The following is a 57,671-nucleotide window of genomic DNA, read 5'->3' on the forward strand; positions in this document are numbered from 1 at the left end:
GTTGGTATCCTCGACGTAAACCTTGTCGCGAACGATGCCTTCGACCGCGGCATGGAAGCCGCTTGGCTTGTGCTTCCAGGCGATTTCGCCGAACAGGTTGTGGGCGGCGACACCGGGCAAGCGGCTGCCGGCCGAAACGGTTTTGGTCGCCGGATTTGGGGGAGCGCTCGTAAATCGGAAGCTCTCGTCGTAATAGGCATTCAGGTAGGTGTAGGCCAATCGGCTGCTCAGCCCCTCGCTCCAACGGCTGTCGAGCGCCAGCTCCACGCCCTGTCGCTCGGTCTTGCCGGCATTCTGATAGGCCGTCCGACCGCCGCTGCTGGACAGCACGACCAGTTCATCCTGCGTCTTGACCTCGAACAAGGCGATGTCGAGGCGGCTGTTGCCGAGCATGGCCTTGGCGCCGATTTCGTAATGCGTACTGGTCGCCGGCTTGAGCGAGAAGTTGAAGGAGCCGCCGCCGCTCGAATAGAACATTTCGTTGAAAGTCGGCGCCTCGAAGCCACGTGCCACGCTGGCATAGACGTTGAGTGCATCGGTCACACGAAACATGGCGGCAACGGTCGGCGTGGTCTTTTCGTAAGTCACGCTACCGCTATCATCACCATTTGCTCCATCGAAATAGCGATCATCGACCTTGAAGGCGACGCGACTGTGGCGCAGGCCGCCACTGAAGGTCCACCGTTCGCCCTGCCATTCGGCCTGAGCATATTGATCGAAGCTGCTGACGCGGTCTTGCTCATTGCGGCGCAACTTCCCCATGAGGCCACAGAGGTTGGCGGTGCAGTTGGCCGGCGAGCCGCTCCCGACAAAGTTTTCGTAGCCTTGACGATCATCGGTGGCCTGTTCGTAATCGAAACCGACCGTGGTAGTCAGGCGGCCGCCGGCCAGACCGAAACGCCCCGTCCACCGGCCGGCAAGACCGGCAAAGTCGCGGTCGAAATCAACAACACCTCCCGACTGCTTTACTGAAAACTTTTGTGTGCTGATCGGAATGGACTGATATTGCGTCGTTGTGCGCTGTCCGGCATAGGCCGAGACCAGCACAGAGTGATCGCCGAAACGGTGTTCATAACTAATGCCGCCCTGCGTATGGTCGATGCTCTTGCGCGTATTGTAGGTTAGCGCCGGATAGATATTCGTCGGGCCAATTGCTGGATTCGACTCGAATCCGACACCACGCGGATTGCCCTTGAATTCGTCCCATGCCAGCCCTTGTGGGTCCTGCGCATCCTGCCGGAAGGTGTTGGCAATCAGGGTCAGCTTGCCATCCTGGCTTGGCCGGAAGGTCAGCTTGGCCATGGTCTGGTCTCGCTCGGCGGCGCTGTGCTCGCGGTAGCCGTCGGTGGCGAAGCGCGAAGCATCGATGACGTAACCTACACCGCCGACCTCGCCCTGGGCGCTGATATCACTTTTCCAGGTGCCGTAGCTGCCGGCTGAAAAGCTGCCCTCGACGCTCGGCGCGCCCTTGCCATCCGGCGTGAACATCTGGATCACGCCGCCGGCATGGTTGCCGTAGATCGCCGACATCGGCCCGCGCATGACTTCGATGCGCTCGGCGCGGTCGAGATTGAAGGTGGCGGCCTGCCCCTGCCCGTCCGGCATGGAGGCTGGAATGCCGTCGCTGACCAGCCGGATGCCGCGCACGCCAAAGGCCGAGCGGGCGCCGAAGCCACGTGAGGAAATCTGCAGATCCTGCGCGTAGTTCTGGCGATTCTGCACCGTGATGCCGGGCACCGAGGCGAGTGCCTCGGAAACATTGACCCGCGCCTGATCGGCGCCGATTCTGGCGGCATCGACGACATCGACTGCCGCGGGCAGATCGAAGCTGTTATGTTCGATGCGGCTGCCGGTAACGACCACCGAATCCAGCGTCAGCGCAGCATCGGCCATGGCAAGGCAAGGAAAAACTGCGGCCAGCAGGCTGACAAGATGGCAAGGCCGGGCAAGTCGGGAAGGAAGGTGGTTTGTCATTTTGTCTCCTGGATAAACGAGGCAACCCCTCAGCTGCCCTGGAGACCATTATTCAAAAACGCCGAGCCCGACACATCACGACAATCGCCCGAGTTGCCTACAGAAAATCATGAGAAGAGAACCGGCCAGCGGCGAGCCGAAAAAGCAAAAAGCCCACTCCGAAGAATGGGCCTTTTGGCAGCATCGACGACGATTAAGAATCGTCGCCAACGCGATGTCTGGAGCGGCAGAAGAGTCTCGAACTCTCGACCTCAACCTTGGCAAGGTTGCGCTCTACCAACTGAGCTACTGCCGCTTTTTGGCTCCCCGACCTGGGCTCGAACCAGGGACCTACGGATTAACAGTCCGGCGCTCTACCGACTGAGCTATCGAGGAAAAGGCGCGCATTATAAATCGCTCTCGCAGCTTTGCAAGCCCCTTGGGCAAGCAAATTCAATCCAATTTGACCTGAGCCGGATCAGCCCCGTCAATTGCCGACTAAGCCAGCTGGTGCGCTCTCAGCTTCGGCACGCTTGGAATGCAAATGCGCTTTCCATCGACGACGATCAGACCAAGGGCACTCAGGTCGTGCAGGATGCGCGAGAAATGCTCCTGGGTAAGATTGAGACGTGAGGCAATCACCCCTTTATTGGCTGACAGCTCAAGCACCACGTTGTCATCTTTTTGCTGTGGCTCGACCAGTTCGTGCATCAGGTAGCCAATGACCCGCTGCGTGCCGGAATGCAATGAATAGGCTTCGACATCGATCATCAGCTGGTGCAGGCGCATGGCCATGCCGGCCAGCATTTTTCTGACAAAGGCGTGGTCGTTTTCCAGCTCTTCGTAGATGGCTGTCTTTGAAATATGCAGGACCAGCGAATCACTCAGTGCCTGGGCGAAGACGAAATAAGGCTTCTCCATGAACATGATGGCCTCACCGAAACTCTGCCCCGGCTGAATGATCTCAACCACCTTCTCGGTTCCCTGGACGGACGAGAGCGCCAGCTTCATCTGCCCATAAACCAGCACATGAAATCCGGTCGATGGATCGCCCCGGCGGAACAGGGTCTCGCCCTTGCTGACGCGCATTTCACGGGTGCTTTTTGCCAATCTGGCAAGCTCATCCGCGGAAAGACCTTCGAACAGGGGAATACGACTTAAAAGACTGACAATTTGCACCGGCTGATAATCCCGCACGCTCTCTCCTTTCAAGGAACTCTGGTTATCGACATCCATCAGGCATGACTCCGAAAACATTGTGTATTTTGACATGAATCAAATCAAGCCGCTGCGGAGAAGATGCTTCAGACGTTCACTTGCGAGGAGAGTCGAGCCGTTCAGCCTTTGGCGATTTTCCAGCCGGGATGCTGGAAGTACTTTCCATACGATTTCAGGGCTTCAAGCACCCGCACGGCGCCATCATGGCGCGCCTGTGCCGACTTGCCTTCCATGATCTCGGCCCCGGCCATCAGGTCGGCGATGATCAGGTGCAGCATGGCGTCGGCTTCCGGCGCCAGCTTGCACTGCTCTATCGCCGAACCCACCTTGGCGCTGACCGTTGCCGCCAGGGCCTGATAGTCGCCGTTACTGAACTGATCCTTGTGGATCGCCGGCAAGGCCTTGGCCATGGCTTGATTGATCTCGTTCATGCTCTGCCGCAAAGGCGCGTCGGTCGCCCATTTCTTCCCGGCATTGAGCTGAAGTTTTGTCGGCTCGGCAGCGCCATGGTGGTGATGGTGCGCGTCAGCAGCCCGAACGTTCGAAGAAGCGGCCAAAACGAGGGCGACGAGAAGAACAGAAAGTCTGGTTTTCATTGCGTTTCCTTGAGTGCGTTGGAGAATACCCGAGCAGTTTAGTCGGCTAATCTTAACGAATGCTTAATGGACAGCATGCCGCCCGGCGAGCGCTCACCGGGATGTTCCTCCGGCCGTCGCCGTGCTCGCCGTCAGGCCGGCGCTTAGCCGCGTTCGGCCAGCACCTGGCGGATTGCACCGGCCAGTATCGACGGATCTTCAGCCCCGACGACAACCATTTTCCGGTCGACAATGAAGGTTGGCACCATCGAAATGCCTGCTGCTCGCACTTCTGCCTCCATCGCCCGCACGGTATCGGCGTCTTCGTTTGAGGCCAGATAATCGGCGACCATTGCGGCCGGATAGCCGCATTCCTCGGCAAGGCTGACCAGGAGCGCAGTGTCACCGACCGCCTCACCGCGCTGGAATTGAGCAACGAACAGGCGCTCGACCAGCCGTTCGGCCTCGCCGCGCTGCTGCGCCCAGTGGATCAGGCGGTGCGCCTGCAGGGTGTTGGCGCGTCGCGTTATTTTTTCGAAGGCGTATTCCAGACCATAGGGCCGCCCGGCAGCCCTGACCCGCTCGAACAGCGCTTCGACCGGTGCCCGGCCGCCAAATTTCTTTTCCAGAAACGGCAGGTAGGGCTCCCCCTCGGGCGGCGTGTCCGGGTTGAGGAAAAACGGCCGCCAGCGCTTCTGGCAGGAAAAATCGGGGATTTCCTGGCGTACCTGGGCAATCGCCAGGTCCAGTCGGCGCAGGCCGATGAAGCACCAGGGACAAACGATGTCGGAAACGATCTCGATGGCAAGCATGCTGATTAGACTCCTTGTTTCAGTAGGCGGGATGGCACCAGGCGTCGAATCTGGCGGCCAACGACAGCACGGAATCCTGGGCTGTGCAGGCAAACGCCCCCGACCAGGCCGACCAGACAACCAAGCACCGTGTCGAAAAATCGGGCCTGAATCAGGGCGTTTGGCGAGGCATGACCGAGCGTGGTCGCTTCAACCAGCAGAATGGTCATCGGCGTTATGAAAATGGCGGCCAACGCGTAGTGACGGACGATCAGGACCTCGATCAGGAAGGCAAGCCCGATCATGACGAAAGAGATGCTCCATTTGTCGAGCGGCAGGCTCAACAAGGCCCATGACAGCAAAAGTCCGATACAGGTACCGATCACCCGCTGCAACTGCTTGTTCCAGACCGCGCGCAGGGACATCCCCTGAATCACGGCCAGACAGCTTACCGGCACCCAGTACGCCTGCTCCAATTGAAGCGCCTGGGCTAGCGCCAGGGAGATGCCGACGAAAGCACCGATAACGATCGAATCGAAGACGACATAATCAAAAGTCGGCGGCGGCAACGGCGTCACCGGTTTGGGCGGCACCCGGCGCAGCATGAAGACGCTGTAGAAAAACGCGATCAGGCAGGCTAGCAGGCTACCCATGGTCAGCAGCCCGACCTTGAGTGGAATCTGCATGACTTCGCCGGGCGAATTGGCACCGATAGACGCAGCCATGATGAAGAAAAGGCTCCCGGGCGGCCCCAGGTTGTAATACCGACAGACCATCGTGACCAGAATGGCGGTAAACGTCAGCACCAGCATCATCACTGGCGGAAAGAAGTGGCTCATTACCCCGAGGGCGTAGCTGGCGATCATGGCAAAGGCGCAGGCCATCAGCGACACCATGCGGTGATACATCGGGGTTTCGGGCAGGTAGAGAAAGACCAGCCCCCCCAGCGAAGAGATCAGGCCATAGTCCATATGGTCGAAATAGGCGCCGACCATCAGCGGCAACCCGGAGGCCAAGGCCGCCGCAAAGGGCATTTGCCAGCGCCGGTCACTGACGTTGATGGTGGTCAGATGCTGCAATTCGGCTTGCACCAGCAGCTTCAATCTTGCCCAATAGGATGAGCGCGTCATGGTCCTGCCTTTGAACGGTGGCGGTTGCTCGCGTCAAAGGCGAGAACGAATTGGCACCATTTTACTGTGAAGCAGCGGGTGGCTGTTTTGGCAAGGATTGACGGCAAATGCTTGGCGCCAGAAAGGGAATCCGCGCCCATGGTCAACAGGAAAACGCTCATCAAAGATTCAGTGAATATTCGAGGCACTCTGCTATCCAGGATAAGCAACAGGTACCCGAAGGTACCTGAATCTAGCGCTGCTTCGTTGGCCCTGCGACAGCTTTCTGAGCGGAGTTGCCATTCAGTCTAGAGGCTGGCCGCTAACTACTCAGCCACTCCGGCCGTTCGGATGGCTGGGCCTATCTGGCACAAATGCATCGACAACCCGCCGTTCAACTTTCATCCCAAGGCCAGCTTGATCAACTCGGCCAGCGGCGTGGTCGGACGGCCGATCAAGGCGCTCAATTGACGACTGTCATCGAACAAGCCGCCCTTTGATGCACCAACATCGGATTCGGCCAGCAGCGTCGCCAGGAAATCCGGCAAGCCGGCGTCGAGCAAGGCCGCCTTGAATTCGCTTTCCGGCAAATCCTGGTAAGCCACGGCTTTGCCTTATTCACGGGCAATATCTCAGCCCGCAGGCCAGCGGAAAAGATGACTGCCGCCAGGTAGTCGAGCATCAGGTCGCGTACTGGGCAACGCCATTACCGAATGACCAATTCTCTTTTTTGACCTCGACCAGATTGATGAAGACATCTTCCGGCCGAACACCTGCTTCCCGGTGGAGACCCTCAGCAATTGTCTTGTAGAGAAGCTTCTTCTGATCCGTCGAACGTCCCTCATTAAGCGTGATTTGGATAAACACCAGACCATCGCTCCGATTTATCCCGAGATACGCGGGGTCATAGACAAAGTGCTCGTCGTCATGCTCCGCCAGTACCTGAAAGTTGTCCTGGTCGGGGGCGTGAATTGCAGCCTTCATTGAGTCGTAGACCACCTTGCCCAGCTTTTTGGCGTAGGAAGGGTCAGGGTTTCTTTTGATGTCGATACGAACGAGGGGCATCTTTCTCTCCTTTGAATATGTGATCTGGTTGCGAACTTCACCGCATCTTGATGACGACTTTTCCCCTGGAATGTCCCAGGGAAAGGTGAGCAAGCGCTTCTTTTGCCTGCTCGAATGGAAACACCTTGTCGATCACTGGCCGGATGCGTTCCGTCTCGAGGAGTTTGCCGATTTCGCCGAGTTGGGCGCCATCGGGGCGGGCAAAGAGAAATGAGTAAGCGACATCCCGCTTTTTCGCCAGGCGCATGATCTTGCGGCTCATCAACCCGAAGACGAAGGTCAGGATGAAGTTGAGCCGTCGAACCCGAGCGAATGCGGCGTCCAGCGGACCGACCAGGGAAACGATCGTGCCCCCTGGCTTGAGGATGCCGAGTGATTTCTCGATCGCATCGCCCCTGACCGTGCCGAGCACCGCGTCGTAGTCGCGCAGCACTTTCTCGAATGCCTGTTTCTTGTAGTCGACCACCTCGTCAGCGCCGAGGCTAAACACCAGGTCGACGTTGGCCGTACTGGTGGTCGTTCCCACCCTGGCGCCCAGGTGCTTGGCCAGCTGGATCGCAAAGGTGCCAATGCCGCCGGAGCCCGCCGGGATGAATACCTTCTGGCCGGCCCGAAGATTCGCCCGCTCCTTCAGCGCTTGCCACGAGGTGAGCCCGACCATCGGGATCGATGCCGCCTGCACGAAATCCAGATTGGCCGGTTTCAACGCGGCAAGGCGCTCCGGCACCACCGCGAACTCGGCGATGGCGCCGGTACCCAGATCGAAGATGTTGGCAAAGATGGCATCGCCCGGCTTGAAACGGGTCACGCCACTGCCAACCTCGGTTACCACGCCGGCCAGATCGCTGCCCAGGGTGGCCGGAAGCTGGAAATGCAGGACCGGTTTGAACATTCCCGTCACGATCATGTTGTCGACCGGATTCACGCTCGCGGCGTGGACTTCTACGAGCATTTCGTCGGCCTTCAGCGTCGGGCGTGGCACGTCGGCGAAGCCGATATCGGGCGACTTGCCATAGCGTTTGAAGGTGAGTGCTTTCATGGTTTGAGCTTTCATCTTTGGTCTTTCGTTTTTATCTGGGCGACTCAGTCGGCAAGGAAGTCCAGCACCGCCGGCACGAAGGCCCGGTAATGCTGAAAGACGCCGCCGTGTCCGGAATCCGGATAGATCGTCAGCCGGGCATTCGGCAGGCGGCGCGCCATGTCGGCCGAAAGACTGCTGGCCACCATGAGGTCGCGGTCACCGTTGGCGACGAAAACGGGTTGCTTGATGACCGACAGGTCGTCGGGCGCGCTCAGCCCGGCCGTTTTGATGGCCTGCAATTGGGCACGTCGGGCTTGCAGGGAAATGGGCTTGTCACGCCCCTCGGTGCGCTCCTTCAGCCGGGCGAAGTAGTCTTTGGCGGCCCGCTTGCCCTCCGGGGTGCGGGGGAAGAACAGGAAATTCCTCGGGTCACTCCACGTGAGCGCGGCCTTGAGGTAAGCAAGGGCGGCGACTCTGTTGATCTCGTCGATCCCGCCGCCGCCCTTGGGCCCCGTTCCGGCGAGGATCATCCGACGCACGAGATCGGGGGCCTGCAAAGCCACCATTTGGGCGACGCCACCGCCCAATGAGAAGCCGAGCAGGTCGACCTGCTTGAATCCCAAGGCCCGAATGAAGGCGATGGCATCCCGCCCCATTGCCTCGATCGTGTCCGGCACCGATCCGCCCGAGGCACCGACCCCACGATTGTCGAAGGCGATCACCCGACGCTGGGCGGCGATACCATCGATAATCCGCGGGTCCCAGTCATCGAGCACGGCCATCAGGTGGTGCAGGAGGATCACCGGCACGCCGGAATCAGGGCCGAGTTCGCGATAGGCGAAAGCCACCCCGCCAACGTCAACCGTGCGGGTCGGTACATTTTTCCACGTCATATTGCGCATCAATCAAATCTCCGTGCGGGCTGGATTGCCTGTCGTCAAGGTGTTACTATCGAATTGAAACGAACAATACTATCAATTCGAAAGCAAGTCACTATCAAAACAGTATGGACGACAAAAATAGTTGTAATGAACCCTGCCCGATCGCGCGCAGCCTGGCTTTCGCCGGCGACGCGTGGAGCATATTGATCCTGCGGGATGCCCATGCCGGCCTGACGCGCTTCGACCAATTCCGGAAAAGTCTGGGCATTGCCCCGACGATCCTGACCCGCCGGCTGGCAACGCTGACCGAGGAGGGATTGCTGGAGAAACAGCGCTACTCGGAGCATCCGCCGCGCGAGGAATATCTGCTGACTGCAGCCGGTCGCGATTTCCTGCCGGTGCTTTTCATGATCGGCGCCTGGGGACGCCAATACCGGGGCGGCGGCCAGTTGGTGCGTTTTCTGGACGCTGAAACCGGAACCGAAATCAAGGCGGTGGCCGTGGATGAAGTCACCGGCGCGAAGATCGGGACTCGCCCCATGCGCATGGTCACGCCGGATGAAAGCTGACCAGTAATTTGACAGTCCGGATAGCTGCCGACGCTTTAGTCGATGGTGGACGCGGCTCTTGGCGCACCAAGCTGCGCCTCCGTCAGCAATCTTCTACTTTGCTGCCCCTGCTATCGAGACCTTCCAATGGCAGCCAAGGCCGGGTTACAGGAATTGACTGTCCGGCAGCCTCCAAAGCATGGCTGAACGGCCAGTGACTGCGCTCTCGGTGCATCGAATGGCGACCGCTGGCCGAAAGCAGAATAGGCAACCCTCCAAATTCTGCTGACCCAGCAGGAGGGAACCGTTGCAGCGGTCCTCCCCTGCCCTCCCTCAGCCGACCGTTTCAACACACGCCGCGACCCAGCCCAGGGCCTTGATACAGGCTCGGGCGATCTGCGGGGCCAGCACGTCATGGCCGGCGTTGGCGACGGGGAACCAGGTTGCTTCGGGCCAGGCGCGATGCAGTGCGCCGGCGGCGTGGGTTGGATAGAGCGGGTCGGCTACGCCTTGCACGATGGCGGCCGGCAAGTGGCGCAGATGTTCGACGCCGGCCAGCAATTGGCCGGGTGCGATGAAGCAGTCATGCTGCAGGTAGTGCAATTGCAGGCGCGCGGTGGCCAGCGCGATGTCGTGATCAGGCCAGACCAGTAATGGCGCCTTGTTGTGCAGGGCTCGCCCGTAGTTCAGCCAGGCGCGACTGGCGTTCTCCGCAGCCGCTGGGTTATCGCCGAGAATTCGTCGGGCGTAGGCGGCCAGCAGGTTTTCGTGCTCGCCAGCGGGGATGGCATCGGCGAATTGCTGCCACGCCGCCGCCTGGCCTGGCGGCGCTGCCTGAACCACCGCTTCGACCTCCTGGCGCGAACCGAGGAAGATGCCGCAAAGCACCAGCCCGAAGATGCGTTCGGTAAACAGTTGGGCATAGGCCAGGGCGAGCAGGCTGCCCCAGCCGCCGCCAAAAACGATCCAGTTCGAAATCCCCAGGGCATCGCGCACATGTTCGAGGTCGACCACCAGATCGGGGGTGGTATTGGCGCCCAGTTCGCCGCTCGGCAGGCTGCGGCCGGCACCGCGCTGGTCGATGCTGATCACACGAAAACGCTCGGGATCGAACAGGCGACGGTGATCAGGCTGGCAGCCATGACCCGGCCCGTCATGCAGGAACAGGACAGGCAAGCCATCAATGGGGCCGCACTCCTCGACATGCAGGATATGCCCGTCACCAACGGCCATTTGCCGGGCGCAGCGCGGCCGGCAGGCGGGAAACAAGGGATCACTGGCGGCGTGGTGCATGCTATGAGGTGCTCAATAAAACGGATGCATTTGTCCCTGTGGCAAGGCGAAAACCACAGCGATACCCAGTGGTATCACGAGGATTTGCAACGCCGCCACGGGGGCAAAGGCACAGTTTCATGTGCCGAATAGCGTGCATCACTCCACTTGACACTCAGGCCTCGAGCAGGCCGTTGCGGACCGCGACCAGCGTCAGCTCGGCGGCGTTCTGCGCATTGAGCTTCTGCTTGATGTGATAAAGGTGCGTCCCGACCGTGCTCGGGCTGAGGCAGAAATCCTCGGCCACTTCGTTGACGCTGCGGCCGCCGGCCAGTTTGAGAAACACTGCCAGCTCCTTCTCGGTCAGCGTTTCGACCGGATTGGCCGTGCCGGAAAGCTGGGAAAGCGCCACGGCCTGCGCCAGTTCGGGATCGATGTAACGCTGATCAGCCGCGACCTGGCCGACGGCGCGCAGGAATTCCTCCGGCGCCGCCCGTTTGCACAGATAGCCACGCGCCCCAAGACGCAGGGCGCGGACCGGCACGATATTGTCGTTGTGCGCCGAGAGCATCAGCACCCTCGCCTTGGCCTCCCACACCATCAGGCGTTCGAGCGCCGCCAGGCCGCCGATGCCGGGCATCGAAACGTCCATCACCACGACATCCGGATTGGTTTCAGCGTACAGGCGAACCGCGCTTTCGCCATTCTCGGCCTCGCCCACCACCGTTGCGCCGGCCCCTTCGAGCAGCAGGCGAAAACCGAGGCGAACCACCGCGTGGTCGTCAGCGAGCAGGATGCGCTTGCCTTGCAGAGACTTGTTCATGCGAATTCCTCCTGGAGGTGATGGAAGTGCACATCCGGCAAGCGGACGTCAATACAGAAACCCTGGCCGGCCCGACTGGAAAATTGGAGCTGGCCACCCAGTGCGGCGATGCGTTCGCCCATGCCGGTCAGCCCCAGACCACAGCCGGCCTGGGCCGAGGGCTTTTCTCCCCGGCCACGGCCGTTGTCGGCCAGCGACAGATGCAACCAACCGGCCGCGCGTTCAAGAGCAAACTCGACCCGGCTGGCCCCGGCATGGCGGAGGACATTGGTCAGCCCCTCCTGGACGCAGCGCAAAACGGCACAGGCCAGATCGTCGGCCACCGGCGCTTCGCCAATCGCCACCCGGCTGAGCAGTTCGATCTCGGGATGCTGCAGGCGCCAGTTGCCAAGGTGATGATCGAGCGCCACCACCAGCGAATCACCCACTGAGGGCCGCAGGCGATGCAGGATATTGCGCACGCCGTCCTGCATCTCGCCGGTCACCGCGACGATGCTCTGCGCCGGAATATGCAGCGATGGCTCATCCGGCGTGCGCTGGACAATCGCCCCGGCCAGCGCGCGAACAGCGGTGATGCCCTGGGCCAGTTCGTCGTGCAGCTCACGGGCGATCACCTGCCGCTCAGCCTGCAGACCAGCCTGCATCCGTTCGGCGACTTCGCGCTCGGTATCGAGCCTGACGTTTTCATCGACGGCCGCACGCAGGCGGTCGGCCATGCCATTGAAGGCATGGGAGATGCGGCCCAGTTCCGGCGTGGCAAATTGCGGCAGGCGCGTGTCGAAACGCCCGTGTCCCATGCGATCAAGCGCCTGCATGATCTGGTCAAGCGGGCGCAAGGCACGGGCCAGGGCGCCGCAGGCGGCGGCATACAGGGCAAGCAGCAAGAGCAGCGCCCAGCCGGCCAGCGCCAGCAATTCGTCCCAGGCATCAAGGACGGCGCGCGAGGCATCGGGGTGCAGGCTGAGCCGGAAATTGTCGATGCTGAAACTGCGGGTCGGCAGATCGGCCGCCAGCAGGCTGGCAAACCAGACCGGTGCCTGACGCCCGGCCTTGTAGGTCGGCGGTGGCGAGACATGGCGCAACTCGCCGGCGCCATCGTGGATCTGCAGCACGTTGGCGCGCACCCGGCCGATGGCCGTGGCCACGCCAAGCAGCCGCTCGCCTCGCTGGGCTGCCGGCAGGTTGTGCAGGTCGCCGATGACGACTTTCAGCCATTGCTCCGAAACCCGGGTGGCCGCCTCGACCTCTTCGTGGATCGCGTTGCGTGTGCCGTGCAGCCAAAGCGCCCCAAGCACCAGCAACAGGCTGGCGGCCAGCCCGGTCAGCACCAGGCCAACGCGGGTCCGTAGGTTGATTTTTTTAGCCCCTCCCCCTTCAAGGGGGAGGCTGGGAGGGGGATAGGTGTGGGAAACAAAGGCCTGCTGCGAGGATTTTGACCCATCCCCACCCCGGCCCTCCCCTTGACGGGGAGGGAGGCTCACCGCCGGGGCGACCGGAAGAAATGGCCAGGAAAGATGTTTCATTTGCCGCCAAACACGTAGCGCACGCCGAGCCAGGCCGCGCGCGGCGCGCCGGGAGCGACGAAGGTCTGGCGACGCCAGTCGTCCGGATCGGCCTGGAAGCTGCCGCCGACGAAGGGGCTTTCGGCCAGTGCAGCGGCCGTGGCGTACTTGCGGTCGAAGACGTTGTTGATCTTGGCGAAGACCTGCCAGCCGCCGCCCAGCTTGGCTTCGGCATTGAGGTTGAGGATGGCGTAGCCGCCGATCTTGCCCGGGCCGTCGAAGGTGCGCGTGTTGCCCAGCGCGTCGGTGGTGGTGCCGCTCTGGTGCTGGTTGTTCTCGTTGCCGCGAGCGTACTGGCTGGAGAAAGCCTGGACGTCGCCGCCGACACGCAGCCAGCCGGTGGCGCGCCAGGCCAGGCCGAGCTTGGCGCTGTGCTCGGGCAGGCCGGGCAGGCGGTTACCCTTTTTGACGAAAATCTCGTCGTCCTGGCCGCCGCCGGTGCATTCGGCCGCCGTGCCGCGCGTGCTGTTGTTTTCGGCCAGCAGGCAGGCATCGGAACGGAAGGTGGCGTGCAGCCAGTTGTAGCTGGCAAACCAGTCGATGCTGCTCAGCTTGCCGTTGAGGCCGAGTTCCAGGCCCTGGCGCTGCGTCTTGCCGAAGTTGGTGAAATAACCGGCGCTGGTCGAGGTGCCGACGAACAGGATGTCGTCGGTGTTCAAGGTGCGATAGACCCCGGCGTTCCACTGGGTATTGCCGGCCAGGGTGCCGCGCAGACCGGCCTCCAAGGTGCGCGATACCACCTGCTTCAGATAGGGGTCGGCAGCCATCGAGTTAGGCAGGGTGCACGGGTTGGCCGGGTCGGCGCAGCCGAGTTCGATCGGCGTCGGGATGCGGTTGCCCTGGCTGAAACCGGCGTAGGCGTTGAGCGCCGGCAGCACTTGCCAACTCAGGCCGAGGGCAGGATTCAGCTTGCGATAGCTGTGGTCGCCATCGAGGTTCGGCGCCGTCAGCGTCAATTCATCGTGCGTCGTCACCCGGCTCATGTTGTAGCGGGCCGAGGCGGTCAGGTGCAGGGCCGGGGTAATCGACCAGGTATCGGTGGCGAACAGGCTGGCCGTGCGTGTGGTGCCCCACAGGCGGTTTTCTTCTTCAAGATCGAGCAGGTTGTCGATGCTGCGCGAGTCGGTCAGCGAGCCGAGCTGCTGGGTCTGCACGAAGCGCATGCGGGCCTGGTCCCAGGAAGCGCCGACAGCGAGCTGGTGGGCCTGGGTGGTCAGGTTCCACTGCACGGCGGCGCCGGTGCCTAGCTGCCGGGTCTGCGTCCGGTTGTGGGCGCCGTTCGGGGTATTCGGATCGGTGGCCCAGTCGTCTTCGTAATCGTCGTTCATGTCGCCGTTCAGCGTGCGGGTGCGCGTCTTGCGGACATAGACGCTACCGCTCAGGCTTTGGCTGTCGCCCAGCCACAGCTTGCCGTTGAGGGCGAGCTGGGTCAGGTCGTTACGCGTTTCGTCGGGGCGGGTGAAGATCGCTTCGCGGCGCTCGCTGAACATCGATTGCGGCAGCAGCCCGTTGCCGATCAGTTTGGTGCGGGCCTGGGTCAGCGTCAGGTCGGCCTCGCCGGCGCTGTTGCGGAAGGACAGCTTGCCGAAGAACTGCTTGACGTCGGACGGCGAATAGTCGCGCCAGCCATCCTCGCGGAACCAGTCGCCGGCCACGTACCAGCCGAGCGTGCCGTTGTTGCCGCCGTATTCCAGCTCGGTGTTGCTGCGCCCGAAGCTGCCGCCGGACAGTTCGAGCTTGCCGCCCGGATGCGAAAAGCCGCTCTTGGTGCGGATGGCCAGTGCACCGCCCAGCGTATTGAGGCCGAAGGCCGGGTTGGAGCCGGGGATCAGGTCGATGCCGGCAATGGCCGAATGGGGGATCAGATCCCAATTCACCGTATCGCCGAAGGGCTCGTTCACCCGCACGCCATCGACGTAGATCGACAGGCCCTGCGCCGTGCCGAGCAGCGGCGAGGCGGTGAAGCCGCGGTAGTTGAGGTCGGCCTGGTACGGATTGCCCTGGGTTTCATTGACCGTGACGGCCGGCGCCTGGCGCAGCAACTGTTCGGCGATGTTCAGGCTCTCAATTTCTTCCAGGCGCTGGTCGTCGAGCGACACGACGTTGGCCGGCAGGTGCAGGCGCGGCACGCCAACGCCGGCCAGCGGCGTGGTGCCGACCACTTCGACGGTGGCGGTGGTGACGATGGGCTCGGCATGGGCCGGTGCGAAAGCAGCGGCGAGTGCGACGGCCAGCAGGGTGCGTTTGGGGCTTTGTCTCTTCATGTCGTTTTTCTGAGTTTGTAGTTGATGGGGACGATGACCTGGATTTCGCTGGCTTCCAGCGCCTCGGGCAGCGGCGGCAGGTCGCCGTGGCTGGCAAGCAGTGCCTGGGCGTGCTGGTCGAGCACGTCGAAGCCGCTGGAACGGTCGAGCGCGATGCCCAGCAGGTTGCCTTTCCGCGCCACTTTCAGACGCAGGCGGACTTCGCCCTCCCAGCCACGCAGGGCGGCGATGCGCGGGTATTCGTAGCCGCGGGCGAACAGTTCGGTCAGGTGCTGGCGATAGGCGGCGAGGACGTCACCCTGCGGCCGGACCGGGCGGTGGCCTTCTGCCGGCGCTGCGATAGACGCAGCCGGGGCGACCGAAGTAGCCGCATTCTCGACAAACGCCGGGGCGCTGGTTTGGGCCGGCACATTGGCCGGCCCGGCAGGCTGCGTAACGCGCGGGGCAGACCGTTGCTCCGCTGCGGCGACTTGCTGCCGGGCCTTCGGGGGAACCGCTGCGGCAGGCGCCGGGGCGCTGGCGGCAACGGGTCGTGGTTCGGGATTGGCTTCGCTCGGGGCGATCAGGCGGATGGTCGCCATCAGCGTCGGCAGCGGTGCCGGCAATGCCTTGCGCTGCCAGGCCATGCCGGCGAACAAGGCGCCGTGGAACAGGATGGACAAGCCGATCAGCGTCCAGAAACGGCGATCCACCGCCCGGGCCGGCAGGTAGTCGTGGAGCACGGCGGCGCTCATGGCTTGCCCTCCAGGGCGGCCTGCTCGGCCGCCGGAAAGAGGTGACCGACCGAGCGACGGTATTCGCTGGCGGCCACCGGCAGGTCGGCGAATTCCGGCGGCAGCGGACGGGCCAGCAGTTCGTTCATGTCCAGGCCGTCGCGGGCGGCGTCGCGCATCGTTTGCGTCAGCCAGTTCAGCCAGGCGCGGGTCTGGCGCAGCGGTGCGGCATCGCGGGTCACCGCGCCGTGGCCGGGGACCAGGGCGGTGAAGCCGCTGTCGCGGGTCAGCGCTTCGAGGCGATCAAGGGCGGCCAGCCAGTGCGCCACGTCGGCATGCGGCGTGGTCGGGGCGCGGCCGTTAAAGGCCAGGTCGCCAGCGAACAGCACGCCGCTGGCCACGTCGAGCACCACCAGGTCGGCACCGGTGTGGCCGTCGAGGGCGATCAGGCGCAGGCGGCGGCCGGCCACCTCAAGCTCGCCGGCCTGCAGGGTGCGCGTCGGGGCCTGCACCTCGGTGCCTTTCATCCAGTCGCCGCTCATCCGGAACAGGTTTTCGGCGAAGGCGTTGCCGTCGCTGGTAATGCCCTGGCGGGTATCGGCCAGCGCGCCGATGGGCACGTCGGCAAAGGCCTGGTTGCCGAGGAAGTGGTCGGGATGGTGATGGGTGTTGATGACCAGCACCACCGACTTGTCGCTGACCCTGGCGATGGCCTGGCGCATCTGCTGGCCGTAGCGCAGCGAGGGGCCGCTGTCGATGACGATGACGCCCTGCGGCGCGACGATGAAGGCGGTGTTGACGATGTTGCCGCCATTGACGGTATCGAAATCCTCGGTCTTGCCGATGAAGGTGTAGACGTCGCGGGCGACCGGGGTGGCGGTCAGGCGGTAGTCGAAATCGGCGGCGTGGGCGGCACTGAGAAGGCTGAAAAGCAAGACCAGCAGGCCACGCACCACGTCATTCCCGCGCAGGCGGGAATCCAGCGAAGTTGAGAACACCTGGATTCCCGCTAGCGCGCCCCGCAGGAAGTACCCTTGGGGTACGGGAATGACGGCGTTTGTCAGAATCCGCTTCACGGCGCAATCCTCGCCTTGAACAGGTTGCCGTTGTTATCCCGCCCACTGGCTTCCAGCGGGCCATCGACGGCGCCGCGATTGAGCGTGAACACCGGGTTCTCGCTGACCGGCTCGTAGGTCTGCACGCGCATCAGGCGCTGGCCGGCGGCGTCGGTGAAGTTGATTTCCTCGATGTGGAAGGCCGGGGTGCCGGCGATCAGGCCGGTATCCATCGGGTGCACGATGCGCAGGCGGACGCGGCCGGCGTTCGGGCCTTCCGACCACTGGCGGCCGGTGACTTCATTGAGGCGCTTCTGCCATTCCGGCGAGGCCGCAGCACCCGACGGCGCAGTACAGCCGCCACCGACGGTATTCACCCAGGTGCCGCCGACATGCCAGACGCCTTCAGCCGTTCGCACCGCGGCGCGCACCGGCGTCGATTGCTGCAGCTTGACGCGAAAGCCGAGATAGGCCGGCGCACCTTCCGGGAAGAAGCGCAACACCTGCACGATGGGGTTGAAATCGGCGAAGACGACGACCTCGACGATGCCGGGCAGCGCCGTGGCATCGACCGTCACCGGTACCTGCATCGGGTTCTCGGCCGTCGATGGCGCAATGACCTTGACGCGCGGATCGAAGACCACGGGCGCCCCGGCCAGGAAGGCCTTCTGCATTTCCGACCAGCGCGCCGAGGCGAGCGGATCACCGCTCTCGCGCAGCGCGGCAGCTTCGGCCGGCGGCATCAGGGCGGCCAGGGCGATTGCTGCAATGGTCAGTGGGTATTTCATCTTGTCTCGCTCCGTTTTCTCTTTGCCCAAGTGAAGGAACGATCGATTCGGGTTTGTCATTCCCGCTTTCGCTGGGATGACGAATCGTTCGGTGTTTTCCACCGGGCTGTTGGCGAGAATGGTTCGCAAGCCGCGTGCCAAACCCCGGGCAGATTCGGCAAATCGCCTATTGGCAAGCCTTCCCGGCCCAGGCCGGGACAAACCCGGACGAACTGAACAAGCAGACTGTGCAACTTTGGAGCAGCTGGTGACATTTGAAGCAGCCATCGCCCAGCCAACTGTTCAACCGGGGCAAAACCCGATTTCCCCTGCCGCCCCCGGCCAGCAGGCCAAAGCCGCATTCAGCCGGGGGATGGCACAGCCCTTGCAGAACGGGTTCCCTGCCAGCGGGCCGATTCAGGGAATGGAAGGCGGCTCACTGGTGTGTCAGTCCGGTCTGATGCCCGCGCCCGGCGCGGCCAGCAGGCCAGAAAACATTGGATAACCAAGGAGACAATCCATGCACCGTCATACCCCCAAGCGGAGTGCCCTCACACTTGCGCTGATTACTGCCGCCTTCGTGGCCGGCAGCCCGGCTCAGGCCGGCGTTACCGACGCCGACATCCTGAACGATGCCAAGACCACCGGCGACGTCGTCAGCTTCGGCCTCGGCACCCAGGGCCAGCGCTTCAGCCCGTCCACCCAGATCAACGCCAAGACCGTCAAGAACCTGGTCCCGGCCTGGTCGATGTCCTTCGGCGGCGAGAAGCAGCGCGGCCAGGAATCGCAGCCGGTCATCCACAACGGCAAGATGTTCGTCACCGCCTCCTACAGCCGCCTGTTTGCAGTCGATGCCAAGTCCGGCAAGAAGCTGTGGAAGTACGAGCACCGCCTGCCGGACGGCATCATGCCGTGTTGCGACGTGATCAACCGCGGCGCCGCTCTCTACGACAATCTGGTCATCTTCGCCACGCTGGACGCCCAGCTGGTGGCCCTGAACCAGGACACCGGCAAGGTCGTCTGGAAGGAAAAGCTCGGTGACTACGCCGCCGGCTACTCCGCCACCGCCGCCCCGATCATCGCCAAGGGCAAGCTGATCACCGGCGTTTCCGGTGGTGAATTCGGTGTCGTCGGCCGCATCGACGCCCGCGACCCGCTGACCGGCAAGCTGATCTGGACCCGTCCGACCGTTGAAGGCCACATGGGTTATGCCTGGAAGGACGGCGAGAAGGTCGAAAACGGCATCTCCGGCACCACCAACGCCACGTGGACCGGCGATCTGTGGCAGACCGGCGGCGCAGCCACCTGGAACGGCGCCACCTACGATCCTGAAACCAACCTGATCTTCGCTGGTACCGGCAACCCGGCGCCGTGGAACAGCCACCTGCGTCCGGGCGACAATCTCTTCTCGTCGTCCACCGTCGCCATCGACGCCGATACCGGCAAGATCGCCTGGCATTACCAGAACACCCCGCACGACGGTTGGGACTTCGACGGCGTGAACGAATTCGTCTCCTTCGACTACAAGGATCCGAAGACGGGCAAGCTGATCAAGGCTGGCGGCAAGGCCGACCGTAACGGCTTCTTCTTCGTCAACGACCGCACCAACGGCAAGCTGATCAACGCCTTCCCCTTCGTCAAGAAAATCACCTGGGCTACCAGCTTCAACCTCGAAACCGGCCGTCCGAACTACATCGAAGAAGGCCGTCCGGGTGACCCGACGCAAGGTGCTGACGGCAAGAAGGGCAAGGTCGTCTTCTCGGCCCCGTCCTTCCTCGGCGGCAAGAACCAGCAGCAGATGGCCTACAGCCCGCAGACCGGCCTCTTCTACGTGCCGGCCAACGAGTGGTCGATGGACATCTGGAACGAGCCGGTTTCCTACAAGAAGGGCGCTGCCTACCTGGGCGCCGGCTTCACCATCAAGGCCATCCACGACGACCACATCGGCGTGCTGCGCGCGATGGACCCGCAGACCGGCAAGATCGTCTGGGAAAACAAGAACTACGCCCCGCTGTGGGGTGGCGTCCTGACCACCGCCGGTGGCCTGGTGTTCTATGGCACCCCGGAAGGCTTCCTGAAGGGTGTTGATGCCAAGACCGGCAAGGAACTGTGGTCCTTCCAGACCGGCACCGGCATCGTTGCACCGCCGGTCAGCTGGGAACAGGATGGCGAGCAGATGATCGCCGTGACAACCGGCTGGGGCGGCGCCGTGCCGCTCTGGGGCGGCGACGTCGCCAAGCGCGTGAACTTCCTCGAACAGGGCGGTTCGGTCTGGGTCTTCAAGTTGCACAAGGGTTAAACGACTCCCTGTGGGCGGTTCGCCGCCCTCTTCCCCACGGCTCGGCTGCTTCGGCACCCGGGCCGTTTTTTCATTTTTGGGCGATTTTCCCGATTGAGCATGGAGACAGGAAAAGCTGGGAACAAAAACACTAAACGGGTGATAAACTGACCATTAGATAATCTAATCGATAGTTTATTAGCCATGCCGCGCTCAACGAACTGCATCATTGCCCTTCCACCCGAATCGCTCGTGATGTTGAAGAACCTTGGGCTGCGCCTGCGCGCCAGGCGTCTTGCCCAGAACATGACGCTGGAACAGGCCGCCGAGCGCCTGCTCTGTTCGCCGACCACCTATCGCGCGCTGGAAAGCGGCAAGCCGACAGTCAGCCTGGGTTTGTTGGCCCATGCCCTATGGTTGTTCGGGCGCCTGGAGGATATGGAGCAACTCAGTCCGCTGGAAATCGGCATGCTCGGCAACAAGCGTAGCCAGCGCGCACGGCCGGTCGCGAAGGGGGTCAGCGATGACGAACGGGATTTCTGAAAATTCCCTGTACGTCGGTCTTTACCTGCCGGGGCAAGAAGTGCCGACGACGGCAGCGCTGCTCAAGCTCGAACGCAACAATCTGCAGGAAAGCGGCCATCTGGCCTACGGCCTGGGCTACCTTGCACGCCCCACTGCGCTGGCGCTGAATCCGCTGCACTTGCCTTTGCAACGCGAACCCTTCCGCTTGCCGGCGCGTTTGCTGCGCGAAGGTGGCGCCTTGCCACTGAGCGTCAAGGACGCATTGCCCGATGCCTGGGGGCTGCGTGTGCTCGCCAACGAACTGGGCGGGCGCCTGCCGAGCCAGCGCGAACAACTGTTGCTGACCAATGAGGATCGAGTCGGCGCCATGGTTTTTTCCGAAAGTCGCGACATGCCGGCGCCAGCCGAACAACCGCACGACGAACTGAGCCAACTGGCCGAGGCCGTGCGCCGCCTGCAATACGACATGAAAATTCCGCAGCCGCTCAAGCGCCTGCTGCTGCGCGGCGGCAGCCTGGGCGGTGCGCGCCCCAAAGCGTCGTTCATGCACGATCACGCCCTGTGGCTGGCCAAGTTTCCCGCTGCCGGCGATCCGCTCGATGTTCAGGTGCTCGAAGCCGCAGCGCTCGGCCTCGCCATGCGCTGTGGCATTCAGGTACCGCCGTTTATGACCATGCCGATCGGGCACGGCGAAAACGCCTTCCTGTCGCGCCGCTTCGACCGTTTTGGCGAAAATTTACAGCAGCGCCTGCACTACCTGTCAGCCAGCGCCCTGCTTGATATTCCCTATGAATCGAGCGCCGGCAGCTACGTCGAATTTGCCCGCGTCATCCGCCGTCTCAGCTTGCGGCCGGGCGCCGACCTCAAGGAACTGTTTCGCCGCCTGATCTTCAACCTGCTCATCGACAATACCGACGACCACCTGAAAAACCACGGCATGCTTTGGGCGGGAAAAGACCGTTACGTCCTGTCGCCAGCCTTCGACGTCGTCCCGCAACTGACCAATCTCGGCTACCAGATGCTGTCGATCGACGGGACAACGCAGGAATCCAGTCTCGAACTTGCGGTTCAGTCGGCGGCCCATTTCGATCTTTCGGCCGATCAGGCCAGCGCGATCATCAAGGAAATGGCCGGCATTGTTTACGGCCAGTGGTGGCTGCACGCCCAACTGCAGGACGTCCCGGAGACGCTACGCAAGCGCCTGGAAAGCTGTTTTGGCCGGCAAAAGGAAATCATCGGCGCCGCGAAGTTCGGTTACTGAAGACGAACCCGGCGCCTCACTCCCGCCGGCCAGTCACCCGCGACTCGAAGAAGACCTGAATCACCCAGGCCAGTTCCTGCTTCAAGACGCCTTCCCACGGCGGCATGCGGGTGACGCCGAGGATGACCTTGCCTTGCCGCTCTGGGACGGTTCGCCGCCCTCACCCAACGGCTCGTTTGCTGCGGTAGGCGGGCCGTTTTTCATCGGCGGGATTTCATCGGCAAAATTTTGCGACCGGACCGCCAACACCAATCGCCTCACCCCCTCCGCAAGCATCCGGTCATCCAGATTCCCATACCCCAGCACCAGACCATTACAGGTCATCGGTGCACTGGTGTAGCTGCTCAGTGCCCGCACCCCCAGCCCCAACGCCTCGGCTCGTGCCACGACGTCCGTGTCGCGTATTGCCTGCGGCAACCACATCACCAGATGCAAGCCGGCTTCGCCGCCGGACAATTCCACGGCCGGCTCGAATGCTGCCTTCAAGGCCGCGCGCAGGGCGGTCTGCCGGGTGGCATAGTGGGTGCGCATGCGGCGCAGATGGGCGGTGTAGTAGCCGCGTTGAATGAAATCGGCCAGCGCACGTTGTTCAATACCCTGCCCGGCACGCGTAGCTTGGCTGGTGGCGCGGGCGAAATCGGCAGCGATGGCGTGGGGCAGCACCAGGTAGCCAAGGCGCAGGCCTGGATAGAGGGTCTTGCTGAAGGTGCCGACATAGACGACCGGGGCGTCAGGCTGCAAACCGAACAGCGCGGGTGGCGCCGGGCCGGCGCGGCGGAATTCGCTGTCGTAGTCGTCCTCGATGATCCAGGCGCCAGACTGGCGGGCACGCTCGATCAGGGCCAGGCGCCGCGGCAGCGACATGACGCAGCCGGTCGGGTACTGGTGTGAAGGCGTAATCATGATCAGGCGCGGCGGATGCCCGCGCCAGTCGCCTTCGCCCGGGGCCAGCCCCTCGCTGTCGACCGGCACGTCATGCACGCGCAGCCCGGCCAAGCCAAACGCGACGCGCGCCGCAAGATAGCCGGGGTTCTCTGCCCACACGGTATCGCCGTGGTCACCCAGTAGCCGGGCGCAAAGGTCCAGCGCCGCCTGGGTGCCGCTGGTGATGACGATTTGTCCGGCATCTACCGCCAGGCCGCGCACCGTCGTGAGGTGGCCGGCCAACGCCTGGCGCAGTGCCGGGTCGCCGCCGTGGGCGGCATAACCGAGCTGGCGCCACCCAGCATCGCACCAAGCACGCTCCAGGCAGGCACGCCAGCTGCGGAAGGGAAAGACACCATAATCCGGCGTGCCGGGGGCAAACGGCAGCACCGCCGCCTCACGCGCCGGCTCTGGCTGCATGGCAGCCGCAGCCCGGGAGGAAAGTTGCAGCGGCACGGCGGACGAATCCCCACTCCTCGACGAGGCGACAGGCGGCGTGGCCAGCAGCGCCACGCGCGTGCCTTGGCGATCCGCCAGCAGGCAACCTTCGGCAACCAATTGCTCATAGGCGAACAACACGGTGTTGCGGGCGATTCTCAACGAAGCCGCCAGGCTGCGGCTGGCCGGCAGCAGCGTACCGGGCGCCAGGCGGCCGGACAGGACGGCTTCGCGCAGGCGATGGTAGAGAACGCGCTGGCGCGGCATGGTTTCCGGCAAAGGCGGGGCAAGCAACCAGTTCAGCTCCATCGTGGCTCCATTAATCATTCGTTTTGTGGCACTACGAAAGGTACCACTAGCTCAGTAAAGTGGGGCCATCGACACCTTCAGGAGCCTTGCCGTCATGCCCCTCTCCATCGCCCCTTCCCCACGCACCCGCGTCCGCCGCAAGCCAGAACGCGCCGACTACGATGCCCAAGCCATCAACGCCATCGTCGACGCTGCGGTCATCTGCAGCGTTGCCGTCCAGATCGACGGCGGGGTGCACGCCATTCCCACCATCCATTGGCGCGACGGCGAGCACCTGTACATCCATGGCGCCAAGGCGTCGCGCATGCTGAAGGCACTGACCGAGGGCGAGGCCTGCCTCACGATCGCCCTGGCCGACGGCCTGGTGCTGGCCCGCTCGGCCATGCACCACTCGATGAACTACCGCTCGGTGGTGATCTACGGCCAGTTCGAGCTGGTGACCGAACCAGCGGAGAAAGCGCGCAGCCTGCGGGCACTGATCGAAGGCCTGTACCCCGGCCGTTGGGACACGCTGCGCCCGATCAACGACAAGGAGCTGAACGCGACCAGCGTGCTACGCATTCCGCTGACCGAGGCATCGGCCAAGGTACGCGACGCCGGGGTCAAGGATGACGACGAGGATCTGGACTGGCCGGTCTGGGCTGGCGTCATCCCGCTCGATACCGTGGTCGGCGCACCGCGACGGGAGGACGACAGCGCGGGGCGGACGGTGCCGGCCACTCGCTACAGTCCGCAGAGCGACACGTACTGAGACAAACCCGGCGCCTCACTCCCGCCGGCCAGTCACCCGCGACTCGAAGAAGACCTGAATCGCCCAGGCCAGTTCCTGCTTGAGCACGCCTTGCCAGGGTGGCATGTGGGTGACGCCGACGATGACCTTGCCGTTGCGCACGGTTTTGGCGAAGTAGGCGTCGTTGTCGCGCATGCACGCGGCGTTCAGTTCGGCGTCGCTGGTCCGCTTGCAGAAGCGGTTGAGCTGGCGAAGATCGGGGGCCGGGGCGGCGTTGGTGCTGGCGTCGGCGCCGTGGCAGCGGGCGCAAGCCTGGTTGTAGGCATCGCGGCCGATGGCCAGGGCGGCCGGGTTGCCTCGGTAGGGGTTTTCCGCCAGCCAGGTTTCGCCCAGCGGCGGCAAGCCGTCCGGCGACACAGCTGGCGCCACGGCAACTTCGTTGGCCAAGGCGAGCGATGAGCAGAGCACGGCCGTTAACCCGGCAAGTAAATTCGCCACTCCCGCGAAAGCGGGAGTCCATGGTTGCACTGGATTCCCGCTTTCGCGGGAATGACCTGTTTCTCGGGCAATTGAATGCCTGTTGAAAAATGCGGTAGCGAGCAATTTTTTCATGGCCATCACCAGTCGGTCGGGCAGTTGGTACAGCCTTCGAAATCGGCTTCCTGGAATACCGCGAAGCGGCGGTAGATGCCGGTCAGATCGGCTTTGCGGAAATTGACGGTGAAAAATTTGGTCTCCTGGAGGTTGGCGTTGTTGAGACGGACGCCGATGAACCAGGCGAAATTGGCCTTGGCCGCTTCCAGATTGGCGGCGGTCAGGTCGGCATTGGTGAAATCGGTGCGAAACAGGCGGGCGAATTCGAGATCGGCTCCGACCATTTTGGCGCCACGAAAGGTCGCCGTCGGGGCGCTGACCTTGTTGAGCCGCGCGGCCGTGAGGTCGGCCCCGTCTAGATTGGCGCCGGCCAGGTTGGCGCCGCGCAGATCGGCGCGGGCCAGTTGGGCGCCACTCAGATCGGCCCCGGCCAGGTTCTGCCCGGCCAGATTGGCGTGGCGCAGGTCGGCCCCCGGACAGCGGGTATGCGGCCAGATGCCGCAACCGTTGATGACCAGCGGTTCGAAGGGTTCCGGCGGCGCCGCGAATGCCACGGTCGAAGCGAAAAAAAGGCTAAAAATGAAATGTCTGGGCATCGTCGCCGTTCAAAGATCGAGGCAGACGGGGTCATTCCCGGGCTGGGCCAGCGTCCATGCAGCGCTGTTCCAGCCCGGCCAGCGGGCCATCCGAAGACCGTGGGAATCCGTTCTTCGGCGGGAATGATTCGTCTGACCAAAACATGCCAAGAGGCAAAATAACGTTGCTCACCCCCGCGCAGGCGGGAATCCATATGACTCAAGGCACCGGATCCCCGCCTCGCCCGCCGCGAAGCGGAGTCCCGGGTGTGTCGAGGCTGCGGGGATGACTATCTACTCAGCGCCTCCTTAGTTCTTCAACGACTTCGGCAGCTTGAACACCCACATCGAGCCACCCTGCGTCACCTGTTTGGTCAGGTCGGCCATGTCGCCGCCCCACAGCGGCACGGCGCCGCCGTAACCGGACTGGATGCCGACAAATTGCTCGCCATCCATTTCCCAGGTGATCGGCACCGAAACCACGCCGGAGCCGGTCTGGAACTTCCACAGTTCCTTGCCGTTCTTGGCATCGAAGGCTTTCACGTAGCCGTCCGAGGTACCGGTGAACAACAGGCCGCCGGCGGTGGTCATGGTGCCGGCCCAGAGCGGGAATTTCTCCTTGTGTTCCCAGACGATCTTGCCGGTTTTCGGGTCCATGGCGCGCAGGGTGCCGACGTGGTCGTCGAACAGACGCTTGATGCGGAAACCCTGACCGAGGTAGGCGGAGCCGGCCTTGTACGTCAGCTTCTCGGTCCAGTAGTCCATCGCCCAGTGGTTGGCCGGGATGTAGAACAGCTCGGTCTGCTGGCTGTAGCTCATCGGCATCCAGTTGGTGCCGCCGAGGAACGGCGGCGAAACGAAGATCGATTCGCCCTTGTCGGCGCCCTCCTTCGGCTTCGGCGGATGCTGGCCTTCGACGATGTTCGGCTTGCCGGTCTTCAGGTTCCAGCTCTTCGCCCAGGTGATGCCTTCGACGAACGGCCAGGCACCGATCAGCGAAGTCGGCTTGTTGGGATAGCCGGCGCCGTTGGTCAGTTTCTCGCGGTCGGTGACGAAGAAGTAACCGTTGCGGTCGGCGTGGGCCGAAGCCTTGACCAGCTTGCCGGTCTTCGGATCCTTGTATTCGAACAAGACCACCGAGTTGTTGCCGGAGAAGTCCCAGGCATCGTTCGGGGTGTGCTGGAAGAAGCCCTTGAGTTCGCCATTGCTGGCATCGACATAGGCCTGACCGGAGGTGAACAGACTGTCCCAGTTGCGCGGATCGTCGCCTTCCTTGGTCCGGTGCCAGGTGTTCCACGGTGCCGGATTGCCGGTGCCGATGACCACCATGTTCTTGTCCACGTCGTAGCTCGCGGTCTGCCACGGGGCGCCGCCGCCGTGGTTCCAGGCATCGACCTTCTTGCCATCCGGACCTTCCGGCCAGCTTGGCGCCTTGGCGTCGCCGGTCGGCGTGCTGTCCTTGCCGTTCAGGCGGCCCATGTGGCCTTCGACCATCGGGCGGGCCCAGACTTCTTCACCGGTATCCGGATCGCGGGCGAACAGGTAGCCGACGACGCCGAACTCGTCACCCGACGAGCCGTGCACCAGCAGCACCTTGCCGCTCTTTTCGTCCTTCACGACAAAGGGCGCACCGGTCATCGTGTAGCCAATTTTGTGGTCGCCGAACTTCTTCTTCCAGACCACCTTGCCGGTGTCCTTGTTGAGCGCGACGATGGTCGCATCGAGCGTGCCGAAGTAGACCTTGTCGCCGTAGATGGCGGCGCCACGGTTGATCACGTCGCAACAGGGGCGGATATCTTCCGGCAGGCGGGCCTCGTATTCCCACAGGCGTTTGCCGGTGCGGGCATCGATGGCGAAGATGCGCGAGTACGAAGCGGTCACGTAGATCACGCCGTCGTGCACCAGCGCCTGCGCTTCCTGGCCGCGCTGCTTTTCGCCGCCGAAGGAGAAGCTCCAGGCCGGCACCAAGTGATCGACGTTCTTGGTATTGATCTTGGTCAGTGGGCTGAAGCGCTGGGCTTTCAGGCCGAGGCCGTAGGACAGCACGTCGCTGGTGGATTTGTCATCGTTGAGAATGTCTTCCCAGCTCACCGTCTTGCTGGCCATGGCCGGCGCGCAAAAGCTGGCCGCAACCAGTGCGGCAATGAGGGTCTGGCGGGGATTGAACCGGTTTGCTTTCATTTTTTAGTGTGTCTCCTAAGTAGTCTCGTGATGCCCCCGAAAGATTGGGCCGGCCCATCTATCCCGACAGGCGAACCGAGTATAGGAAGCGTCTTTATCCCAAGTCTCGGGACAAGCTCACCGCCAAACCGGGAAAAACTCCCGGACTGGCATCAGGTCGGTACGAAACCTGCTGAGAGTCGCTTCATATAAAAACAGGGTGGCAACATGGATCTGCGAAAACGGCTGGTCATCTGGCTCGGCGGGCTTCTCGCCGGCCTCATGCTGATGGCCATAGTGATCAACCTGCATTCGCTGCGCGGCGATATTCAGGCCGAGGTCGCCGCTTCCGAACAGCTGGTCGCCGTCCTGCTCAAGGCCGGCAACGCGCTGCCCGGCGAGCAGGCGGAACTCGAAGCCGTGCTGCGCGACGCCCGCCTGCGCCACCTGAGCATTCGCCTCGATCCGGCCGCGCCGGCGGCCGACGCTGCGCCACACTGGCTCGCCGGCCTGCTCGGCATCGCCCCGAGCGCGACACCGGCGCAAACCATCCGTTTGGGCGAGCAAACACTGCACATCGCCCCCAACCCGAACTCCGAAATCGAGGAGCGCCTGGGCGACACTGTTCGACTTTGCATCACCCTGTTGCTCTATTCTGGAGCAACTCTGCTCGTCGCCTGGTGGTCGGCCGACCGGGCGCTGACGCCGGTACGCGAACTGGAAGCCGGTTTGCAGCGCCTGGCCGACAATGCGCCCGACGCAGCCATGCCACCCTTCGCGCTGCGCGAGTTTCGCCGCGTGGCACACGCCATTGATGCGCTGGCCGAAGCCCTCGCCGCATCACGCGCCGCCCAGCAACAGCTCGCCCGCCAGTTGATTACTGTGCAGGAAGAGGAACGACACACTCTGGCAAGGGAATTGCATGACGACATGGGGCAAACATTGACGGCCATCGGCGTCACTGCCGCCTTTCTCGAACGCAATGCGATGCGACTCGAGCCGCCCAGCATCATTGACTGCGCCCGGGATCTCCGGCGCGACGTCAAAACCAGCGGCGAGCAGTTGCGCGCCATGCTCAAGCGACTGCGACCGCACGGTCTGGATGCGCTGGGACTGACCAGCGCCCTGCGCGAACTGGTGACAAGCTGGCAGCAACGGGAGTCGGGCATCGAATTTGCACTGGACACCCCGGCGCAACTGCCCGAGCTGGACGATTCGGCAGCGCTGGTGCTGTACCGCATGGTTCAGGAAGCGCTGACTAACGTTGTGCGGCACAGCGATGCGCTGCATTGCCGAATCAGGGTTCAGGTCGTGCTGGGGATGCTGCAGGTGAGCGTGGAAGATGACGGCAAGGGGCTGCCTGAGGCAGGCCCGGCCCGCCGGGGCGGTTTGCTCGGCATGGAGGAAAGGCTGGAAATGGCAGGTGGCAACCTGACGATCGAGCACAAGGACGGCAAGGGCCTGCGGCTGCACGCATGCTTGCCGTTGAGACGAAAAAAAGAACAGGAGGAGCAATGACGATTCGAATCATTCTGGTGGACGACCACGCCGTCGTCCGCAATGGCTATCGCCGCCTGCTCGACGCCGAGCCAGGCCTGCAGGTAGTCGGCGAAGCGGCCAGCGCCGACGAGGCCAACGCGCTCATCCTGCGCACCGACGCCGACGTCGCCCTGGTCGATCTCAGCCTGCGCGGCAGCAGCGGTATCGAAGCCATCCGCGGCATGCTGGCGCGTTGCCCCGGCCTCAAGGTGCTCGTGCTTTCCATGCACGAAGGCGCCGGCCACATTACACAGGCCCTGCGCAGTGGCGCCCAGGGCTACCTGACCAAGTATTGCGAACCCGGCGACGTAATCGACGGCATCCGCCGCATTGCCGCCGGCAAACGCGTCTTTTCGCCGGAGATTGCCCAGGTGCTGGCCGAAGAAGCCATCGACGGCGATGGCGCTCTCGCCCACCTGACACCGCGCGAATTCGAGGTGCTGCGCATGCTGGCCCACGGCGAATCAGCCAACTGCATCGCCAACTCGATGCACCTCAGCCCGAAAACAGTCCTCAATTACCTCTCGCTGATCCGGCAAAAGCTGGATGCCGATAGCGATTTCAAACTCTTGCACCTGGCAGCCCGACACGGGCTGGTAGAAATCCAGCCCGCCCTTGGCGCCTGAACCAAAAACCTTCAACGAACCTCGGAGACCACCATGAAACCATCCAAACTCGGCACCGCGCTGACCGGCCTGCTGATGCTCGCTGCCAGCACCCTGGCCTGCGCCGCCGAACATTCAACGCCGCGTGAAGCCCGCGCTATGTTTGACCAGGCCGTCAAATACCTCAAGGCCAACGGCCCGGAAAAATCCTGGAAAGCGTTCAACAATCGCAGCGGCCCGTTCGTCAAGAAAGACCTCTACGTTTACGTCATCGACCGCAAAGGCACCTACGTCGCCAATGGCGCCGCCCCCATCGATCTGGTCGGCCTGAACGTGCTCGATACCGTCGATGCCGCCGGCACACCACTCTTCCGCCAGATGATCGCGGTTACCGAAAAACAGGACGAAGCCAGCATCCGCTACGTCTGGCTCAATCGCAAACACAACCACGTCGAACCCAAGCTGGCCTGGCTGCACCGCGAAGGCGACTACATTCTTGGCGTCGGCTACTACGCCCCGCGCTCAAACGCCGAAGACGCCCGCAAGCTGCTTAACGCGGCCAGCGCCGAAGTCAAGAAACTCGGTATCGGCAAAGCCGCCGCCAGCTTCAACAACCCGAAGGGCAGCTTCATCCATGACGATCTCTACGTTTTTGCTGTCAATCTGCAAAACGGCAAATTCGAAGCCCACGGCATGAACCCGAAATGGACCGGCACCGACGCCAGCGATCTGCAAGACGTCGAAGGCAAACCGCTGATCAAGGAAATGCTGGAACTGGCCAAAACCAAGGGCGAAGGCACCGTCGACTACGTCTGGCGCAACCCGGTGACCAACGCCGTGGAGAAAAAGCGCACTTTCATCCGTCGCGAAAACGGTAGCCTGATTGGCGTTGGCTTCTACGCCGAATAATCAATTCAGGCCCCAAGCGGAGTCCGGGTTCACCGGCTCCGCGGGGCTGGCCGGCACAGAGGAAGAATCAAAGCCGGGGCATTGCCTGCGGGATTGCCTTCTGCTGAACAAACCAGCGCACCTCACCGAGCCAACGCCGGGAAAAGCACATCGGTAAAACCAAAACGGGTGTAGTCGCGAACCCGTGATGGAAACAGGCGGCCGATCAGGTGGTCGCACTCATGCTGGACGACCCGGGCGTGGAAACCTTCGACGGTTCGGTCTATCGCCTCCCCTGCCGGCGTGAAGCCGGTATAGCGGATGCGCTCGTAGCGCGGAACTTCGCCTCTCAGGCCGGGCACGGAGAGGCAGCCTTCCCAGCCCGGGGTTTCCTCTTCACCCAACGGGGTGATGACCGGGTTGATCAGCACGGTTTCGGGCACCGCCTCCGCGTTGGGGTAGCGATCGCTTTTTTCGAAGCCGAAGATGACCACTTGCAGCCCGACCCCAATTTGCGGCGCGGCGATACCCACGCCGCCGGCTGCACGCATGGTGTCGAACATATCCTCGATCAGCCGGCGCAATTCGGGCGCCGAGAAGTCGGTCACTGGCTCTGCAACTTCAAACAGCAACGGCTCCCCCATGCGGAGGATTTTTCTGACAGCCATGTTTTTTCCTTATTGCTTCAACGAAATGCAGCTGTGGCGCCTTTGGCCACCTCGGCTTATTGGGCCTTGGCGCGCATCTGCGCTTGCAGCCATGCCCCAATCGCCTGGATTTCTTCCAGACAAACCGAGTGGGGCATCGGGTAGGTTTCCCAGGTAATTTGATAGCCACTGGAATCCAGCAAGGCTTTCGCCTTTTTGCCGAGTTCAAGCGACACGACGTCATCGTGAATGCCGTGGGCGGCGTAAATGGGCAACTGGCGATTGGCGGAGCTCGCTTCTTCGATCTGCAGTTCCGGTGCCGGGATGTAGGTCGACAGCGCTATCAGTCCGGCCAGCCTTGTGTCGTGGGTCAGCGCGCTCAGATAGGCGACGGCGCCGCCCTGCGAAAATCCGGCCAGAAAGATGCGCTTGGCGGGGATGCCTCGTTCGACCTCCCGGGCGATCAATTGCCGGACCGTGGCGCGCGATTCGAGCAGACCGGCGACATCGATTTCCCGGTTGGTCGGTTCCAGCGAAATGATGTCGTACCAGGCGCGCATCTCGTAGCCGCCGTTGCAGGTGACGGCCCGATAAGGTGCATGCGGAAAGATGAAGCGAATGCCTTCGGCACCGGACAAGCCAAGCTCGTCGATGATCGGGACAAAATCACTCCCATCCGCCCCCAGCCCGTGCAGCCAGATGACGGCAAAGCGCGGCGCGGCGGTTGTTTCGATTTCAATGGGCTGTGATGGCACGAGGATCTCCTTGGTAATTTTTGTTGCTTGGGCAATATCTGAGGGGTGCCCGCCGACAAGGGCACGAATAATTCCTGAATATTCCCATGAACTGCACAGCATTGCCCCGAAGAGGCGCTCGCTTGCTTGGGCCTGACCCAACGCCATCCATGCCTGGCTCCCATTTGCAGCTTTCCGGGGTGAGCAAGGGCGCTACAACACAGGAATCCTGGCCTGGCGCCTTTCCTGCTATTTCGACAAACAGCGCAGCAAGGCTGCGAAGAACAGTTCCGGCTCGACCGGTTTGGCGACAAAGTCGTTCATGCCGGCATCCCGGCAGCGCTGGCGGTCGTCATCGAAGGCATTGGCGGTCATGGCGATGATCGGCAGTGAGGCGAACTGCGGCATGGCCCGGATCGCCCGTGTTGCGCTCAGGCCATCCATGACCGGCATCTGCATGTCCATCAGGACCAGGTCGTAGTGCTGTTTGCCAATTGCCGCGACGGCCTGCTGACCGTCGCCGGCGATATCAGCCACCAGCCCGACCTCTTCGAGCATGGAGAGGGCAATTTCCCGGTTGAGCAGGTCGTCCTCGACCAAGAGCAGTCGTTTGCCGCGACTGATCGCGGCCAGTCGACGCATGGTCTCGCCGGCATCGAAGACGGGGGAAGGCAGCTTGGGCGCATGGTCAATGCGCAGCCGGGCCGTAAACCAGAACAGACTGCCCCGCCCGGGCTCGCTGCTGGCGCCGGCATCGCCCCCCATCAGCCGGGCAAAGCGGCGGGTGATGGCCAGGCCAAGGCCGGTACCGCCATGGCAGCGGGTCGGTGAATTGTCGATCTGCTCGAATTCCGAAAACAGCGTTGCCATATCTTCAGCGGCAATGCCGACACCACTGTCCTCGACCTCGAAACGCAGCAGGACATCGTCGCCGTCGCGCTCGATCAGGCGGACCCGCAGCATCACACCGCCGGCATCGGTGAATTTGAGCGCATTGCTGACGTAATTGAGCAAGGCTTGCTGCAGGCGAACGCTGTCGCCGATCAGGTGTTCGGGAATCGCCGGGTCAATCTCGGTTGCCAGCGCCAGTTGTTTGGCCGCCGCGCGCTCTTGCTGCATGGAGACCAGATTGCCGATCAGCATTGGTATCGACAGCGGCAAACTGGCCAGCACCAGCTTGCCCGCCTCGATTTTCGACAGATCAAGTACGCCGTTGATGAGGTCGAGCAAATGCCGGCCGGCCGTATCGATCTTGTCCAGATGCTCCGCCTGCCCGGGCAGCAAGCCTTCGCGTCGGATCAGATGGAGCACGCCGGTGATGGCATTGAGCGGCGTACGGATTTCATGGCTCATGTTGGCCAGGAAGGTGCTCTTGGCCCGATTCGCCGCCTCGGCGGCGTGCATGGAATCGGACAGCGCGGCGGTACGTTCGGCAATCTGCGACTCAAGCTGGTCCCGATGGTTTTCCAGTGCCACCTGCGCCTGATCGCGCGCCCTCGCCCAGTTGGCGCCCAGCCAGTTGCCCCAGGCGATGCCGGCCAGGCCAAGCAACCAGATAACAAGGTGAGTGAGCCCGAAGCCAACCTTGGAACTCGCCACCTGCTCCAGATAGGGCGCCAGCGGCAGGTTCAGGCCAGTCGCCCCGCGCATGTCGCCGGTCTTGTAGCCGAGGATGCCATGGCACTTGTCGCAGCCCGGCTCCATGAACATTGCCCGCAGATAGCGCAAATGGGGCTTGCGCTCGATGTCCGTCACGGCCCAGACCTCGGTCGCCTCGCCGCGCGTGAAGCGCTCCAGCTGCTCACTCTCCCAGGCATCCGGCGCATTGCCGGGGTTCAGCTGGCGCAAACCGATAATGCGACCGCGCACACCGTAATCGGCGGCATACAAGTCCATCATCTGGCGCAGCATCGAAGCCGGATTGAGCAAGGTCAGCTGCTGCCCGTCCGTCGTCTTCACGTCTCGCCCTGAAACATGCGACAGCCACGGAATGGATTTCTGGGTCTCGGTGATCGGCACGTAAACACCGCCATGCAGCGTCCCCCAGCGCCGGAAGGAAATATCCTTGTTCAGGTTAGCCTGGGCCTCGGTGTAGGCCAGCTTCATGATCTGCGCTTCGGTATTGCGGAAATTCCAGAAAACGGAAAAGCCGATCATCGCAGTCCACAAAAAGACCGCCAAGAGCAAAAGGCGACGACGCAGATGATGACTTGCCATTTGGGATAACTAAAAAATCTGCCCTGAAAATTCAATCAATTAGAAGAAATCTAACGCACTTTGCCATGAATACCAAAAACACATCAGGCGCTATTGATTCAGCTCAGTGAAGTTCGAATCATGACGCCACAGAAATTCGACGCATCAACTCCGAAGCCGTGGCATCGTCAGCGCTTATTCAGCCTGTGTCAATCCACGCTCCCCGTTGCCGGGGAGCGATGCCTTCGGCGTCATGCTTTTCCGATCCGGAAAAGGCGTTTCAATCCACGCCCCCCGTTGCCGGGGGGCGATGCTCCGAAGCCGGTGCCCCGTCCGGTGGCAGCTTGATGTTTCAATCCACGCCCCCCGTTGCCGGGGGGCGATGCTCAGATCGGTAGTAGATTTGGCAGTAGCCATGATAGTTTCAATCCACGCCCCCCGTTGCCGGGGGGCGATGCCCGAGTAGGCGCGTTCAAAAGGGGTGGATTTAGGCGTTTCAATCCACGCCCCCCGTTGCCGGGGGGCGATGCGCGTATCTGGCGGGGATACCGGTGTCAAGAGCGCAGTTTCAATCCACGCCCCCCGTTGCCGGGGGGCGATGCGCGCACCCGCGAAGCCAACGGCGAATACCGCAACATGTTTCAATCCACGCCCCCCGTTGCCGGGGGGCGATGCGCGGCGTCGGAGCCCATGCTGCGCATGTTCAGACCGTTTCAATCCACGCCCCCCGTTGCCGGGGGGCGATGCGCCCGAGACATCGGCGTGCATGGCGTAGTCGGCGAGTTTCAATCCACGCCCCCCGTTGCCGGGGGGCGATGCGTAACGCTGAGTAACGCGACAGCAGCAGGTCGCGGTTTCAATCCACGCCCCCCGTTGCCGGGGGGCGATGCGTAGCGATAAAGTTTCCCGGCCGGCCCTTGCCGGAGTTTCAATCCACGCCCCCCGTTGCCGGGGGGCGATGCCTGATTCAAGGTAAGGCCCTCGCCTCCGCCGACGTTTCAATCCACGCCCCCCGTTGCCGGGGGGCGATGCCCACCAGCCTGTGGAACGCCGACACCTGCCCGGCTGTTTCAATCCACGCCCCCCGTTGCCGGGGGGCGATGCGCGAGACGCAGGTCGGGCCGATGTATGCCGATCGGTTTCAATCCACGCCCCCCGTTGCCGGGGGGCGATGCGCATGGGGCGCGGCACGATTGGCAAGGAGTACGCGTTTCAATCCACGCCCCCCGTTGCCGGGGGGCGATGCTTGGGCGAAACGCAAATTGGAGGCTCAATAATGGAGTTTCAATCCACGCCCCCCGTTGCCGGGGGGCGATGCGATGTGCCAGCGGGGCGCCAAGATGTTCGATGCTGAGTTTCAATCCACGCCCCCCGTTGCCGGGGGGCGATGCGCTCGCACTTGGCTGGGTAAAGATGCTTGCCGCAGTTTCAATCCACGCCCCCCGTTGCCGGGGGGCGATGCCTTCGACGGCGCGCAGCTGGGCCAGATAGGGCGCGTTTCAATCCACGCCCCCCGTTGCCGGGGGGCGATGCACGGCGCTGCGGGTTTCGGCAACGGCGCGACCGATGTTTCAATCCACGCCCCCCGTTGCCGGGGGGCGATGCCGGACGCCGGCGAACCATCGGGCGGCAACTTGATGTTTCAATCCACGCCCCCCGTTGCCGGGGGGCGATGCTTCCCAGTCGCCTTTCTTGAGGTAGCCCCCGATGGTTTCAATCCACGCCCCCCGTTGCCGGGGGGCGATGCCAAAGGACCACGGTATCAAGGGGGAAATGTCCTAGTTTCAATCCACGCCCCCCGTTGCCGGGGGGCGATGCCATGACGCTACCGTTGGCGTTTCCGATGCTTTTGGTTTCAATCCACGCCCCCCGTTGCCGGGGGGCGATGCTGGAACCGGGGCGCTGGAACGATCACGATTGACCCGTTTCAATCCACGCCCCCCGTTGCCGGGGGGCGATGCGCAGGCAGCAACGGTCAAGCAAGCCTTGACAGTTGCCGTTTCAATCCACGCCCCCCGTTGCCGGGGGGCGATGCAAGGCGGCGACGTGTTCCGGGGTAAGCATTTCGTCCGGTTTCAATCCACGCCCCCCGTTGCCGGGGGGCGATGCTTCCTTGATCCGCTGGTCCGTGAAGGCGTAGTCAGGTTTCAATCCACGCCCCCCGTTGCCGGGGGGCGATGCGTGACAAAGGCTGTTGATGCGCTTCCCATCGTCCTGTTTCAATCCACGCCCCCCGTTGCCGGGGGGCGATGCGCATCAATGTCCGTACTCTTACGCAACTGACGCTGTTTCAATCCACGCCCCCCGTTGCCGGGGGGCGATGCCCCGGCCATCAACCGGATTGAACGCCAGCGCAAAGTTTCAATCCACGCCCCCCGTTGCCGGGGGGCGATGCACTAGGTTGCTGCTGATTTCATCGAGCTTGGTATAGTTTCAATCCACGCCCCCCGTTGCCGGGGGGCGATGCTTTGCTTTGGAAGAGAAGAAATCAAACAAGTCTTGTTTCAATCCACGCCCCCCGTTGCCGGGGGGCGATGCTCCTTGATTTCTTCAATCAGGTGGCGAATACGCTGTTTCAATCCACGCCCCCCGTTGCCGGGGGGCGATGCTAGACCCTGTTGTGCATCCATCGGCCACGAGCAGCCGTTTCAATCCACGCCCCCCGTTGCCGGGGGGCGATGCCCCAACATTTCCATTAACCGAAGTAACAATGGATGTTTCAATCCACGCCCCCCGTTGCCGGGGGGCGATGCAGAAGCCGACACCTGCCAAGAAGACCAAACCAGCGTTTCAATCCACGCCCCCCGTTGCCGGGGGGCGATGCGAGGGTGCGAACAAGTCGATTGATGCGTTCAACGCGTTTCAATCCACGCCCCCCGTTGCCGGGGGGCGATGCTCGGTGACCTGTCACCGGCCATGCTGGCCATCGGTGTTTCAATCCACGCCCCCCGTTGCCGGGGGGCGATGCGCAATAAATCCTCATTATCTAAGGAGCTTTAAATGTTTCAATCCACGCCCCCCGTTGCCGGGGGGCGATGCTCATCTCCCGTAACCTTCGAGAGCAAAAGGGAAAAACGGCTGCGTTGCGCGAACCGTCTGCCTCATGAGCGAAAAGCATCTTACTTGAATCGACATCGAAGTTGAATCTACAGAAAATTCAGCCTCTTGCAGCGCGCGCGAACCTCCCGGGGAAATGCCGGTCACTCGACGTTCGCGCAAGCTCATAGGATCAACGGTGCGTCGAAGTCGGTTGCCCGGAAGCAGCCGTGTTCTCGCACCTCATACCCGCGCAGTTCGGCGATGCGGTAGAAGCGGAGATTGTCTTCTTCGGCCTTGATCTCGGCGATCAGGTCGCGTTCCAGAGCTTCGAACTGCGCCCTGTCGATCTGGCATTCGAAAACGGATTTCTGTACCCGTTGGCCGATACCCTCGCACAGCTTGGCAACGCGGCGCAGGCGGCGACGGCCTTCGCGGGTTTCGGTGTTGACGTCGTAGCAGACGATAACCAGCATCAGCGCACCAGATAGGGCAGGTATTGATCGGTATCGCCGCGCAGCGTGCGCGCCAGCAGGCGGGCCTGGACATGCGGCAACAAGCCGAACGGAACAGTTTCGGCCAACAGCGGGTGAGTGAGTGCTTCCTGCTTGCGCTCCTGATAGGCGACCAGCACCGCCTTGCGTGCATCGCCTTCGAGCAGCACGGCGCCACCTTCCCGTTCGACAAAACCATCTGCACCAATTTGCCCACGATTGATCAGCGAAAGCGCCAGGCGGTCGGCAAAACTTCGGAATTCCTCCATCAGGTCTAGCGCCAGGGCGGCGCGCCCCGGTCGCACGGCATGCAGGAAACCGATCTGCGGATCGAGCCCAGCCGCTTCGATGGCCGAGCGGCAATCGTTCATCAACAGGGAATAGAGAAAAGAGAGCAGCGCATTGACCCGGTCACGCGGGGGGCGACGGGTGCGCCCATCCATGCGGAAGTCCTCCCGTGCCGCCGGGCGAATGAGGTAATTGAGTGCAGCAAAATACTGGCGCGCCGCCTCCCCTTCGATGCCGCGCAGGGTATCGAGGTCGCCGGCGGCTGGCAGTGCGCGCAACGAAGCCGCCAGATCGTTGGCCCCGCGGGCAAGCACGGCGGCATCATCCTCCGCCTTGCTCTCGCGGGCGCCGCGCAAGAGTACCTGCCGACAATTGCGCACCTTGCCGGCAATGCAGTTGCGCGCCACCCCAATGGCAAACGAGGAATCGCCGGCCAAGCGGTATTGCGCCTGGCGCAGCAGCACGTTGCCGGAGACAGCCCCCTCCAGCCGCGCCTTGAATCGGCCGTTGGCATCGAGCAGCACGAGGGCGACGCCTTCCTCGGCCAGGCGATGCATCAAGGGCAAGGAAACCGAAACCTGGCCAAAACAAACGACGGCGCCCAGATGGTGCAGCGGCACGCGCAAGCGGGTTTCATGCTCGACCTCCAGACGCACCGTGTTGTTATCGAGATGGACGTAGCTTTCCGGCAGCGTCACATAGAGGGTGTTCAACAGCTGCATTTCAGTCCTCCGCTTCGAACAGGGTGGCGAATGCTGCAGCCCGCCCGGCATCGGCATGCAGCGCCTCGGGCTGGCAAAGGTCGTGCAGCGAGCAGGCCCGGCAGTGATCGTCAGCCAACGGCGGCGGCGTCACTCCGGCCGCCAGCATGTTGCGCACGCCGGCAATCGCTTCTTTCGTTTTTGCCCTTAAATTCTGGTCAACCGCAACAATGCGCCGCCGCCGTGAGGAGGCGTAATACAGCGCGCCTTCCGGCACCGGTCGGCCAAACATTTCCTCCAGGCACATGGCCTGCGCCGCCAATTGAACATCATCGCAGGCGGCAATATCCGCCCGCTTGTGGCGGGAGCCGTGCTTGTACTCCACCGGGTAAGGCGTGCCATCGGGCAGGAACTCCACCACATCGGCCTTGCCGACCAGGCCGAGACTGTCGCTAAACAAGGGCAGCGCCCGCTCCACGCGCAGACCATCGCGGAGTTCAAAACCCGGGTCATCCACCCGCTTGTGCAGCGCCTGCCCGCGCTGGGTGTAGAGGTTTTCTGCAAAGACCTGCTCGATGTGGATCAACGCGCACTGGCGCGGGCAGTAGCACCAGTGCTGCAGCGCGGAAAGGGGAATGGGATCAAGCGGTTCGGCTACCATCGCTCATCCCCGCCGATGGCTTTGGCAACTTGCTTGAGTTAGCATTGCCCAAGCCTTACCGGAGGTTCTCACCATGATCAATTCCCCCCTTGAAGATATCGAAGCGGCCGCCCTGCAACTGACGCAGGCCGAGCGTGCAAAGCTGGCAGAACGCCTGCTGGTCAGCCTTGACGAAGACGACGAAATCCTCGCCGCCTGGGTCGAAGAGGCCGAGCGCCGGGGCGATGCGTTCGATCGTGGCGAAATGGGCGCCATCGATTTCGACGAATCGATGGCCCGCCTCAAAGCCAAGCTCGCTGCCGCCGCATGAAACTGATCGTCCTCAATGCCGCGCAGGCAGAACTTGAGGAGGCACAGGCCTATTACCTGCAACACGCCACACCTGGCATCGCTGCGGCTTTTGTCGCCGACTACGAGAGCAGCGCCCGCCGGCTTCTTCAGTTTCCCCAAGCCGGCACCGCGGTATCCCAGCGCTTGCGCATATTGCCGATGCGTCATTTTCCATACTCAATCGTTTATCAGGCGACAGCCGAAACCATCACGATCCGCGCCATCGCCCACCAGCGCCGCCGGCCCGGGTATTGGGGCGGGCGGCGCTGAGCGGAAAAATCACACTGGCTTGAGCCGGTCGATCAGCGTTACCCCGGCCGGCAATTCGGCTTTATCGATCGTAACTTCGTAATCGCCAAAGCTGCGCGGCACCTCCACGTCGTCCTTGCGCTTGATCTTGATGCGCTCGAAAAGCGCGTGCGCATGCGCGTTGCCCAGTTCCGAATCGTGCTTGAAGACGTACAGCCCGCGCGTCGCCATTTCGCCGCGCGCGGCTGAACGGTCATGTTCGAACATCTGCTCCAGCGCCAGCCAGAGCAATTCCAGGTCGTTCTCACCAAAGCCGGTCTGCTTGGCGAGGAAGGAAGAAACAAAGCCGTGGGCAACGTAGATGCCGTAAGGAACGGTGTGCTTACGGCCCATGGTGCGCTCTTTCTCCAAATCCTTTTCATTCGTTACTGCCATACGAGTAATCGAATGTTCAAGGGTCACAATCGGGTCAACGGAACGGGCAAACGTCAGCTGAATCGGGCCACGAACCTGTCCAGCTGTTTTCTTCAGCTTGCTTTCGCCACCCTCACCTTCACTTTTGTCACCGGTAGTCATTACCGCCCCGAAGGTTCGGACGTCATAGAAGTTCCAGCACATCCAGTCACGAGCAACATCTTCATAGTGCCGCGCCGGTTTCGGGTTCTTTTTCTTGTCTTTCTGCCAGGCCATCCAGGCATCCAGCGCAGCTTTTGTTTTCTCGTCGACTGAGTAAGGGCGCTCAATTTGGTGATTCAGTACGCCTTTCTCTCGGATAAAAATATCGTGTTTTTCAGTCGGCGTGCCGTCTGGAAACGATTTAACCAACTGCACAAAGTTGCGGACCTTTCGCTTGAGGGAGACATCCGTCACCAACCCATGGCCGGATTCGGCATCCAGACGAGGCAGATTGCCGGCATCCGGATCGCCATTGGGGTTGCCGTCGCGGACGTCGAAGACCAGGACAAAGTCGTAGCGATTATTCAAGCTCATTTGGATTCTCCCTCGGTGGATTCAATTTGGGTAACGACAGATTCAGGCTTGCGGTAATTCCGCTGGTGGTAGTAGCCGAGAGCAAAGCGGCCTTGGTCTTGTAAAACCAGGTGTTTCGGAAAGTCCTCAAGGCCATCCATGATTTCGCCGATGAGCCGCTCGAAATACTTGGCCTCGCGCTCATCCAGTTTCGACAGGTGATGATTTTTCAGTCGCAACAAAGTGGCAAACACCGCTGCCGGCGTACTGGATGCCGCCCCGTAGTAGCGATCACGAATTGTTGATTTTGGATTGACTGCCTTTTCCTGGACTCTCTCCAACACAGAGAAAAGGCGCCCAAGGCGATAAGCTGGATTGACATTGGCGGGATCGAGCATTTCGGAAAACTCCTGAATAAAAGAAAAATCTGAATTTCGTTTTGATCGGTTAAAGCACGCCTTGATGACTGCCGCCCTGAGATAGGAAACCTCCTGCTCCGCTCGGCAGCGGATAATTGCGGCATTGAGCCAACTGGCCGGATATGCTCCGCCTAATAGGACGGATCGCATGATCTCGCCTGCAAGATTTGGGTTGATGTTTTCAGCTTTTCCCCTGACTGCACAGGCCGAAAGCAAACTCGGGGTTTTTTTCCATTCCCGATGGTCCAGAATCGGAAATTCAGGATCATTCGATCCACGGATAACGCGCAAATCCTGGAACCAAGTACGAATAGCCAGGCCAATTTCGCTTACCGTAGCGGCATGCCAGAAACGGACAGAGAGGCGTGCAGAATTGGGGGCCAGGCCGAGAACGTAAAACTTGTCTTGCCCTTCGCCACCGTCGAATTGACCGCTTTGCACCGAGCCCAACAAGCTGCGGATACGGTCGGCGCGAGCGTCGGGATCGTCATCGTCGGGATCGCTAAATACGTCACCAAAGCCCTCTTCAATCGCTAAACCACCCTTTTTCGCCCAAAAAACGGTGGAAGCGTCGCCCACTTGGAATCGCTGACGGGTCTGGTAGTCAAGCAAATGATTAAGGGCCGTGGTGTAAGCAAAAGCAGCCACCACTCCAATAGGTGCGTTTTCGCCTTGACGCTTTGTTTTTCCGTAGGACTCGTAAGCTCTTTCATTAAAAGAAACGATGTCGGCCCCCGAAGTTTTGGCGCCCTTAACCCCCTTGATACTTGAGTGAATGCGCTGTATTCCCAGATACTCCCCCGTGACCAAGCAAATTCCTTGGATCGCTTCGGCTCCTTCTTCCGCCTCTGAACCAGCCGACGCAGCAGCAACCGCTGGCCGTTGGCAAACAAGGTCGCTCTCCGGATAAAGCCGGAAAGTCAGATTGGGATTGGTCTCAAGAATTTCTGGCCAAGCTGGTTCCTTATCCAGCAAAACTGCACCGCCAGCAGCGTAGAACGCTTCGATGGCCTGAATACCAGCATCGGAGCGCACCGCCTCGGGCAAATCCAGCAGGCGCTGACGAAATGCCGCATGCTGTTTATCTAACCGTATCCGGTACTCTTTTTCCTTTCCGTCCCGTTGCTTCTGTTCCAGCTTTTTCTTGTCTGGAAGCGCCAACACATACTCGGCATTACCCCAGAATAGATTGGCTTCGATATTGACCGACTTTTTTAGCCCTTTCGGCACCAGATACCGCCTCGCCACCTTCTTCTTACCGCTTGGCTGGCGGGTATCAGTTATGCCCAGCGGCTTGCCCTCCGCGCTCAACTCGATGACAAAGGGGATTTCCTTGTCCTCAAAGCCGAAGCGCGGCAGGCGACGCTTAGGATCAGGATCGTCGGCTTTGCGCTGGTAGTAGTCATATAGAGCTTGCAGAATCATCCCATCACCTGCGCAGAGGAAAGATCAATCACCCCGGACTGTAGTTGGGCACGGAAAAACTGCGGCTTTGGGTCGTCTGCCGCAGCAAAGTCCATGTCATAGAGCATCCAGCCAAGATCACGGGTTTCGGCGATGGGTAACTTGGCGCTTGCCGAGGCATCGGCCAGTTGAAATCGGGCTGAGAACTCGCGGCAACCAAGGTAAGGCTGATTGACGCACTGCCCTTTCTCCGCCCGACGCTGAAACATTTCGCGATACTTGGTCGGATTTTTCAGCGCATCGTCGCCGACCAGCACAAGATCGGCATGAAGGCGGTAAGCCACATCGCGCAGGAACAGCCCGGCCCGCTGCTGGCGGTCGTCCTCGACATACAGCGCCAGATTGCCCCGACCGGCATTCATCGCCGTCTGGGCATTACGCACTGAAGCCGTTGCCGAGACTTCGTTGCGTCGTACGCTAATCCAGCGGATCGGCTCCAATACCTCTATGCGGCGCACCTCCCAGCGAATCGCCGGTTTCCACAAAATGGCCTCGAATATCGAACGCGCTGCTGATGGCGTAATCACGTCGTAGGAAACCCGCTCGACTTTCATCTCCGGGCGCGTAAAACAGGCGAAGTCGCCTGAGACTTCAAGACAGAAACTACTCATCGTTCCTCCATTTCTGAACTGAATTAAGTTTTGCTTGGTGGCGGTCATTACTTGATGAAACTCCCCGGATCGCCTGGCGCGCCGTCTACATTCAGGCCGAGAATCGGGTGATAAAGCACATCGTTTTTAGGCGACTGGATGTAGATGCCAGGAAAGTCGTCGCCAAGGGGGAGCACATCGCCACTGTTCAGTAAGCGCGCCAGGTCGTCGGCGTAAACGCTAACGCCATAGCCTTGCAACTCGCGAAGTAACCAGCGTTGCATGCCCTCCTTCTGTAACTTGGCAAGCAGGATGTCGATATCTTTATCTTCGCTGTTGCGGTAATAGCGGACGAAAATGGTGGCACCTTCTTTTTCGTCGATAAGCCGGAATTTATTGGCGGCGCTACGGAATTTCACTTCGCCGTTTCCCTCAAAGCGCAGATCGACGGCAATCTGATGCTTGTCCAGCACGGCATCAGCGTAGAGGCTCTGGAAATACCTGGTGAAGTGTTCGACAGCCAGCGGATCGGCATCGGGCGGCAACATGCCCCAAAGCTTACGTGTCGCACCTTCGGCCATGCGTAGCAAGCCGGGTGGCGGCAGTTTGGGCGGGACGAAGACGTACACTTGCCCTTCTGCCAGCCGCCCCTCGCGGTTGCAACGTCCGGCTGCTTGAGCGATGGAATCCAGCCCAGCGAGAGCACGATAGACAACGGGGAAGTCGATATCGACCCCGGCTTCAACAAGTTGGGTGGATATGACCCGTATCGGGACAGGCGTTTCGCCTCTCGCTTGGGCTTGTCGCCTCGCGGTCAGTAACGCCTTGATCCGTTCGATCACCCAACTGCGATGGCGGGCACACATCAGGCCGGAGAGGTGCCACAGATCTTGGGAATCATCCGTTTCCTGCCGCACGGCTTGGTATAGATCACGAGCATCGACGCGGCGGCTGACGATGGCGAGCATGGCCTCATGGGTAGCCAGTTGCGGAGCCAGTGCCTGCCAGTCTGGCAATGGTGTCAGACTTTCGGGGCGATGGACGCGTACCCGGCTCAGGGCTTCGTAAAGCGCCGGTACGTTGTCGATGATTTCGCGGACTTCGCCGGGAGCAAAACTCCGCAAGCCCCGGGCTTGGTCGAATCCGGTGCGGCTTTCCAACGCTGGTTGGGTGGCCGTGCACAACACAATGCTGACGCCGTAGTCCTGAACCAGCAGGCGCAGCACGTCGACGACGGGTTGCAGAAAGTCGACTGGCAACAACTGCGCCTCGTCGAGCACGATGACGCTGCCAACTAGGTTGTGGAGCTTGCGGCAGCGCGAGGTGCGGCTGGCGAAGAGGCTTTCCAGCAATTGCACATTGGTGGTGACGATCAGCGGCGCATCCCAGTTTTCGCAGGCCAGCCGGGAGCGGTGGGTTTCCTGTTTGGGATCTACTTCAACGCTGCTGTGATGTTCGACGACATTCTCTTCGCCGAAGATGTCGCGAAAGATACCGGCGGTTTGCTCAATGATGCTGGTGTAGGGAATGGCGTAGATGATGCGTCGTTTTTGCTGATGCCGTGCATGGTTGAGCGCAAACGCCAAACTGGATAGCGTCTTGCCTCCACCGGTCGGCACGGTAAGGCTGAAGAAGCCCGGCGCCTCGCTTGCCCGGTCGAGACAGCAATGCAAAATATGCCGCCTTTTCCGGTTGACCGCAGAATCCGCCTCGCCGCGCTCGGCAACATCGCGTTCCATGTTGTCGAGATGCTCGGTCAGCCGCTGTGCCATCTCGTCCAGACTCAGGAAGCCGTTCCGGCCTTCGGATTTGTCATACGCCATGAAGCGCTCGGTATCGAGAAAGTCGGCATCAACAAGGCAGGAAAACAACATCCGTACCCAGAGGGCAAAACGGCCGTAGATGTCTGAGCCATCGCGCTTTTCAACATGAGCCTTGAGGGTGGCCAGATCAGGCAAGGCGTTTTCCGGTTTGAGGATGTTTTTCGGGGTTCCTGTCGCCGTAGCTTCTTCCATCTCTCGTTTGCTGTCTGCCTTGTGGAAGCGGGTGGTCAACTCGCCTTGCCAGTCGCCCAAGCCAGCGTGATGCCCAGCAATGAGATAGGCCATGACGCGGGCGATAGCGCCACCAGTTTGCGGGTCGCGCTCCGGCAAATATTCGATTGCCCACAGTGCACCGGCAGCGGAGTGGGTTTTGTCTGCGTCGGCGATTCGCCCTTCGATGTGAGCACTGGGATCGCCGCATTGGCGGATATAACGCTGAAACCCCGGACGATGCTTGCCCAGGTCGTGCCAAAGTCCGGCCAGAGCTGCCCACGTTGAAGATTCAAAGGTGGCGGCGAATCCCCCTGCTCGGCCTGATACCGCAAAGGAGTGGCTGTCGAGCGGATGCGCAATGAGTCGCTCCCCATCCTTCCGGATATGCGCGATGAACTCACAGTCGTCGATATCCATTTCGTTACTCATCCCCATACCTCCCCACCGCCGCCTTCAACAAGCCCACGACCTTCTCCCGCAACCCCGCCGGCCCCACCACCGCGCAATCCGGCCCGTATTTCAAAATATCCATGATCAACTCCGGGTCGTTGCTGTACGGCAGGCGTAGTTGGTAGCTGCCGTCATCGAGGAAGCTGCCTTGCTGCTCCGGGTGCCAGTGTTCGGCGGCAACCCAGCGGGCGCGTTCGGGAGTAAAAACGAGCGTTGCCCATTGCACCTCGGCGCCGGCGAAGATGCCGTAGCCGGCGCCGAGTGCAGCGTCTAGCTCGGCTTCCGGGATGTCGCGGACAGCGCCATCAATGGGTTTGACCGTTTTGATGGCATCGACCGCAAAGCTGCGCAGTTCGTCGCGCAGGTGGCACCAGGCGTCGAGGTACCAGTTGTCGCGGTAATGGGTGAGGCGTTGCGGCGAGATTTCACGGTCGCTGCTAACGCCATTGCTGCGTGCGACGTAGCCGATGTTCAGCCTGCGCCTTTCCATAAGGGCGGCGGCAATGTGCTGAAAGTGTTGCGGCGCGTAGTGGCGGGCGGCGGCGCTCAGGATGCGAACGCGTCGGGCGATGTCGTCGGCCGAGTCGGTGGCGCTTTCGAGCATGCCGAGCAGGCGCTGGCGCAGCGGGCCGATGTGTTCGGCGAGCAGGCCGCCGGCATCGAAGGCGGCGAGCAGTTGCTGCATGCTGAGCAGGGCGTGAATTTCGCCGGCTGAAAACCAGACGCCGGGGAGTTCGTAGCGTTCGACGCTGGTGTCGATGCGGTAGGTGCCGGTGTCACGATCACAGATGATGGGTACCTGCATGCGTTCCTTGAGATCGCGCAGGTCGCGGTGCAGCGTGGCACGTGAGACTTCAAGGCGTTGCTGCAGTTCGGCAAAGCTGACGCTGCGCCGCGAAAGCAGCATGCGTTCAATGATGCCGAAACGCTCAGATTGAGTCATATCCAACTCCCAGGAAGTTGACGCCATCATAGCCGCCTGTACTTGGCAAATATGCTTTAAGCACGCCGGTCACCACGGAAAGCAAGCGACAAACAGGCCGAAAACCAAGGCGAAGAAAACGAGTTGATCCGGATAGTGGCTGGTTTCCATGGACTGCTCCGCGAATGTATTGGTGTGACTTTGCCTGGGCAAAGTCTCAAGGCGTGAGACTTGCAGCGCCAAAACACGAGATTGCTCGTTTTTTATTAAGGGGATGTGATTTGCATAACGAGGAGTGGCACCGATTCTGTTTGCCATCATGAAAAGTCCCGTTGCCGCCACTGCTCCATAACTGAACACCTGTTGAGCAGTTGATCACGCAATTGCCTGAAGCAGGCCATGGTGCGCTCCACACCACGGCGTCAAGCCTTTGAAAATTAGTCGATTTTCCCGGTCAAGCGTGGATCTGGCATGGCTGGCACGTGCCATGCAACTTATGTGGCACGAGTCACGGCAGATCACACAAGAAGCAACCGAATCTGCCGGCCTTGAGTTACCCGTTCGCAACTTCATTCAAGAACACAGGAGACAAACATGCTCTACGCAGCCCCCGGTACCGCCGGCGCCAAGATCGCCTACAAAGCTCAATACGACAACTTCATTGGCGGCAAGTGGGTCGCCCCGGTCAATGGCCAGTACTTTGACGTCGTCACCCCGATTTCCGGCAAGCCTTACACCAAGGCTGCCCGCTCCACCGCCGAGGACATGGAACTGGCCCTCGATGCCGCCCATGCCGCCTTCCCGACCTGGGGCAAGACCTCTGCCGCCGACCGTGCCAACGTGCTGCTGAAGATCGCCGACCGCCTCGAAGCCAACCTCGAAATGCTCGCCTACGCCGAGACCGTCGATAACGGCAAGGCCATTCGCGAAACGCTGAACGCCGACATCCCGCTCGCCGTCGACCATTTCCGTTACTTCGCCGGCTGCCTGCGTGCCCAGGAAGGCGGCATTTCGGAGATCGACGAAAACACCATGGCTTACCATATCCACGAGCCGCTCGGCGTGGTCGGCCAGATCATCCCCTGGAACTTCCCGATCCTGATGGCGGCCTGGAAACTGGCCCCGGCCATCGGTGCCGGCAACTGCGTGGTTCTGAAGCCGGCCGAATCGACCCCGATCTCCATCCTGATCCTGGCCGAACTGATCGCCGATATCCTGCCGGCTGGCGTGCTGAACATCGTCAATGGTTTCGGTCGCGAAGCCGGCATGCCGCTCGCCACCAGCAAGCGCATCGCCAAGATCGCCTTCACCGGCTCGACCTCGACCGGCCGCGTCATCGCCCAGGCCGCTGCCAACAACCTGATTCCGGCCACGCTGGAACTGGGTGGCAAGTCGCCCAATGTCTTCTTCGCCGACATCATGGACAAGGATGACAGCTTCCTCGACAAGGCCATCGAAGGCATGGTGCTGTTCGCCTTCAACCAGGGCGAAGTGTGTACCTGCCCAAGCCGTGCCCTGATCCAGGAATCGATCTACGAAAAGTTCATGGAGCGCGTCCTGAAGCGTGTGGCTGCCATCAAGCAGATCAGCCCGCTCGATACCGACTGCATGATGGGCGCCCAGTGCTCGCAAGAGCAGATGAGCAAGATCATGTCCTACCTTGATATCGGCAAGCAGGAAGGCGCTGAATGCCTGATCGGCGGCGACCGCGCCCATCTGGGTGGCGACCTCGAAGGCGGCTACTACATCCAGCCGACCATGTTCAAGGGCCACAACAAGATGCGCATCTTCCAGGAAGAAATCTTCGGGCCGGTGCTGGCTGTGACCACCTTCAAGGACGAAGCCGAAGCCCTGGCCATCGCCAACGACACCATCTACGGTCTCGGCGCCGGCGTCTGGAGTCGTAACGGCAACGTCGCCTACCGCATGGGTCGCGCCATCCAGGCCGGCCGCGTGTGGACCAACTGCTACCACGCCTACCCGGCGCACGCTGCCTTCGGCGGCTACAAGGAATCCGGTATTGGCCGCGAGACCCACAAGGTCATGCTCGACCACTACCAGCAAACGAAGAACCTGCTTGTTTCGTACAGCGAAAGCAAGCTGGGCTTCTTCTAAGCACCATCTTCGGCGCCAACCGGCTGTCGCGCCCATCCCCGGGGCGCGCCGGCGACTGGCTGGCGCCAAGGAGCATCTCCTCCACTGCCCCACATTATTGCGGGCAACTCTTCGGGGGCGGGCAACCGCCCCCATTTTTTCAAACACCGTTCTTTAGGAGATTCACATGGTCGACCGCGTCATCGCCACCCCGGCAACGCTCGAGCTGATCGAGCTCCTGAAACAGCAATACGGCCCGGAACTGATGTTCCACCAGTCCGGCGGCTGCTGCGACAACAGCGCTGCCAACTGCTACCTGCCGACCGACCTGACCATCGGCGCCTACGATGTCCATCTTGGCGATATCGGTGGCGTGCCCTTCTACATCAGCGCCTCGCAGTACGAATACTGGAAGCACACGCAACTGATCATCGACGTCATCGATGGCCAGGGCGGCACCTTCTCGCTCGAAGGTTCGACAGGCAAGGCCTTCCACACCCGTTCGCGACTGTTCACCGATGCCGAATGGGCCGAGCTGCAGGCGGCCGGCCTCGTTTAACCAAAGGAAAACCCATGAACCAGCAATTGACCCGTTCCCTGCTGCCTGGCCTTGCCGCGGCGCTCATCCTCGTTGCCACAACGCAGGCCCAGGCTTCGGAAGCCATCGTCAAGAAAGCCCGCTGCGTTGCCTGCCACGCCGTCGATGCCAAGCGCGTTGGCCCGGCCTACAAGGAAGTTGCCGCCAAGTACAAGGGCGACACCAAGGCGCCAGCCATGCTCTTCGACAAGGTTCGCCACGGCGGTTCCGGCAACTGGGGGCAGGTACCGATGATTCCCCATGCGGCCGACAAGATCAGCGACGACGACCTGAAGGCCGCCGTGCAGTGGATTCTGGCGCTGGAATAAAAGACTGTCGCGCCCCGGTTTCGGCGCGGATAAAGGGAGAACAGCAACTCCCCAACAAGAATGGCCTCAGGCCATCTTTATGAAACCAGAGAGCGTCCGGCTGGCCGATGCCAGTCCGGACGCCCTGCCCGAATCAGTTGCAGAGGCGTCGCTTAAGACGGGTTCAGCGCCGAAGAACGAGCCGCAGCAGTGCTCGAATCCTTGAGCAGACGAACGGTAAACCAGAAGGTACTGCCAACGCCCGGCTTGCTCACGGCGCCAACCTTGCCGCCCATCAGTTCAGCCAGTTGTTTGCAGATGGCCAGCCCCAGGCCAAGGCCGCCGTAGGCCCGGGAAAAAGAACCGTCGACCTGCTCGAACGAGTTGAAGACCCGGTCGAGTTTCTCCGGAGCAATGCCGATGCCGTTATCGGAAACCGCAAACCGGCACAGCACGGCATCGCCGGGAACCTCCGCGATCTCGCAGGCCACTTTCACGGAACCGCCACGCTCGGTGAACTTGATGGCATTGGCCGCAAATTCGCTGACGATCTGGCCGATGCGCGTTGAATCGCCAAAGAACGCCACGCCATCCCATTTCGACAGGTCGGCCACCGATAGCGAGATTTCCTTTTCATCAGCCAGCGGGTGCAGCTGCGACGAAACCCGCTTGAGAATCGAATTCAGGGAAAAAGCATTGCATTCCAGCGTCAGGCGCCCGGCTTCGAGCTTGCTGTGCTGGAGGATGCCGTTGATCACGTGGAGCAGCCGGTTTTGGGCATCGCCCATCTTGAGCAACTGGTTCTGGGTTGTCGCGTCGCTCGCATGGCGCTTCATCAGCTCGGTAATACCCATGATGCCGCTCAATGGCGTCAGCAATTCATGGCTCATTGTTGCCAGGAAGGTGTTCTTGGCCCGATTTGCCGTTTCGGCCGCTTCCTTGGCTATCGACAAAGCTCGCGTCCGCTCGGCCACCAGCTCCTCAAGATGCAGATGGTGGCGCTCCAGCTCGGCCTCCATGCACTTTCGCTCTGCGATTTCTTCCGCCAGATTGCGGTTTTTCTTGAACATGCGCAGGCGCAGCTGGGAAGCGTAGTAGCCGAGCAGGATGCAGCGCAGGAGGACCAGCGCGAAACTCATCAGAATGACGACCGACTCGAAAGTGGAAGGATTCGCCAGGCCAATCCGCTCGCCGCGAAAGACCACCAGCACCGCACCGGTCGCCAGAATGGCCAGCGCCCACATGATGACCGCACTGCGCAGGGAAAGACGCAGCGCCGAAAAACCGAAAATGATGAAAATGATCGACAGGAAATAGGTGGCGATCGGTGGTACCCAGACCACGAAAAAGAGATGGACTGCTATGGCGTAGACCATCTGCCATTCGGTCAGCTGCGAGCTCTTGGTGTGGTCGCTGACGCCCGTCCAGTGCAACAGCGAGAAAATCAGGACATGGCCGATTCCCAACAGGCCGTAGACCAGCGGCACCTGGCCCTGAACCGTTCCCGCGGCAAAAAACAAGGACAGCAAGAAACAATCGATCAGGTAGCTGACGCCAACCGCCATCACCATCTTGATCCGGTAACGATGCCGCCGGTCGCGCAGCACTTCGTCGCGGTCGGTTATGCCCGGGGCAATCGTCCAAACATCATCCAGGTTCGAAATCATCTCTTCGCGCAGTAATTGGGCCAGCAAGCAATTAAAAGGGTACTCATCACACCGCTCTCAAGCACTGATCGCTACTCCAGCTCTCTCTGAACTTTCATCACTTTAGATGAAAGGATTGCCAGATTATATGACAAAAGTGATAGTTTGCGATGAGCGCTGCTTGAAATCGTCGTATCAAAATAATGGCAAACGATCTCCGCCCAGCAATGAAAACGCCACCCGAAGGTGGCGCTGGCTGGCATTTCCGGCCACCCGATTCGGCTAGCCATCGCAACATCTATTACTTTAGTCAGAGCAACACTGCTCCGCCGTGGAGCAGTTGTTCAGTTTTTGAACAAGCCACCGGGCAACATGCGCTGGATGGTGCCGTCACGTTTGAGCACATGCTTCAGGGCGCCGGCCACATGCAGGCCGATCAGGGCGGCTCCACCCCAGACAAAGGCGAAGTGCAAGAGCTTGAAAGTGCCGTTCAGGGACTCGTCCGGCCAGCCCGCCTTGGCGATTTCAAAGCCAAAGAACTTGAGCGGATATGGCGTGAACGACGAGGCGAGGTAGCCGGCCAGCGGCGCCATGACCAGGAAGACATAAAGCAGATGGTGGGTGCCGGTCGCGACCTTGCCTTCCCAACCGCCCGAAACCGCCGCCGGCCCTGGATTCCGGGCTCGCCAGAGCAGGCGGATGGCGACCAGCAGCAGCATCAGTAAGCCGAGCGATTTGTGCAGGCCGTAGGCAGCGCTGCGTTCGGCCCCCTTGGGCAGATCGGTCATCGTCCAGCCCAGCCAGAGCAGCCAGACGACGATAACAGCCTGTCCCCAGTGGAGCAGGATGGCCGGCAGGGTATAGCGTTGGGCGCTCATCGAATGCTCACTCCCCAGGGTAGTTCGCCGACCGTGATGTCGGCCAGTTTCTTGTAGCTGGCGGTGTCGATGACCGACACGCTGCCGGAGCGGCCGTTGGCGACGTAGAGCTTGCTGCCATCCGGCGTGATCGCCATGTTCCACGGGCGTTTGCCAACTTCGATGGTAGCAACGACGGCATTGCTGGCCACGTCGATGGCCATCACTGACGGGTCACGGCCATTCGAGACGAACACCCGCTGGCCATCCGGATGCACTGCGATTCCGTTGGGGTACTGGCCGGCGGTGATTTCGGCCATCACGCGGCGCGTTGCCACATCGATGGCGTAGACCTTGCCGGCCATTTCGCTGGCAACGTAAGCGCGGCTGCCATCAGGCAAAAAGCCGATACCGCGCGGCCGCTTGCCAACCGGAATGCTGGCCACCTGCTGGCGGGCCGCGACATCGACGACATCGACCTGCTCGGCCTCTTCGGCGCTGACATAGAGCCAGCGGCCATCCGGGCTGAACACGGCATGCTCGGGGTTCTTGCCCAGCACCTTGATGCGCGCCAGTTCATTGCCCTGCGGGGCGCCGAGCAGAACAACCGCGTTGTCGTCCTCGACTGCCACGGCAAGCAGCTTGCCATCGGCCGACAGGCTGATGCCCTCGGGTGAATCGCCGAGCCGCACGCTTTTCGTCAATTGACCGGTAGCGCTATCGACGATCAGCAGGCTGCCGGTCTTGCCATCGGTCAGGTAAATATTGCCCGGCCCGACCGCAATGCCGCGCGGACGCTGGCCGACGACAATGTCGGCCTGCCGCTGGTCGGTGGCGGTGTCGATGACGCTGACCGTGGCCGACTTTTCATTGGGCACATAGGCCAGTGGCCCGGCCCAGGCCAAGCCGCCGAAGGCTGCCAGGACGGCGGCAGAAAGAACGCTGATCAGTCGCATGGTCGCCTTTCAGGCTGGCTGGTGGGAAATGCCGTGGCGCTTGAAGATGGCGGCGATGGTGCCGTCCTTCTTCAAGTCAGCCAGCGCCGATCCGATGGCTTCGGCCAGCGCCTGCTCCTCGACCTTGACGGCCATGCCGAGCGGCCAGTGATCGACCTTCAGTTCGGGAAACTTCGGGCTATCGAGAACAGCCTTGTCCTGCCCCTTGAGCGCGGCCTCCAGCTCGGCACGGGGCGCCAGAACAGCGGCCACCTTGCCTTCAGCCATACCCTTGGCGGCCTCGGCCACGGTCTTGAAGTGCACGACGTTCTCACGCAGCCGGCCATTCAAGACACCGAGCAGGAAGGAATCAGCCAGCGAAGCGGTTTCGACACCGATCTTTTCCCGGGTGAAAATTTCCAGCGCCACTGCCGCCGAACCGGCCAAGGCGTGCGGCACACGCTCCGGATTGCGGGCCAGGGCGAGCGTTTCGAGATGGTAGCTACCGAAGATGCGCACCTTGTCGTTGGCGCGCGCCAGATGCTCGTCGACCGGCACGTGCATCATCACATCGGAGGGCTGGGCGCCGAGGTAATGGCCTTTCCAGACCATGTTGCGCAGGTCGTCGTTCATGTCCTCGTCGGCGTTGTAGCCGACGATTTCGGCCGTCAGCCCAAGCTTGCCGGCGATCGCCCGGGCAATGTCGGCATCGATCCCCTTGCCGCCCGCCATCGCATAAGGCGGGAAGTCGTTATAGACGGCGACGCGCAGGCGGCCGCGCTGACGAATGGTTTCAAGGCTGTCGGCCAGGGCCGGCAGCGCGGAGAAGATAGGCAAGGCAGCGAGCGCCTTTAGCCAGAGACGGCGATCATTCCTCATGGACAGTTTCCAGCCAGGTGCGGATGGCCCACATGGCTTCCTGGCTCAGCGTGCCTTCGAACGGCGGCATATAGACGCGGCCGTCGCGCACGGCGCCCTTGCGGATGCGCTGCAGGAAGACTTCGTCGCCTTCGTCACCGAGCGGCAGGTAACGCAGGTCAGGCGCGATACCGCCGGAAACGCCCCCGAGGCCGTGACAACGAGCACAGTTCTGGTTGTAAGCGGAATCTCCGATACGAATTGCGGTCTTATCCTTGCGGTAGGGGTTGCTGGCCAGGAAATCGGCGCCGACATTTTTGAGGCCGGTCGTATCGACGGCCTGCGGTACGACGTCACCGTGTGCCAGAACCTGCTGGGCCGTCATGCCGATGAAAAGAGCGGCGGCCACAGCGCCGAGTTGTCGGATGGGATGTTTCACAATGTCTCCTTGTTTGATTGCGGGTTGCTACTTTTGTGAGTAGCTGTCTGCAAACCCTGTGCCAGGTGACGCCAGTTAGAGAAACGGGCACGGGCAGCAGGGCTTCTCCGGAGAGTCTGAAAAAACGCGATGGCGAGTTAACTCCTGGCACACCACTTGCTAAACTCTGCAGCGCACTGCTCGCTTAATTGCTTCTAAAAAGGGCAGGTGTTACGTTATGAAACAACAAAACAACAACGATAAATTCTGGGTGTACCGGAGGCGAGATGGGACAAATTCAATTGCTGGCCGAAGTTCATGGCCAGCGCCTGCAACAGGCAAGACAGCTATTCTTTGATCAGGGCACCCTGCCCGAGGGTCTGGTCGACCCGCTGATTCTCCGCTCGTGGGAACGCTGCCGGCGCTTTGGCCTGGCCGAACTGAGCCTGACCCCGGCCACCGAAGCGATGGATCGCGTCGCCCTGAAAACGGAACAGGACCGCAACCGCTACCTGCTGATGCAGGGCCGACCGATCATGGAACACGTCTTCGAGCAGATTCGCGATTCGGGCAGCATGGTCATCCTGGCCGACGCCAACGGCCTGCTGCTGGAAACCGTCGGCGACCCGGAATTCGTCAACCGGGCCGATCGCGTTGCGCTGTCGGCCGGCGCCTCGTGGGACGAGAACCTGCGCGGCACCAACGCCATCGGCACCGCCCTGTCCGAAGAAGCGCCGGTCGCCGTGCTTGGCGGTGAGCATTTCATCGAACACAACGGCTTCCTGACCTGCTGCGCCAGCCCGATCTTCGGCCCGGATGGCCGACTGATCGGTGTCCTCGACATTTCCGGCGATTACCGCAGCCATCAGCGCCACACGCTGGGCCTGGTCCGCCTGTCCTCGGCCATTGTCGAAAAGCGCCTGTTCGAATCGATCCACGCCCGCGACATCCTCGTCTGTTTCCACAGCCGCCCCGACTACCTGGGCAGCCCGAAGGAAGGCATCGCGGCCGTCTCGCCGGATGGCCAGGTGCTGGCGATCAACCGCAACGGCACCGACATCCTCGGTATCCGTCAGGTCGATGCCGTGCGCCGCGATTTTTCGATGGTCTTCGAGAACAATCTGTCCGCCCTCGTCGACCGTCTGCGCCACAACCCGCAGGGAACCTGCGAGATCAATGTCGGCGGCAAGGTCATCAACATCCAGCTGCGCGGCCAGTTGCCGCCGCTCGCCGTGGCCGGGCGGGTCTTCGACGAACCGCCGGCCCAGCGTGCCCCGCGTCGCCCGGAAGCCTCAGGCTCTGCCACGCCGACCCTGACACTTGACACACTGAACACCGGCGACCCGCGTATGCAGGCCGCCATCGACCGTGCCCGCCGCATGCTGGGTCGCGACATCCCGATCCTGATCCAGGGCGAATCCGGCGCCGGCAAGGAAATGTTTGCCAAGGGCTTCCACAACAGCGGCCCGCGCCGCGATGCGCCTTTCGTCGCGCTGAACTGCGCCTCGATTCCGGAAACCCTGATCGAATCCGAACTCTTCGGCTATCAGGGCGGCGCTTTCACCGGCGCCCGCAAGGAAGGCGCTCCGGGCAAGATCCAGCAGGCCCACGGCGGCACCCTCTTCCTCGACGAAATCGGCGACATGCCACTCAACCTGCAAGCCCGCCTGCTGCGCGTGTTGCAGGAACGCTGCGTCACGCCGCTGGGCAGCACCCGCTCGATCCAGGTCGACATCTCACTGGTCTGTGCCACGCACCGCAAGCTGCGTGAAGAAGTCGCCCGCGGCTCGTTCCGCGAAGATCTCTATTACCGACTGAACGGCATGAGCGTCACCCTGCCCGCCCTGCGCGAGCGCACCGACATCCGTTCCATGGTCGCCAAGCTGGCGGCTGTCGAAATCGCCGCGCGCGGCGGCCCGGTCAGTTTCTCGGAAGGCGCCCTGCGCGCCATTGAGCAATACGGCTGGCCAGGCAATATCCGCCAACTGTTCAACGTCATCCGGGTCGCCATTGCGCTGCTCGACGACGATGAAACCCTGATCACCGAAAGCCATCTGCCGGAAGAACTGTTCGAATCCTCTCCGCTGGCCCCGACCAGCAGCGCCCCGGTTTACGACCCGTGGGCCGCCGCCCCGCTCGAAGGCGCCAACAGCATGGATGCGATCAGCCGCCAAGCCGCCATGCGGGCACTGGAATCAGCCGGTGGCAACATTTCCTCCGCCGCCCGGCAACTCGGCATCAGCCGCAACACGCTGTATCGCAAGCTGGGGCGGATGTAAGAGGGAACAATGCAGCTTCGTCAGTCAAATAATTCAATAGACCACTGATAAATAAACGTTTATCCTGAAATTTAAATAAATTAATATTTCAGGATAAACCACTTGAAAATAGATACTTACACCGATGAGCAGCGCCGCACCCTGCTCAATCTAGACCAGTATTACAGCGCATTCAAGGACGCCGAGATCGAGTTGCGCCGACTGGGCAACCCGCTGCACTGGAAGACCGTCAACGGCAAAGACTATCTCTACGAGATCATCGATAGCCGGGGCAACGCCAAAAGCCGGGGGGCGCGATCGCCTGAAACCGAACGAATGCATGCCGAGTGGCACCAGGCGCGCGACCGCCGAAACGGCGCCAAGGAAGCCATCGGCGAAGTCGGCCGAATGTACCGAGCGCTGCGGCTGGGTTCGATTTCCCCTGAGGCGGCCGCGATCCTGCGCGAGGCGGATATCCGCGGCATGATCGGTAGCGCGTTCATCGTCGTCGGAACCAACGCCATGCCGGCCTATGAGATCGAAGCACAAGCCAGAATCGGCGCCGGTCTGGATGAAACCCAGGATTTCGACATGGCGTGGATCGGCTCGCTCAAACTGCTTGAGGCCGGAAAAAAGCAAAATCCGCTCTGGGATATTCTGAAAGCCGTCGACTCAACCTACACAATCAATCAGGAGCGAAGCTTTCAGGCCCGCAACGCCAAAGCCTACGAAATCGAACTCTTGGTCGCCCCCAGCCGGGTCGCAACGCTCATTGCCGGCGACAAGCCAGCACCGCTGCCGCTACCTGAGCAGGAATGGCTGCTCAACGGGAAATTCGTGGACCACGTCATCTGCGCCCGCGACGGTAGCCCGGCCCGTATCGTTGCCCCCGACCCGCGCTGGTTTGCCCTGCACAAGCTATGGATGAGCGATCAGGAAAAGCGCAACCCGCTGAAACGCCCCAAGGATCGCAAGCAGGGGGAACGACTGCTTGCAGCTATCGAACACTTCATGCCGCACTACCGCATGGACAGCGATTTCGAGGCCGAATTGCCGGACGAACTTCATCCTTACTTTGCGGCATGGCGCGA

Annotated in this window: 50 protein-coding genes, 2 tRNA genes, 1 pseudogene and 1 CRISPR repeat array (2 of these 54 only partly in view); of the genes and pseudogenes, 15 read left to right on the forward strand and 38 right to left on the reverse strand. The window is 61.8% G+C overall.

Features of this window, described 5'->3' with window-relative positions; genetic code table 11:
• From KI617_RS13955 to KI617_RS14005, 11 genes are all read right to left on the reverse strand, one after another.
• Positions 1–1,974, reverse strand: partial view of a TonB-dependent receptor family protein gene (locus KI617_RS13955; RefSeq protein WP_226447232.1) — the 5' portion only. It extends 219 nt beyond the left edge of the window; the window shows 1,974 of its 2,193 coding nt (coding positions 1–1,974); the start codon lies at positions 1,972–1,974; its stop codon lies off the left edge, out of view.
• Between the two features lie 219 nt (positions 1,975–2,193).
• Positions 2,194–2,269, reverse strand: a tRNA-Gly gene (locus tag KI617_RS13960).
• 4 nt (positions 2,270–2,273) lie between these two features.
• Positions 2,274–2,349, reverse strand: a tRNA-Asn gene (locus KI617_RS13965).
• A 102-nt stretch (positions 2,350–2,451) separates the two neighbouring features.
• Entirely contained in the window at positions 2,452–3,225 is a 774-nt protein-coding gene (locus KI617_RS13970; protein WP_226452032.1) for a Crp/Fnr family transcriptional regulator, read from the reverse strand.
• A gap of 65 nt (positions 3,226–3,290) precedes the next feature.
• Positions 3,291–3,767: a hypothetical protein gene (locus KI617_RS13975; RefSeq protein ID WP_226447236.1), complete on the reverse strand. Its 477-nt coding sequence runs from the start codon at positions 3,765–3,767 to the stop codon at positions 3,291–3,293.
• Between the two features lie 143 nt (positions 3,768–3,910).
• The gene (locus KI617_RS13980; RefSeq protein ID WP_226447238.1) at positions 3,911–4,558 is read right to left on the reverse strand and encodes a DsbA family oxidoreductase; all 648 of its coding nucleotides are present in this window, start codon (positions 4,556–4,558) and stop codon (positions 3,911–3,913) included.
• Between the two features lie 5 nt (positions 4,559–4,563).
• The gene (locus KI617_RS13985) at positions 4,564–5,667 is read right to left on the reverse strand and encodes an FUSC family protein (protein ID WP_226447240.1); all 1,104 of its coding nucleotides are present in this window, start codon (positions 5,665–5,667) and stop codon (positions 4,564–4,566) included.
• Between the two features lie 380 nt (positions 5,668–6,047).
• Positions 6,048–6,251, reverse strand: a complete 204-nt coding sequence (locus KI617_RS13990; RefSeq protein ID WP_319004115.1) for a Rossmann-fold NAD(P)-binding domain-containing protein — start codon at positions 6,249–6,251, stop codon at positions 6,048–6,050.
• A 76-nt stretch (positions 6,252–6,327) separates the two neighbouring features.
• The gene (locus KI617_RS13995; protein ID WP_226447242.1) at positions 6,328–6,711 is read right to left on the reverse strand and encodes a tautomerase family protein; all 384 of its coding nucleotides are present in this window, start codon (positions 6,709–6,711) and stop codon (positions 6,328–6,330) included.
• A gap of 37 nt (positions 6,712–6,748) precedes the next feature.
• Entirely contained in the window at positions 6,749–7,750 is a 1,002-nt protein-coding gene (locus KI617_RS14000) for an NADP-dependent oxidoreductase (protein WP_226447244.1), read from the reverse strand.
• A gap of 44 nt (positions 7,751–7,794) precedes the next feature.
• Positions 7,795–8,634, reverse strand: coding sequence for an alpha/beta fold hydrolase (locus tag KI617_RS14005; protein WP_226447246.1), 840 nt, complete (start codon positions 8,632–8,634; stop codon positions 7,795–7,797).
• A gap of 104 nt (positions 8,635–8,738) precedes the next feature.
• Between KI617_RS14005 and KI617_RS14010 the strand changes: the two genes are divergently transcribed.
• Positions 8,739–9,182, forward strand: coding sequence for a winged helix-turn-helix transcriptional regulator (locus tag KI617_RS14010; RefSeq protein ID WP_226447248.1), 444 nt, complete (start codon positions 8,739–8,741; stop codon positions 9,180–9,182).
• A gap of 312 nt (positions 9,183–9,494) precedes the next feature.
• Here KI617_RS14010 and KI617_RS14015 read toward each other — a convergent pair whose 3' ends face one another.
• The 7 genes from KI617_RS14015 to KI617_RS14045 form a co-directional block, all read right to left on the reverse strand.
• A complete protein-coding gene (locus KI617_RS14015) occupies positions 9,495–10,454 on the reverse strand; it encodes an alpha/beta fold hydrolase (protein WP_226447250.1) in 960 nt (319 codons plus the stop codon).
• Positions 10,455–10,608: 154 nt separating this feature from the next.
• Entirely contained in the window at positions 10,609–11,256 is a 648-nt protein-coding gene (locus tag KI617_RS14020) for a response regulator (protein WP_226447252.1), read from the reverse strand.
• On the reverse strand, positions 11,253–12,584 hold the full coding sequence (locus KI617_RS14025; RefSeq protein WP_226447254.1) for a HAMP domain-containing protein: 1,332 nt from the start codon (positions 12,582–12,584) through the stop codon (positions 11,253–11,255). The genes KI617_RS14020 and KI617_RS14025 overlap by 4 nt, the downstream gene beginning before the upstream one ends.
• A gap of 191 nt (positions 12,585–12,775) precedes the next feature.
• A complete protein-coding gene (locus KI617_RS14030; RefSeq protein ID WP_226447256.1) occupies positions 12,776–15,082 on the reverse strand; it encodes a TonB-dependent receptor in 2,307 nt (768 codons plus the stop codon).
• Positions 15,079–15,816, reverse strand: coding sequence for an energy transducer TonB (locus KI617_RS14035; RefSeq protein ID WP_226447258.1), 738 nt, complete (start codon positions 15,814–15,816; stop codon positions 15,079–15,081). The genes KI617_RS14030 and KI617_RS14035 overlap by 4 nt, the downstream gene beginning before the upstream one ends.
• Positions 15,813–16,871, reverse strand: coding sequence for a quinoprotein relay system zinc metallohydrolase 1 (locus KI617_RS14040; protein WP_226447260.1), 1,059 nt, complete (start codon positions 16,869–16,871; stop codon positions 15,813–15,815). The genes KI617_RS14035 and KI617_RS14040 overlap by 4 nt, the downstream gene beginning before the upstream one ends.
• Positions 16,868–17,638, reverse strand: coding sequence for a quinoprotein dehydrogenase-associated SoxYZ-like carrier (locus KI617_RS14045; protein WP_226447262.1), 771 nt, complete (start codon positions 17,636–17,638; stop codon positions 16,868–16,870). Before KI617_RS14045 ends, KI617_RS14040 begins: the two co-directional genes overlap by 4 nt.
• 499 nt (positions 17,639–18,137) lie before the next feature.
• Between KI617_RS14045 and KI617_RS14050 the strand changes: the two genes are divergently transcribed.
• From KI617_RS14050 to KI617_RS14060, 3 genes are all read left to right on the forward strand, one after another.
• Positions 18,138–19,916, forward strand: coding sequence for a PQQ-dependent methanol/ethanol family dehydrogenase (locus KI617_RS14050; RefSeq protein WP_226447264.1), 1,779 nt, complete (start codon positions 18,138–18,140; stop codon positions 19,914–19,916).
• 234 nt (positions 19,917–20,150) lie between these two features.
• Positions 20,151–20,438, forward strand: a complete 288-nt coding sequence (locus tag KI617_RS14055; protein ID WP_226447265.1) for a helix-turn-helix domain-containing protein — start codon at positions 20,151–20,153, stop codon at positions 20,436–20,438.
• Positions 20,419–21,681, forward strand: a complete 1,263-nt coding sequence (locus KI617_RS14060) for a type II toxin-antitoxin system HipA family toxin (protein ID WP_226447267.1) — start codon at positions 20,419–20,421, stop codon at positions 21,679–21,681. The genes KI617_RS14055 and KI617_RS14060 overlap by 20 nt, the downstream gene beginning before the upstream one ends.
• 231 nt (positions 21,682–21,912) lie before the next feature.
• Here the strand turns inward: KI617_RS14060 and pdxR are convergent.
• A pseudogene (pdxR, locus tag KI617_RS14065) lies at positions 21,913–23,352 on the reverse strand (MocR-like pyridoxine biosynthesis transcription factor PdxR); the annotation flags it as partial.
• 94 nt (positions 23,353–23,446) lie between these two features.
• On the opposite strand from pdxR, the gene KI617_RS14070 reads away from it, so the two are divergent.
• Positions 23,447–24,103, forward strand: coding sequence for a pyridoxamine 5'-phosphate oxidase family protein (locus tag KI617_RS14070; RefSeq protein WP_226447271.1), 657 nt, complete (start codon positions 23,447–23,449; stop codon positions 24,101–24,103).
• A 15-nt stretch (positions 24,104–24,118) separates the two neighbouring features.
• On the opposite strand, the gene KI617_RS14075 is transcribed toward KI617_RS14070, so the two are convergent.
• From KI617_RS14075 to KI617_RS14085, 3 genes are all read right to left on the reverse strand, one after another.
• Positions 24,119–24,550, reverse strand: coding sequence for a c-type cytochrome (locus tag KI617_RS14075; protein WP_226447273.1), 432 nt, complete (start codon positions 24,548–24,550; stop codon positions 24,119–24,121).
• 149 nt (positions 24,551–24,699) lie between these two features.
• The gene (locus tag KI617_RS14080; protein ID WP_226447275.1) at positions 24,700–25,230 is read right to left on the reverse strand and encodes a pentapeptide repeat-containing protein; all 531 of its coding nucleotides are present in this window, start codon (positions 25,228–25,230) and stop codon (positions 24,700–24,702) included.
• A 330-nt stretch (positions 25,231–25,560) separates the two neighbouring features.
• Positions 25,561–27,432 carry a methanol/ethanol family PQQ-dependent dehydrogenase gene (locus tag KI617_RS14085; RefSeq protein WP_226447277.1) on the reverse strand — a complete coding sequence of 624 codons (1,872 nt, stop codon included), beginning with the start codon at positions 27,430–27,432 and terminating at the stop codon, positions 25,561–25,563.
• 207 nt (positions 27,433–27,639) lie between these two features.
• On the opposite strand from KI617_RS14085, the gene KI617_RS14090 reads away from it, so the two are divergent.
• Genes KI617_RS14090 through KI617_RS14100 form a run of 3 tightly spaced genes read left to right on the forward strand, consistent with a single transcriptional unit; the run spans position 27,640 to position 30,464 of the window.
• The gene (locus tag KI617_RS14090) at positions 27,640–28,929 is read left to right on the forward strand and encodes a sensor histidine kinase (RefSeq protein WP_226447279.1); all 1,290 of its coding nucleotides are present in this window, start codon (positions 27,640–27,642) and stop codon (positions 28,927–28,929) included.
• Complete coding sequence (locus KI617_RS14095; protein ID WP_226447281.1) at positions 28,926–29,576, forward strand: response regulator; 651 nt, start codon at positions 28,926–28,928, stop codon at positions 29,574–29,576. The genes KI617_RS14090 and KI617_RS14095 overlap by 4 nt, the downstream gene beginning before the upstream one ends.
• Before the next feature lie 33 nt (positions 29,577–29,609).
• Positions 29,610–30,464 carry a cache domain-containing protein gene (locus tag KI617_RS14100; RefSeq protein WP_226447283.1) on the forward strand — a complete coding sequence of 285 codons (855 nt, stop codon included), beginning with the start codon at positions 29,610–29,612 and terminating at the stop codon, positions 30,462–30,464.
• Positions 30,465–30,586: 122 nt separating this feature from the next.
• On the opposite strand, the gene def is transcribed toward KI617_RS14100, so the two are convergent.
• From def to cas4, 6 genes are all read right to left on the reverse strand, one after another.
• Positions 30,587–31,111: a peptide deformylase gene (gene def, locus KI617_RS14105; RefSeq protein WP_226447285.1), complete on the reverse strand. Its 525-nt coding sequence runs from the start codon at positions 31,109–31,111 to the stop codon at positions 30,587–30,589.
• Positions 31,112–31,167: 56 nt separating this feature from the next.
• A complete protein-coding gene (locus KI617_RS14110; protein ID WP_226447287.1) occupies positions 31,168–31,845 on the reverse strand; it encodes an alpha/beta hydrolase in 678 nt (225 codons plus the stop codon).
• 228 nt (positions 31,846–32,073) lie between these two features.
• The gene (locus KI617_RS14115; protein WP_226447289.1) at positions 32,074–33,981 is read right to left on the reverse strand and encodes a response regulator; all 1,908 of its coding nucleotides are present in this window, start codon (positions 33,979–33,981) and stop codon (positions 32,074–32,076) included.
• Between the two features lie 245 nt (positions 33,982–34,226).
• Positions 34,227–37,059: direct repeats of the CRISPR family, unit length 37 nt; unit sequence GTTTCAATCCACGCCCCCCGTTGCCGGGGGGCGATGC.
• Between the two features lie 182 nt (positions 37,060–37,241).
• Positions 37,242–37,532 (reverse strand): CRISPR-associated endonuclease Cas2, encoded by a 291-nt coding sequence (gene cas2 / locus KI617_RS14120; RefSeq protein WP_226447291.1) that lies wholly within the window; start codon positions 37,530–37,532, stop codon positions 37,242–37,244.
• The gene (cas1c, locus tag KI617_RS14125; RefSeq protein ID WP_226447293.1) at positions 37,532–38,560 is read right to left on the reverse strand and encodes a type I-C CRISPR-associated endonuclease Cas1c; all 1,029 of its coding nucleotides are present in this window, start codon (positions 38,558–38,560) and stop codon (positions 37,532–37,534) included. Before cas1c ends, cas2 begins: the two co-directional genes overlap by 1 nt.
• 1 nt (position 38,561) lies before the next feature.
• A complete protein-coding gene (gene cas4, locus KI617_RS14130) occupies positions 38,562–39,200 on the reverse strand; it encodes a CRISPR-associated protein Cas4 (protein ID WP_226447295.1) in 639 nt (212 codons plus the stop codon).
• A 73-nt stretch (positions 39,201–39,273) separates the two neighbouring features.
• Here cas4 and KI617_RS14135 point away from each other — a divergent pair, with 73 nt between their 5' ends.
• Positions 39,274–39,510, forward strand: coding sequence for an addiction module protein (locus KI617_RS14135; RefSeq protein ID WP_226447297.1), 237 nt, complete (start codon positions 39,274–39,276; stop codon positions 39,508–39,510).
• Positions 39,507–39,800 (forward strand): type II toxin-antitoxin system RelE/ParE family toxin, encoded by a 294-nt coding sequence (locus KI617_RS14140; protein ID WP_226447299.1) that lies wholly within the window; start codon positions 39,507–39,509, stop codon positions 39,798–39,800. The genes KI617_RS14135 and KI617_RS14140 overlap by 4 nt, the downstream gene beginning before the upstream one ends.
• Positions 39,801–39,809: 9 nt before the next feature.
• Here KI617_RS14140 and cas7c read toward each other — a convergent pair whose 3' ends face one another.
• From cas7c to KI617_RS14165, 5 genes are read right to left on the reverse strand one after another with little or no spacing between them, the layout of a single operon-like run.
• Positions 39,810–40,769 (reverse strand): type I-C CRISPR-associated protein Cas7/Csd2, encoded by a 960-nt coding sequence (gene cas7c, locus KI617_RS14145; protein ID WP_226447301.1) that lies wholly within the window; start codon positions 40,767–40,769, stop codon positions 39,810–39,812.
• Complete coding sequence (cas8c, locus tag KI617_RS14150; protein WP_226447303.1) at positions 40,766–42,592, reverse strand: type I-C CRISPR-associated protein Cas8c/Csd1; 1,827 nt, start codon at positions 42,590–42,592, stop codon at positions 40,766–40,768. The genes cas7c and cas8c overlap by 4 nt, the downstream gene beginning before the upstream one ends.
• Complete coding sequence (cas5c, locus tag KI617_RS14155) at positions 42,589–43,290, reverse strand: type I-C CRISPR-associated protein Cas5c (RefSeq protein WP_226447305.1); 702 nt, start codon at positions 43,288–43,290, stop codon at positions 42,589–42,591. Before cas5c ends, cas8c begins: the two co-directional genes overlap by 4 nt.
• Entirely contained in the window at positions 43,290–45,686 is a 2,397-nt protein-coding gene (gene cas3, locus KI617_RS14160; RefSeq protein WP_226447307.1) for a CRISPR-associated helicase Cas3', read from the reverse strand. Before cas3 ends, cas5c begins: the two co-directional genes overlap by 1 nt.
• Positions 45,679–46,650 (reverse strand): helix-turn-helix transcriptional regulator, encoded by a 972-nt coding sequence (locus tag KI617_RS14165; protein ID WP_226447309.1) that lies wholly within the window; start codon positions 46,648–46,650, stop codon positions 45,679–45,681. The genes cas3 and KI617_RS14165 overlap by 8 nt, the downstream gene beginning before the upstream one ends.
• A 573-nt stretch (positions 46,651–47,223) precedes the next feature.
• Between KI617_RS14165 and exaC the strand changes: the two genes are divergently transcribed.
• From exaC to KI617_RS14180, 3 genes are all read left to right on the forward strand, one after another.
• Positions 47,224–48,744, forward strand: coding sequence for an acetaldehyde dehydrogenase ExaC (exaC, locus tag KI617_RS14170; protein WP_226447311.1), 1,521 nt, complete (start codon positions 47,224–47,226; stop codon positions 48,742–48,744).
• A gap of 166 nt (positions 48,745–48,910) precedes the next feature.
• Positions 48,911–49,282 (forward strand): DUF779 domain-containing protein, encoded by a 372-nt coding sequence (locus KI617_RS14175; protein ID WP_226447313.1) that lies wholly within the window; start codon positions 48,911–48,913, stop codon positions 49,280–49,282.
• A 14-nt stretch (positions 49,283–49,296) separates the two neighbouring features.
• Entirely contained in the window at positions 49,297–49,629 is a 333-nt protein-coding gene (locus KI617_RS14180; protein WP_226447315.1) for a c-type cytochrome, read from the forward strand.
• Positions 49,630–49,781: 152 nt separating this feature from the next.
• Here the strand turns inward: KI617_RS14180 and KI617_RS14185 are convergent, their stop codons facing one another.
• The 5 genes from KI617_RS14185 to pedF all read right to left on the reverse strand — a co-directional run bounded on the left by KI617_RS14185 (position 49,782) and on the right by pedF (position 54,343).
• Positions 49,782–51,275, reverse strand: a complete 1,494-nt coding sequence (locus tag KI617_RS14185) for a sensor histidine kinase (RefSeq protein ID WP_226447317.1) — start codon at positions 51,273–51,275, stop codon at positions 49,782–49,784.
• 323 nt (positions 51,276–51,598) lie between these two features.
• Complete coding sequence (locus KI617_RS14190; protein WP_226447319.1) at positions 51,599–52,132, reverse strand: cytochrome b; 534 nt, start codon at positions 52,130–52,132, stop codon at positions 51,599–51,601.
• Positions 52,129–53,067: a YVTN family beta-propeller repeat protein gene (locus tag KI617_RS14195; protein WP_226447321.1), complete on the reverse strand. Its 939-nt coding sequence runs from the start codon at positions 53,065–53,067 to the stop codon at positions 52,129–52,131. The genes KI617_RS14190 and KI617_RS14195 overlap by 4 nt, the downstream gene beginning before the upstream one ends.
• Before the next feature lie 9 nt (positions 53,068–53,076).
• Positions 53,077–53,925 carry a substrate-binding periplasmic protein gene (locus KI617_RS14200; protein WP_226447323.1) on the reverse strand — a complete coding sequence of 283 codons (849 nt, stop codon included), beginning with the start codon at positions 53,923–53,925 and terminating at the stop codon, positions 53,077–53,079.
• On the reverse strand, positions 53,915–54,343 hold the full coding sequence (pedF, locus tag KI617_RS14205; protein ID WP_404826721.1) for a cytochrome c-550 PedF: 429 nt from the start codon (positions 54,341–54,343) through the stop codon (positions 53,915–53,917). Before pedF ends, KI617_RS14200 begins: the two co-directional genes overlap by 11 nt.
• A gap of 266 nt (positions 54,344–54,609) precedes the next feature.
• Between pedF and KI617_RS14210 the strand changes: the two genes are divergently transcribed.
• Together KI617_RS14210 and KI617_RS14215 are read left to right on the forward strand one after the other, a co-directional pair.
• Entirely contained in the window at positions 54,610–56,601 is a 1,992-nt protein-coding gene (locus KI617_RS14210; RefSeq protein WP_226447325.1) for a sigma-54-dependent Fis family transcriptional regulator, read from the forward strand.
• Positions 56,602–56,703: 102 nt separating this feature from the next.
• Positions 56,704–57,671, forward strand: partial view of a GSU2403 family nucleotidyltransferase fold protein gene (locus KI617_RS14215; protein WP_226447326.1) — the 5' portion only. 43 nt of this gene lie beyond the right edge of the window; 968 of the gene's 1,011 nt are visible here — the first part of the coding sequence; the start codon lies at positions 56,704–56,706; its stop codon lies off the right edge, out of view.

The organism is Ferribacterium limneticum (assembly GCF_020510625.1).
In the GTDB taxonomy this organism is placed as follows: Bacteria; Pseudomonadota; Gammaproteobacteria; order Burkholderiales; family Rhodocyclaceae; genus Azonexus; species Azonexus limneticus_A.

Coding starts and splice junctions, on each gene's coding strand:
- KI617_RS14165 (WP_226447309.1), bottom strand. CDS start 46,650: ATGACTCAATCTGAGCGTTTCGGCATCATTGAACGCATGCTGCTTTCG.
- KI617_RS14005 (WP_226447246.1), bottom strand. CDS start 8,634: ATGCGCAATATGACGTGGAAAAATGTACCGACCCGCACGGTTGACGTT.
- KI617_RS14210 (WP_226447325.1), top strand. CDS start 54,610: ATGGGACAAATTCAATTGCTGGCCGAAGTTCATGGCCAGCGCCTGCAA.
- KI617_RS14140 (WP_226447299.1), top strand. CDS start 39,507: ATGAAACTGATCGTCCTCAATGCCGCGCAGGCAGAACTTGAGGAGGCA.
- KI617_RS14070 (WP_226447271.1), top strand. CDS start 23,447: ATGCCCCTCTCCATCGCCCCTTCCCCACGCACCCGCGTCCGCCGCAAG.
- exaC (WP_226447311.1), top strand. CDS start 47,224: ATGCTCTACGCAGCCCCCGGTACCGCCGGCGCCAAGATCGCCTACAAA.
- KI617_RS14060 (WP_226447267.1), top strand. CDS start 20,419: ATGACGAACGGGATTTCTGAAAATTCCCTGTACGTCGGTCTTTACCTG.
- KI617_RS14195 (WP_226447321.1), bottom strand. CDS start 53,067: ATGCGACTGATCAGCGTTCTTTCTGCCGCCGTCCTGGCAGCCTTCGGC.
- cas7c (WP_226447301.1), bottom strand. CDS start 40,769: ATGAGCTTGAATAATCGCTACGACTTTGTCCTGGTCTTCGACGTCCGC.
- KI617_RS13980 (WP_226447238.1), bottom strand. CDS start 4,558: ATGCTTGCCATCGAGATCGTTTCCGACATCGTTTGTCCCTGGTGCTTC.
- KI617_RS14010 (WP_226447248.1), top strand. CDS start 8,739: ATGGACGACAAAAATAGTTGTAATGAACCCTGCCCGATCGCGCGCAGC.
- KI617_RS14045 (WP_226447262.1), bottom strand. CDS start 17,638: ATGAAATACCCACTGACCATTGCAGCAATCGCCCTGGCCGCCCTGATG.
- KI617_RS14020 (WP_226447252.1), bottom strand. CDS start 11,256: ATGAACAAGTCTCTGCAAGGCAAGCGCATCCTGCTCGCTGACGACCAC.
- KI617_RS14115 (WP_226447289.1), bottom strand. CDS start 33,981: ATGATCGGCTTTTCCGTTTTCTGGAATTTCCGCAATACCGAAGCGCAG.
- KI617_RS14030 (WP_226447256.1), bottom strand. CDS start 15,082: ATGAAGAGACAAAGCCCCAAACGCACCCTGCTGGCCGTCGCACTCGCC.
- KI617_RS14015 (WP_226447250.1), bottom strand. CDS start 10,454: ATGCACCACGCCGCCAGTGATCCCTTGTTTCCCGCCTGCCGGCCGCGC.
- KI617_RS14055 (WP_226447265.1), top strand. CDS start 20,151: ATGTTGAAGAACCTTGGGCTGCGCCTGCGCGCCAGGCGTCTTGCCCAG.
- cas2 (WP_226447291.1), bottom strand. CDS start 37,532: ATGCTGGTTATCGTCTGCTACGACGTCAACACCGAAACCCGCGAAGGC.
- KI617_RS14100 (WP_226447283.1), top strand. CDS start 29,610: ATGAAACCATCCAAACTCGGCACCGCGCTGACCGGCCTGCTGATGCTC.
- KI617_RS14180 (WP_226447315.1), top strand. CDS start 49,297: ATGAACCAGCAATTGACCCGTTCCCTGCTGCCTGGCCTTGCCGCGGCG.
- KI617_RS14200 (WP_226447323.1), bottom strand. CDS start 53,925: ATGAGGAATGATCGCCGTCTCTGGCTAAAGGCGCTCGCTGCCTTGCCT.
- KI617_RS14190 (WP_226447319.1), bottom strand. CDS start 52,132: ATGAGCGCCCAACGCTATACCCTGCCGGCCATCCTGCTCCACTGGGGA.
- KI617_RS14050 (WP_226447264.1), top strand. CDS start 18,138: ATGCACCGTCATACCCCCAAGCGGAGTGCCCTCACACTTGCGCTGATT.
- cas5c (WP_226447305.1), bottom strand. CDS start 43,290: ATGACCGCCACCAAGCAAAACTTAATTCAGTTCAGAAATGGAGGAACG.
- KI617_RS13970 (WP_226452032.1), bottom strand. CDS start 3,225: ATGTCAAAATACACAATGTTTTCGGAGTCATGCCTGATGGATGTCGAT.
- cas8c (WP_226447303.1), bottom strand. CDS start 42,592: ATGATTCTGCAAGCTCTATATGACTACTACCAGCGCAAAGCCGACGAT.
- KI617_RS14095 (WP_226447281.1), top strand. CDS start 28,926: ATGACGATTCGAATCATTCTGGTGGACGACCACGCCGTCGTCCGCAAT.
- KI617_RS14185 (WP_226447317.1), bottom strand. CDS start 51,275: ATGATTTCGAACCTGGATGATGTTTGGACGATTGCCCCGGGCATAACC.
- KI617_RS14090 (WP_226447279.1), top strand. CDS start 27,640: ATGGATCTGCGAAAACGGCTGGTCATCTGGCTCGGCGGGCTTCTCGCC.
- KI617_RS14000 (WP_226447244.1), bottom strand. CDS start 7,750: ATGAAAGCACTCACCTTCAAACGCTATGGCAAGTCGCCCGATATCGGC.
- KI617_RS13985 (WP_226447240.1), bottom strand. CDS start 5,667: ATGACGCGCTCATCCTATTGGGCAAGATTGAAGCTGCTGGTGCAAGCC.
- KI617_RS13975 (WP_226447236.1), bottom strand. CDS start 3,767: ATGAAAACCAGACTTTCTGTTCTTCTCGTCGCCCTCGTTTTGGCCGCT.
- KI617_RS14175 (WP_226447313.1), top strand. CDS start 48,911: ATGGTCGACCGCGTCATCGCCACCCCGGCAACGCTCGAGCTGATCGAG.
- KI617_RS14135 (WP_226447297.1), top strand. CDS start 39,274: ATGATCAATTCCCCCCTTGAAGATATCGAAGCGGCCGCCCTGCAACTG.
- cas4 (WP_226447295.1), bottom strand. CDS start 39,200: ATGGTAGCCGAACCGCTTGATCCCATTCCCCTTTCCGCGCTGCAGCAC.
- cas1c (WP_226447293.1), bottom strand. CDS start 38,560: ATGCAGCTGTTGAACACCCTCTATGTGACGCTGCCGGAAAGCTACGTC.
- KI617_RS14035 (WP_226447258.1), bottom strand. CDS start 15,816: ATGAGCGCCGCCGTGCTCCACGACTACCTGCCGGCCCGGGCGGTGGAT.
- cas3 (WP_226447307.1), bottom strand. CDS start 45,686: ATGAGTAACGAAATGGATATCGACGACTGTGAGTTCATCGCGCATATC.
- KI617_RS13995 (WP_226447242.1), bottom strand. CDS start 6,711: ATGCCCCTCGTTCGTATCGACATCAAAAGAAACCCTGACCCTTCCTAC.
- KI617_RS14085 (WP_226447277.1), bottom strand. CDS start 27,432: ATGAAAGCAAACCGGTTCAATCCCCGCCAGACCCTCATTGCCGCACTG.
- def (WP_226447285.1), bottom strand. CDS start 31,111: ATGGCTGTCAGAAAAATCCTCCGCATGGGGGAGCCGTTGCTGTTTGAA.